60 protein-coding genes and 1 other RNA gene (2 of these 61 running past the window's edge) are annotated in these 55,758 nt (G+C 65.3%); 14 read left to right on the top strand and 47 right to left on the bottom strand.

Features of this window, described 5'->3' with window-relative positions:
- The 5 genes in view from QM618_RS02815 to QM618_RS02835 are tightly spaced (at most 32 nt apart) and all read right to left on the bottom strand, a layout consistent with a single transcriptional unit that may run on beyond the window.
- Positions 1-445, bottom strand: the 5' portion of a protein-coding gene (locus QM618_RS02815) for a DUF2017 family protein (RefSeq protein ID WP_428094697.1). 215 nt of this gene lie to the left of the window's left edge; the window shows 445 of its 660 coding nt (coding positions 1-445); its start codon is at positions 443-445; the stop codon falls past the left edge of the window.
- Positions 442-735, bottom strand: coding sequence for an ATP-dependent Clp protease adapter ClpS (gene clpS, locus QM618_RS02820; protein WP_428094699.1), 294 nt, complete (start codon positions 733-735; stop codon positions 442-444). The genes QM618_RS02815 and clpS overlap by 4 nt, the downstream gene beginning before the upstream one ends.
- Positions 736-767: 32 nt before the next feature.
- Positions 768-1,070, bottom strand: a complete 303-nt coding sequence (locus QM618_RS02825; RefSeq protein WP_428094701.1) for a DUF3039 domain-containing protein — start codon at positions 1,068-1,070, stop codon at positions 768-770.
- A 20-nt stretch (positions 1,071-1,090) separates the two neighbouring features.
- Complete coding sequence (locus tag QM618_RS02830) at positions 1,091-2,692, bottom strand: hypothetical protein (protein ID WP_428094703.1); 1,602 nt, start codon at positions 2,690-2,692, stop codon at positions 1,091-1,093.
- Complete coding sequence (locus tag QM618_RS02835) at positions 2,674-3,432, bottom strand: ABC transporter ATP-binding protein (RefSeq protein WP_428094705.1); 759 nt, start codon at positions 3,430-3,432, stop codon at positions 2,674-2,676. The genes QM618_RS02830 and QM618_RS02835 overlap by 19 nt, the downstream gene beginning before the upstream one ends.
- 72 nt (positions 3,433-3,504) lie before the next feature.
- Between QM618_RS02835 and QM618_RS02840 the strand changes: the two genes are divergently transcribed.
- A complete protein-coding gene (locus tag QM618_RS02840) occupies positions 3,505-4,386 on the top strand; it encodes a VOC family protein (RefSeq protein WP_428094707.1) in 882 nt (293 codons plus the stop codon).
- On the opposite strand, the gene QM618_RS02845 is transcribed toward QM618_RS02840, so the two are convergent.
- Complete coding sequence (locus tag QM618_RS02845) at positions 4,383-5,351, bottom strand: aldo/keto reductase (RefSeq protein ID WP_428094709.1); 969 nt, start codon at positions 5,349-5,351, stop codon at positions 4,383-4,385. The genes QM618_RS02840 and QM618_RS02845 overlap by 4 nt on opposite strands.
- Positions 5,352-5,423: 72 nt before the next feature.
- On the opposite strand from QM618_RS02845, the gene QM618_RS02850 reads away from it, so the two are divergent.
- From QM618_RS02850 to QM618_RS02870, 5 genes are all read left to right on the top strand, one after another.
- Positions 5,424-5,627, top strand: coding sequence for a hypothetical protein (locus QM618_RS02850; RefSeq protein WP_428094711.1), 204 nt, complete (start codon positions 5,424-5,426; stop codon positions 5,625-5,627).
- A gap of 348 nt (positions 5,628-5,975) precedes the next feature.
- Positions 5,976-6,311 carry a hypothetical protein gene (locus QM618_RS02855; RefSeq protein ID WP_428094713.1) on the top strand — a complete coding sequence of 112 codons (336 nt, stop codon included), beginning with the start codon at positions 5,976-5,978 and terminating at the stop codon, positions 6,309-6,311.
- Positions 6,308-6,865, top strand: a complete 558-nt coding sequence (locus QM618_RS02860) for a hypothetical protein (protein ID WP_428094715.1) — start codon at positions 6,308-6,310, stop codon at positions 6,863-6,865. The genes QM618_RS02855 and QM618_RS02860 overlap by 4 nt, the downstream gene beginning before the upstream one ends.
- Positions 6,858-7,256 carry a hypothetical protein gene (locus QM618_RS02865; RefSeq protein WP_428094717.1) on the top strand — a complete coding sequence of 133 codons (399 nt, stop codon included), beginning with the start codon at positions 6,858-6,860 and terminating at the stop codon, positions 7,254-7,256. Before QM618_RS02860 ends, QM618_RS02865 begins: the two co-directional genes overlap by 8 nt.
- Positions 7,253-7,603 (top strand): hypothetical protein, encoded by a 351-nt coding sequence (locus tag QM618_RS02870; protein WP_428094719.1) that lies wholly within the window; start codon positions 7,253-7,255, stop codon positions 7,601-7,603. Before QM618_RS02865 ends, QM618_RS02870 begins: the two co-directional genes overlap by 4 nt.
- Positions 7,604-7,787: 184 nt before the next feature.
- Here the strand turns inward: QM618_RS02870 and QM618_RS02875 are convergent, their stop codons facing one another.
- Positions 7,788-8,537 (bottom strand): DUF3800 domain-containing protein, encoded by a 750-nt coding sequence (locus tag QM618_RS02875; RefSeq protein ID WP_428094721.1) that lies wholly within the window; start codon positions 8,535-8,537, stop codon positions 7,788-7,790.
- 151 nt (positions 8,538-8,688) lie between these two features.
- On the opposite strand from QM618_RS02875, the gene QM618_RS02880 reads away from it, so the two are divergent.
- A complete protein-coding gene (locus QM618_RS02880) occupies positions 8,689-8,913 on the top strand; it encodes a hypothetical protein (RefSeq protein WP_428094723.1) in 225 nt (74 codons plus the stop codon).
- A 93-nt stretch (positions 8,914-9,006) separates the two neighbouring features.
- On the opposite strand, the gene QM618_RS02885 is transcribed toward QM618_RS02880, so the two are convergent.
- Together QM618_RS02885 and QM618_RS02890 are read right to left on the bottom strand one after the other, a co-directional pair.
- The gene (locus QM618_RS02885) at positions 9,007-9,153 is read right to left on the bottom strand and encodes a hypothetical protein (protein ID WP_428094725.1); all 147 of its coding nucleotides are present in this window, start codon (positions 9,151-9,153) and stop codon (positions 9,007-9,009) included.
- A 125-nt stretch (positions 9,154-9,278) separates the two neighbouring features.
- Positions 9,279-9,767 carry a hypothetical protein gene (locus tag QM618_RS02890; RefSeq protein ID WP_428094727.1) on the bottom strand — a complete coding sequence of 163 codons (489 nt, stop codon included), beginning with the start codon at positions 9,765-9,767 and terminating at the stop codon, positions 9,279-9,281.
- Positions 9,768-9,886: 119 nt separating this feature from the next.
- Between QM618_RS02890 and QM618_RS02895 the strand changes: the two genes are divergently transcribed.
- Positions 9,887-10,228 (top strand): hypothetical protein, encoded by a 342-nt coding sequence (locus QM618_RS02895; protein WP_428094729.1) that lies wholly within the window; start codon positions 9,887-9,889, stop codon positions 10,226-10,228.
- On the opposite strand, the gene QM618_RS02900 is transcribed toward QM618_RS02895, so the two are convergent.
- From QM618_RS02900 to prfB, 20 genes are all read right to left on the bottom strand, one after another.
- Positions 10,225-10,491: a hypothetical protein gene (locus QM618_RS02900; protein WP_428094732.1), complete on the bottom strand. Its 267-nt coding sequence runs from the start codon at positions 10,489-10,491 to the stop codon at positions 10,225-10,227. The genes QM618_RS02895 and QM618_RS02900 overlap by 4 nt on opposite strands.
- Positions 10,484-13,075, bottom strand: coding sequence for a tape measure protein (locus QM618_RS02905; RefSeq protein ID WP_428094734.1), 2,592 nt, complete (start codon positions 13,073-13,075; stop codon positions 10,484-10,486). The genes QM618_RS02900 and QM618_RS02905 overlap by 8 nt, the downstream gene beginning before the upstream one ends.
- Before the next feature lie 2 nt (positions 13,076-13,077).
- Positions 13,078-13,437: a hypothetical protein gene (locus QM618_RS02910; protein ID WP_428094736.1), complete on the bottom strand. Its 360-nt coding sequence runs from the start codon at positions 13,435-13,437 to the stop codon at positions 13,078-13,080.
- A 703-nt stretch (positions 13,438-14,140) separates the two neighbouring features.
- Positions 14,141-14,686 carry a hypothetical protein gene (locus QM618_RS02915; protein WP_428094738.1) on the bottom strand — a complete coding sequence of 182 codons (546 nt, stop codon included), beginning with the start codon at positions 14,684-14,686 and terminating at the stop codon, positions 14,141-14,143.
- A complete protein-coding gene (locus QM618_RS02920; RefSeq protein ID WP_428094740.1) occupies positions 14,683-15,054 on the bottom strand; it encodes a helix-turn-helix domain-containing protein in 372 nt (123 codons plus the stop codon). Before QM618_RS02920 ends, QM618_RS02915 begins: the two co-directional genes overlap by 4 nt.
- Positions 15,051-15,275 (bottom strand): hypothetical protein, encoded by a 225-nt coding sequence (locus tag QM618_RS02925; RefSeq protein ID WP_428094742.1) that lies wholly within the window; start codon positions 15,273-15,275, stop codon positions 15,051-15,053. The genes QM618_RS02920 and QM618_RS02925 overlap by 4 nt, the downstream gene beginning before the upstream one ends.
- 205 nt (positions 15,276-15,480) lie before the next feature.
- Positions 15,481-15,771: a hypothetical protein gene (locus QM618_RS02930; protein ID WP_428094744.1), complete on the bottom strand. Its 291-nt coding sequence runs from the start codon at positions 15,769-15,771 to the stop codon at positions 15,481-15,483.
- 145 nt (positions 15,772-15,916) lie between these two features.
- Entirely contained in the window at positions 15,917-16,198 is a 282-nt protein-coding gene (locus QM618_RS02935; protein ID WP_428094746.1) for a WhiB family transcriptional regulator, read from the bottom strand.
- Positions 16,195-16,407: a hypothetical protein gene (locus QM618_RS02940; RefSeq protein WP_428094748.1), complete on the bottom strand. Its 213-nt coding sequence runs from the start codon at positions 16,405-16,407 to the stop codon at positions 16,195-16,197. Before QM618_RS02940 ends, QM618_RS02935 begins: the two co-directional genes overlap by 4 nt.
- The gene (locus QM618_RS02945) at positions 16,404-17,732 is read right to left on the bottom strand and encodes an AAA family ATPase (RefSeq protein ID WP_428094750.1); all 1,329 of its coding nucleotides are present in this window, start codon (positions 17,730-17,732) and stop codon (positions 16,404-16,406) included. Before QM618_RS02945 ends, QM618_RS02940 begins: the two co-directional genes overlap by 4 nt.
- Positions 17,729-18,055: a hypothetical protein gene (locus QM618_RS02950; protein ID WP_428094752.1), complete on the bottom strand. Its 327-nt coding sequence runs from the start codon at positions 18,053-18,055 to the stop codon at positions 17,729-17,731. The genes QM618_RS02945 and QM618_RS02950 overlap by 4 nt, the downstream gene beginning before the upstream one ends.
- Positions 18,048-18,248 (bottom strand): helix-turn-helix domain-containing protein, encoded by a 201-nt coding sequence (locus QM618_RS02955; protein ID WP_428094836.1) that lies wholly within the window; start codon positions 18,246-18,248, stop codon positions 18,048-18,050. The genes QM618_RS02950 and QM618_RS02955 overlap by 8 nt, the downstream gene beginning before the upstream one ends.
- A 784-nt stretch (positions 18,249-19,032) precedes the next feature.
- Positions 19,033-20,040, bottom strand: coding sequence for a tyrosine-type recombinase/integrase (locus QM618_RS02960; RefSeq protein WP_428094838.1), 1,008 nt, complete (start codon positions 20,038-20,040; stop codon positions 19,033-19,035).
- A gap of 315 nt (positions 20,041-20,355) precedes the next feature.
- Positions 20,356-20,721, bottom strand: a transfer-messenger RNA (tmRNA) gene (gene ssrA / locus QM618_RS02965).
- A 177-nt stretch (positions 20,722-20,898) separates the two neighbouring features.
- Positions 20,899-22,782: a DUF2207 domain-containing protein gene (locus tag QM618_RS02970; protein ID WP_428094754.1), complete on the bottom strand. Its 1,884-nt coding sequence runs from the start codon at positions 22,780-22,782 to the stop codon at positions 20,899-20,901.
- A gap of 83 nt (positions 22,783-22,865) precedes the next feature.
- Positions 22,866-23,327, bottom strand: a complete 462-nt coding sequence (gene smpB / locus QM618_RS02975; protein ID WP_428094756.1) for an SsrA-binding protein SmpB — start codon at positions 23,325-23,327, stop codon at positions 22,866-22,868.
- 69 nt (positions 23,328-23,396) lie between these two features.
- On the bottom strand, positions 23,397-24,716 hold the full coding sequence (locus tag QM618_RS02980; protein WP_428094759.1) for a peptidoglycan DD-metalloendopeptidase family protein: 1,320 nt from the start codon (positions 24,714-24,716) through the stop codon (positions 23,397-23,399).
- Entirely contained in the window at positions 24,713-25,624 is a 912-nt protein-coding gene (gene ftsX, locus QM618_RS02985; RefSeq protein WP_428094762.1) for a permease-like cell division protein FtsX, read from the bottom strand. The genes QM618_RS02980 and ftsX overlap by 4 nt, the downstream gene beginning before the upstream one ends.
- Positions 25,621-26,313 (bottom strand): cell division ATP-binding protein FtsE, encoded by a 693-nt coding sequence (ftsE, locus tag QM618_RS02990; RefSeq protein ID WP_428094764.1) that lies wholly within the window; start codon positions 26,311-26,313, stop codon positions 25,621-25,623. The genes ftsX and ftsE overlap by 4 nt, the downstream gene beginning before the upstream one ends.
- A gap of 210 nt (positions 26,314-26,523) precedes the next feature.
- On the bottom strand, positions 26,524-27,627 hold the full coding sequence (gene prfB, locus QM618_RS02995) for a peptide chain release factor 2 (protein ID WP_428094766.1): 1,104 nt from the start codon (positions 27,625-27,627) through the stop codon (positions 26,524-26,526).
- 59 nt (positions 27,628-27,686) lie between these two features.
- Between prfB and QM618_RS03000 the strand changes: the two genes are divergently transcribed.
- The gene (locus QM618_RS03000) at positions 27,687-28,958 is read left to right on the top strand and encodes an ion channel protein (RefSeq protein WP_428094769.1); all 1,272 of its coding nucleotides are present in this window, start codon (positions 27,687-27,689) and stop codon (positions 28,956-28,958) included.
- The gene (locus QM618_RS03005; protein WP_428094771.1) at positions 28,955-29,614 is read left to right on the top strand and encodes a VOC family protein; all 660 of its coding nucleotides are present in this window, start codon (positions 28,955-28,957) and stop codon (positions 29,612-29,614) included. Before QM618_RS03000 ends, QM618_RS03005 begins: the two co-directional genes overlap by 4 nt.
- 167 nt (positions 29,615-29,781) lie before the next feature.
- Here the strand turns inward: QM618_RS03005 and adhE are convergent, their stop codons facing one another.
- From adhE to QM618_RS03030, 5 genes are all read right to left on the bottom strand, one after another.
- Positions 29,782-32,493 (bottom strand): bifunctional acetaldehyde-CoA/alcohol dehydrogenase, encoded by a 2,712-nt coding sequence (adhE, locus tag QM618_RS03010; protein WP_428094773.1) that lies wholly within the window; start codon positions 32,491-32,493, stop codon positions 29,782-29,784.
- A 283-nt stretch (positions 32,494-32,776) separates the two neighbouring features.
- A complete protein-coding gene (locus QM618_RS03015; RefSeq protein WP_428094775.1) occupies positions 32,777-34,255 on the bottom strand; it encodes an OFA family MFS transporter in 1,479 nt (492 codons plus the stop codon).
- On the bottom strand, positions 34,255-35,694 hold the full coding sequence (locus QM618_RS03020; RefSeq protein ID WP_428094777.1) for an NAD(P)(+) transhydrogenase (Re/Si-specific) subunit beta: 1,440 nt from the start codon (positions 35,692-35,694) through the stop codon (positions 34,255-34,257). Before QM618_RS03020 ends, QM618_RS03015 begins: the two co-directional genes overlap by 1 nt.
- Positions 35,694-36,005: an NAD(P) transhydrogenase subunit alpha gene (locus tag QM618_RS03025; RefSeq protein ID WP_428094779.1), complete on the bottom strand. Its 312-nt coding sequence runs from the start codon at positions 36,003-36,005 to the stop codon at positions 35,694-35,696. The genes QM618_RS03020 and QM618_RS03025 overlap by 1 nt, the downstream gene beginning before the upstream one ends.
- The gene (locus QM618_RS03030) at positions 36,002-37,090 is read right to left on the bottom strand and encodes an NAD(P) transhydrogenase subunit alpha (RefSeq protein WP_428094781.1); all 1,089 of its coding nucleotides are present in this window, start codon (positions 37,088-37,090) and stop codon (positions 36,002-36,004) included. The genes QM618_RS03025 and QM618_RS03030 overlap by 4 nt, the downstream gene beginning before the upstream one ends.
- Before the next feature lie 189 nt (positions 37,091-37,279).
- Between QM618_RS03030 and QM618_RS03035 the strand changes: the two genes are divergently transcribed.
- Complete coding sequence (locus tag QM618_RS03035; RefSeq protein WP_428094784.1) at positions 37,280-37,627, top strand: hypothetical protein; 348 nt, start codon at positions 37,280-37,282, stop codon at positions 37,625-37,627.
- On the top strand, positions 37,624-38,247 hold the full coding sequence (locus QM618_RS03040) for a hypothetical protein (protein WP_428094786.1): 624 nt from the start codon (positions 37,624-37,626) through the stop codon (positions 38,245-38,247). Before QM618_RS03035 ends, QM618_RS03040 begins: the two co-directional genes overlap by 4 nt.
- Before the next feature lie 12 nt (positions 38,248-38,259).
- Here QM618_RS03040 and QM618_RS03045 read toward each other — a convergent pair whose 3' ends face one another.
- From QM618_RS03045 to QM618_RS03090, 10 genes are all read right to left on the bottom strand, one after another.
- Positions 38,260-38,721, bottom strand: a complete 462-nt coding sequence (locus tag QM618_RS03045; protein WP_428094788.1) for a T6SS immunity protein Tdi1 domain-containing protein — start codon at positions 38,719-38,721, stop codon at positions 38,260-38,262.
- 9 nt (positions 38,722-38,730) lie between these two features.
- Positions 38,731-40,098 (bottom strand): NAD-dependent succinate-semialdehyde dehydrogenase, encoded by a 1,368-nt coding sequence (locus tag QM618_RS03050; protein ID WP_428094790.1) that lies wholly within the window; start codon positions 40,096-40,098, stop codon positions 38,731-38,733.
- Positions 40,099-40,123: 25 nt separating this feature from the next.
- Positions 40,124-41,584 carry an NAD-dependent succinate-semialdehyde dehydrogenase gene (locus QM618_RS03055; RefSeq protein ID WP_428094792.1) on the bottom strand — a complete coding sequence of 487 codons (1,461 nt, stop codon included), beginning with the start codon at positions 41,582-41,584 and terminating at the stop codon, positions 40,124-40,126.
- Positions 41,581-42,918 carry a 4-aminobutyrate--2-oxoglutarate transaminase gene (gabT, locus tag QM618_RS03060; protein WP_428094794.1) on the bottom strand — a complete coding sequence of 446 codons (1,338 nt, stop codon included), beginning with the start codon at positions 42,916-42,918 and terminating at the stop codon, positions 41,581-41,583. Before gabT ends, QM618_RS03055 begins: the two co-directional genes overlap by 4 nt.
- 14 nt (positions 42,919-42,932) lie before the next feature.
- Positions 42,933-44,258 (bottom strand): aspartate aminotransferase family protein, encoded by a 1,326-nt coding sequence (locus QM618_RS03065; RefSeq protein ID WP_428094796.1) that lies wholly within the window; start codon positions 44,256-44,258, stop codon positions 42,933-42,935.
- A gap of 9 nt (positions 44,259-44,267) precedes the next feature.
- A complete protein-coding gene (locus tag QM618_RS03070; RefSeq protein WP_428094798.1) occupies positions 44,268-45,749 on the bottom strand; it encodes a CoA-acylating methylmalonate-semialdehyde dehydrogenase in 1,482 nt (493 codons plus the stop codon).
- A gap of 23 nt (positions 45,750-45,772) precedes the next feature.
- Complete coding sequence (locus tag QM618_RS03075) at positions 45,773-46,048, bottom strand: cupin domain-containing protein (protein WP_428094800.1); 276 nt, start codon at positions 46,046-46,048, stop codon at positions 45,773-45,775.
- Positions 46,045-47,430, bottom strand: coding sequence for an NAD(P)/FAD-dependent oxidoreductase (locus tag QM618_RS03080; protein WP_428094802.1), 1,386 nt, complete (start codon positions 47,428-47,430; stop codon positions 46,045-46,047). Before QM618_RS03080 ends, QM618_RS03075 begins: the two co-directional genes overlap by 4 nt.
- A gap of 91 nt (positions 47,431-47,521) precedes the next feature.
- Positions 47,522-47,779 (bottom strand): hypothetical protein, encoded by a 258-nt coding sequence (locus QM618_RS03085; protein ID WP_428094804.1) that lies wholly within the window; start codon positions 47,777-47,779, stop codon positions 47,522-47,524.
- 50 nt (positions 47,780-47,829) lie between these two features.
- Positions 47,830-48,012, bottom strand: coding sequence for an addiction module protein (locus QM618_RS03090; RefSeq protein WP_428094807.1), 183 nt, complete (start codon positions 48,010-48,012; stop codon positions 47,830-47,832).
- A gap of 210 nt (positions 48,013-48,222) precedes the next feature.
- Here QM618_RS03090 and QM618_RS03095 point away from each other — a divergent pair, with 210 nt between their 5' ends.
- Positions 48,223-49,596: an aspartate aminotransferase family protein gene (locus tag QM618_RS03095; protein ID WP_428094809.1), complete on the top strand. Its 1,374-nt coding sequence runs from the start codon at positions 48,223-48,225 to the stop codon at positions 49,594-49,596.
- A gap of 204 nt (positions 49,597-49,800) precedes the next feature.
- Here QM618_RS03095 and QM618_RS03100 read toward each other — a convergent pair whose 3' ends face one another.
- The 3 genes from QM618_RS03100 to pflB form a co-directional block, all read right to left on the bottom strand.
- Positions 49,801-50,520, bottom strand: coding sequence for an ankyrin repeat domain-containing protein (locus QM618_RS03100; RefSeq protein ID WP_428094811.1), 720 nt, complete (start codon positions 50,518-50,520; stop codon positions 49,801-49,803).
- Between the two features lie 206 nt (positions 50,521-50,726).
- Positions 50,727-51,533 (bottom strand): pyruvate formate-lyase-activating protein, encoded by an 807-nt coding sequence (gene pflA / locus QM618_RS03105; protein ID WP_428094813.1) that lies wholly within the window; start codon positions 51,531-51,533, stop codon positions 50,727-50,729.
- Positions 51,534-51,563: 30 nt separating this feature from the next.
- Complete coding sequence (gene pflB / locus QM618_RS03110; RefSeq protein WP_428094815.1) at positions 51,564-53,843, bottom strand: formate C-acetyltransferase; 2,280 nt, start codon at positions 53,841-53,843, stop codon at positions 51,564-51,566.
- Positions 53,844-54,023: 180 nt separating this feature from the next.
- Here pflB and QM618_RS03115 point away from each other — a divergent pair, with 180 nt between their 5' ends.
- On the top strand, positions 54,024-55,758 hold the 5' portion of the coding sequence (locus QM618_RS03115) for a glycoside hydrolase family 2 protein (protein ID WP_428094817.1). 863 nt of this gene lie beyond the right edge of the window; only the first 1,735 of its 2,598 coding nucleotides appear in the window; it begins with the start codon at positions 54,024-54,026; its stop codon lies beyond the right edge, outside the window.

Here is a 55,758-nt window from a genome sequence, read left to right on the forward strand (position 1 = left end):
CGAGCCGTACGTCTGTGAGGGCCGCAGCGGTAGCGAACGCCTCGTCCTCGTTCACCACCCACTCCTCGTCGCTGGCACCATTCGAGCCGAAGCTCAGTTGCTCCCAGATGCGCCGGAGCCTGCGGATCTTGGTGGCGCGCAACTCTCCATCCGTGAGCCTGCGAAACTCGTCAGCGGCCTCGCGATCGGTAGGCGCGGCGTTGGGGAGCAACCGAAGAATTGCGGGGTCGCTCGGCTCCTTGATCGACTCCTCAAGGCCCCGCAAGTGCTCAAACGGATCATCGATGTCAATGTCTGCGGGAGAACTATCGCCGGGATGGTCCGAGCCAAAGGGTTCGGCGCCGAGCAGCAACGCCACGTCCGCGACGATCCGAGCGACGACGAGCCGCTCCTCGTCGTCGAGTTCCGCGATGGCGACCGCGCCGTCGGCCCTAAAACCCCTCACTCGCCGGACCTCTGCAGGGTGGCCCAAAGCCCGTACGAGTGCATGGCCTGCACGTCCACTTCCATCTTCTCTCGCGGTCCGGAACTGAGCACGGAGCGGCCGTTCTCGTGGACCTCGCGCATGCGCTTCTCCGCGTCCTCGAGGGTCAGGTTGAAGTACGTCTGGAACACATGTGTCACGTAGCTCATGAGGTTGACCGGATCGTTCCACACGATCGTGACCCACACATCGTCGAGGCGAGTGGCTATGGAGCCCTCGGTCTCGAACTCGCTGTTGGTGCTCACGGGCACCAGCCTACGAGCGACTCGCCCGAACGGACGCGCTACTCGCCGCCGTCTTCCGGACCAAAGCGGCCGTCAATGATCTCCTTGCACGCGGGGCACACGGGGAAGCGTTGCGGATCCCGACCGGGCACCCACACCTTGCCGCACAGCGCGATGACGGGCTCGCCCGTCATCGCGGACTCGAGGATCTTCTCTTTGCGCACGTAGTGCGAGAAGCGCTCGGCGTCTCCGGGCTCGCTCAGCTCGCGCGTCTCGACGCGCTCGATGGTGGCCGTGCCACCTCGTTGTTCAGAGTCACGCTGCGGTTGCGACTGGGGCTGGGGGTCAAGCGTCTCGCTCATCCGGCCATCGTAGCCCGCAATCAACTGATGGCCGCGAGCAGCTTTCCCGCCCTCGCGTCGTAGAGCCGCCCGGCAACGAGCAACCCGTAGACGTATGCGGCGGTGCCGATGCCCAAGCCGCCAAGGCCCGCAACAATCCCCCACCGCGCGTCCACCACGATTGCGAGCACGCACGGCACGATCACGAGCGGCAGCAGCACGAACGTTGCCGCCGAGGACGCGAGCTGACCAACGAGGCCCGCACCAACCGTGCCCACCTCGGCACCGAAAGGGTTCTCCCCTGGTGCGGGCACGCGGTAGGGCAACAGCACGGACGTGACCGCCGCCACCGCGAGCGACGTGCCGAGCGCGCCAACGGCGGCTCCCGTGACCGCCGGCGCAAGCTCCCAATGACCAGACCAGCCCGCGGTGACGAGCCCGGCGACAGCCACAAGCGGAAGCGACCACATCGCCACTGCCGCGAAGCGCCCGCGCATCACGGGACCACCCCGCCGGCCCGCCACGACGTCGAGCCACAATGCGGAGGAGTCGTAGGCGACGTCGTTGTGACGCCCCCACCCCACCGAGGTTGCCAACACAAACGGAGCCGCGAATGCCCAGCGTGGATCCAGGTCAAACGCCGGGATGATCACCGCAACAAAGACGGTGGGCATGAGCACCGCTGCGATGAGGCCCGTCACGTAACGGGGATCGGAGCGCCACGCCCTCGCCGTGCGCGCGTACACGGCGCCCGCCGGTCCCGCGCGGTCCGCGCGGCGCAAGAAGGGGACGTGACGGCCAGCGCCAACCACAGCGTCGGGCCTGGTACGGCCGCCACCGCTGCGATAGACGGGAGTGACGAGCGCGAAGGCCACGTTGGCGCGCCATGCGAGAAGCAAGACGAGTACCCATGCGGTCGCGGCCCCCATGAGCCACCACGCCGAGGTCCAGTCGCCGGCGGCTGCGCGCTCTGGCGCGGTGAGGGCGGAGACGAGGGGCGTGCGCGCGATGGCGTCGATGACAACGTCAAACTCGGTCTCGAAGAGGTACTCGAGGCCTCTGCTGAGGGCGCGCCACGTGAGGTAGCCCATGAAGAGAGTGACCAGCGCCGTCACGCCGAGCGCGACGGTGCGCGCGGCACGATTGGCGAACACGCGCGCGGCCCACGCGGCCACCACTTTCGCCACCGCGACAAGAGACACGGTCTGCACCACCGCGCCAAACAGCGCGAACGCGCCCACTCCGGCACCCTCAGAGAACCAACTGGACGCAAGCGAGAGCCACAGAAATGCGAAGAACGCCGCAGGCAAAGTGAGGAGGGACGCCACCAACAGGCCCGGCATGATGCGTGACGCCTTGACCCCAAGCGGGGCGAAGCGCCGCGGGTCAAGGGTGTCATCGCCACCCGCCACGAGGATCGGGACGAGCGCCCAGCCCAGCACAAAGACAATCCCAAGGCTCGCGAGCGCCACGGTGCGGGCGTCCGGATCGGTGACGCTGAGTTCGGCACGCGCCCACAACACCCCTGGCACCAAGGTGAGCATCCAGATGCCACCGGCGATGAGGATTAGCAACCGCCACCACTCACGCACCAGCAGGTGGCGCATCGAGGTGAGGCGGAGGCCTACGACGGTCGCAACCACGTGAGGTCTCTGTGATCGCGCTCGTCGCCAACGAGTTCCACGAAGCGCTCCTCAAGCTCTGCTCCGCCCCGCACCTCGTCGATGCCACCCGACGCGAGCACCCGGCCCGCACCGACCACGGCAACGTGCGTGCACAGGCGCTCGACGAGGGCCATCACATGGGAGGACATCACCACGGTGCCGCCGCCAGCGACAAAGTCGATGAGGATGCGGCGAATGCCCGTGGCGCTCACCGGGTCCACGGCCTCGAATGGCTCGTCGAGCACCAGCACGCGCGGCGCATGAATCAGCGCGCACGCGAGCGCGATCTTCTTCGCCATGCCCGCGCTGTAGTCCATGACAAGGGTGCGGGCAGCTCCGCCAAGGTCAAGGGTGGCGATGAGGTCGTCGCGGCGTGGCGCAATGACGTCGGGTGCCAGCCCCCGCAACCGCCCCGCGTACGAGATCAGCTCTGCCCCGGTAAGCCTGTCAAAGGTGCGCAGCCCATCAGGCAACACGCCAAGCAAAGGCTTGGCAGCGTCGGGCTGTCGCCAGAGGTCAATGCCAAGGATGTGGACCGTTCCCGCGTCAGGCGTAAGCAGCCCCGTCGCCATCGACAGCGTGGTGGTCTTGCCCGCGCCATTGGGCCCCACGACGCCGTAGAAGGAGCCCGCGGGGATGTCGAGGTCGATCGCGTCGGCCGCGCGCAGGGTGCCGTAGACCTTGGTGAGGCCGCGCAGAGACATCGCCGGTTGGGTCATTGCGCCAGCGTAATCGCCCCGCCAGCGGCCCCGAGCCAGGGAATAACGCATCTCACAGGGCGTTCAGTTGGCGTGCCAGAATCCATCGCCCCTGCGTCGTCCATAGATGCTGCGACCCGCATGGGTCCCGTGCGCCTCCTTGTTGAGGACCTCGACACCATGCTCACGTACTACCGTGACGTGCTTGCGCTGGAGCCCATCCGTGAGGACGGCGCCACCCACGTGCTTGGCCGCGGCGGCGTGGAGACGATGTCTCTCACCCCGTCAGCTGGGCTGCCTGCGTTCGACCGTCGCGGCGCCGGGCTGTTCCACACCGCCGTGCTCTTCGACTCCGAGCCCGGCCTCGCGGCCGCGGTGGCGCGCGTGGCGCAAGCGGCGCCTCGCTCGTACACGGGAAGCGCTGATCACTTGGTGAGCAAGGCGTTCTACTTCGATGACCCTGAAGGCAACGGCGTGGAGTTGTATTGGGATCGGGCGCGCACTGATTGGCAGCGCGACGCCGCCGGCCGTCCTCTCATGGGCACCGAGTACATCGACGCCAACGGCTACCTCGAGCAGCACCTCACCGAGGGCGAGTTCTCCTCGCCGGTTGCGCGCGCGTCAGTTGGTCACGTGCACCTTCAGGTGGGCGACATCCCCACCGCCAAGCGCTTCTACGTGGACGTGATGGGCTTCGACGAGATCTTCGACATGGGCACTGCCCTCTTCGTGTCCGCCGGCGGGTACCACCACCACGTGGGGCTCAACACGTGGAACTCGCGCGGTGCCGGCCCGCGCGCGGCATCGCTTGGCCTTGGCCGCATGGACTTGGTGCTGCCCACGCCCGACGCTGTGGCCGCCTTGCGCTCTCGCCTCGCCTTCGCTGGGGTGGCGATCGAGGACGACGGACGCGAGATCACCTTCTCAGATCCGTGGGGTACGCGGATTCGCGCTCGCGTCGAGGACGCTTCCTAGGCAGCTCGTGGCGCGGGGAACAGCGCGTCGATCTGCGCCACCTGTTCTGCGCTGAGACGCGTCTTGCCCGCGGCCGCGTTGGCGGCCACCTGCTCCGGACGCGTCGCCCCCGCGATGACCGACGCTATGGCCGGGTTCGCGAGGAACCAGCCAAAGGTCGCGTCCAGCATCGTGATGCCCCAGTCATCGCAAAGTGCCTGGTAGGCCTCCATGGCGTCCCAGTTGGCGTCATCCGCAATCTGCGGGCGAATGCGCGCGATGCGCGTGTCTCCTGGCCGCTCTGTGCGCGTGAACTTGCCCGTGAACAGGCCGTTGTGGAGAGGGAAGAACGGCAAGTACCCCTGCCCGCCTTCCACCGCGGCGTCGATGCGTCCGTCTACTTCGGCCTCCCTCGCGGCAAGGCTCAACTGGTCTTGGCTCGTGGCGAAGCGCGGGACGCCCAGCGCGTCCGCGGCGGCATTCGCCTCGCGGAGCTGAGCCGCGGTGAACTGCGACGCGCCGTACGCCCTGATGGCGCCCTCGCTCACGAGTTCGGCGAGCGCGGCGAGGGTCTCTTCGATCGGCGTGGCGGGATCAGGGGTGTGAATCTGGAACACGTCGATGACGTCGATGCCAAGGCGTTCGCGCGAGGCGTCCGCCGCCGCGCGCAGGTACGCGCGCGATCCCTTCGCTCCTAGCTCATCGAGCGGAGTGGCCACCTCGTTGTGGCCAAACTTGGTGGCGATGATCGCCTCGTCGCGGCGATCCGCGAGCGCCGTGCGCATGAGCGACTCGCTGAGCCCCCAGGTACCGCCGTAAATGTCCGCCGTGTCGAAGAAGGTCACTCCGGCGTCGAGTGCCGCGTTGATCACCGCGTCGGTCCCTTCTTGGGTCTCCGTAACCGTGCCCTCGCGGCCAAAGTTGTTGCAGCCAAGGCCTACTGCGGAGACGGCGAATGGGGCATGCGCGAGCGTGCGAAGTTCCATGCATCCACCCTACGTTTCGCTGGGAGGCGAACGGACACCTGCTGCCAGCTGCGTCAGCATATGCTGACGAGCATGAAGACCTCAGTTGGCGGCCAGTTTGACGACAGCATCATCGGTGAGCTGCGTGCCGTGGCGAGGGCCAAGCGAGAACTCGCTGGCCGCGAAGAACTCGCCGTGCGCCGCGCCCGGAACCAGGGACTCAGTTGGGCCGAGATCGGCACCTTCTTGGGCGTCACTCGCCAAACCGTGCACCGCAAGTACCGAACGTTCGGCTGACGAGGCCGCCCCGCGAGTTTCCCTGAGTGCGTGAGTGCTGGAAATCACGCGGAGACGACACCCAGGCATCAGGGAACGCGATCCCACGGCAATGCGCAGAAGACCAGGCCACAGCGTCGGGCAAGACAAAGCCCCCGGCTAGTCCAAACCGGGGGCTTTGTACAACAGGGATGGTGGAGATGGCGGGAATCTACCCCAAACCATTCTTTACCAGGCTATTTACGTCTTTGCTCTCGCGCCGTCCTACTTGGTGACTAATCGCTCCGCTGCGACCGTCACCGTGTCAGACCGCGGCGAGACCCTCACTGTACGCCGGGAAACGCCCGGCCTCAACACATGGAGGAAGACATGACCATCTCAGCAGACCTCATTAAGGACGCGCCCGCTTGGGCCGTCGACTACGAGCACTTCGACGGCGAGCCCGGTTGGTTCGTGCGCAACTTGGACCGACGCCCCATCAACGGGGTGTACCACGAGACCGATGACATGAGCGGCCCAACGAGGGTGGCTCTCGCGCCTCAGATCGTCCACGAGCCTCAGCAGGGCGACCAGGCGGCCGAGACCTTCATCCTCGTCAGTGAGTTCGGCGTCAAGTTCCGCGATGTCGCTGGGCTGCGAAGCCTCGCTTTCGCCCTCAACGCCGCAGCCGACGAGGCTGCAAAGATCCTGAGCGGTGCGAAGTGAGCGCCGAGGCCACAGTCGCAGCCCCCGAGAACCCGCCCCTGCCCGCATGGGCTCAGAGCTGGGACGAGCCGTGGGAACAGCACGAAGGACAGATCAGGCGCCACGCGTGGTACGACGCTGGCGACGTGACCGCGAGCCAGGACTTCGAGTGGCGAGACGGCCAGGTCGTGCCGAACGAAGCGATCGAGGTCCTGCTGTACGGATACGTCAACCACTTCGCCGATGACCAAGGCACGGCAATCGACTCGGCAATCCGCGATGTTGCGTCCACTCTTGCCGACCTGGTGCGGCTCAAGGCTCGCGTCGATGAAGTGCCCGACCGAGCCTGGGGTGATGCTGATGACGAGGGACTCTCGGTATGCGACCTGCGCCCGGACTCACCTTTCGGAGTGCTAATCGGTTCTCACGACCATGGGGCGACAGTGGGCGCACCCGTGATCGCTTGCGACCTCCCTGGCGACATCCAGACCGCGCAACAGGCTCGAGACCTGGCCCTAGATCTGTTCTTGGCCGCTGGTGTGCTCGACGCCCTGAATGGAGAGAGTGGTGGCTAGGCCCGCCAACACGATGGCCCTCAAGCCCTGTCAGTCTGATCGCGTCGCGACTCCAGCGGTGTCGGCGGTGGTGGAGGCGATCAACGACCTCGCCTCCGATGCTGGGCTCTCCACCGAGGACCTCGCAAAGCACTCAGGGCTCGGTCTCGGCGGATTCATCCGTCGCTCTGAGGACCGATTCCCGTACACGCTCGACGAGGTGGACCGGATCGCAACTGCGCTCGGCATGACCCTGTTCGAGCTCGTGGCGCGAGCCGTGGACTACAAAAAGGCGACCGTCATCACGGCCCCACCCGCTCGGATCGCCGATGACCGGGAATTCGAGGACGCGCTGCGCCAAGCCGAACGCCGCGGTTGGGCTATGGCTGGCGGTCAGGAGGCTGTGGCATGAGCACCATCGAGGACCACCGCCCTGCGTGGGTACGGCGCAAGGAGGACGAGGCCGCGGACCACTGGCCGGAGGCGACAAACATCCCCGCCTGGGCTACCGAGGTGTGCGTTTGCGGGCCCCATAACGACGTGAGCATGCGGCGCCGACTCGGTCAGGTCAACGAGATGTGTGGCCGTATCGAGCTCTTTGCGGAGTTCGAACCGGGCGAAGAGGTTGTGCAACTCGTGATCTGTGTAGATGGTGAACGCGCCCTCAGTTTCGACACCCGCTCGGAACTCGAAGGCATGCTCAAAGCGCTGACCTCGGTTGCGGACGAGTGGGAGAGCTTCGAAGCGCCCACGCTCTGACCCCACAAGCACCGCCCCTCAGGTTTCGGCCTGGGGGGCGGTTGTGGCACCCTCAGCGAAATCCCACGCAAGTTACGCCGAGGCACCGTGCTTCCGAACGAATGTCACCGCCGACTGTTACTCTTGAAGTACGCCGTGACTGCGTCGCTACCGCAGGTTCTTGGGGAAACCCGGACACGGCGTCTTACTTTTTTGGGATGTAGACCAGACCGTATCCGGCCACCTGACCGTTCGGCCCTCTGCGTACCGACGCTGCGATCTGGTCGTAGAAGCGCGAGTCGCCACGGAACTCGCTTCGGAAGATCGCTCCCGCTACGAGGTCGGCGAACTGCGTCCCGGGACTGTGATGTGAGGCCGCGATAAAAAGTCCCTCGACGAGGTTGGCGTAGCCGGAGGTGAAGGAGCCTCCAGCGAGCAGACTTTGATGGAACTCCTTGAGGCGACTGTCCTGATCGTTGTTTCGGTTGTCGCTCACAATTAAGCCTCTCGTGGACTGACCGGATATGCGTTCGAGATCTTGCAGAAAGTACTGGAAGCGCTCGCTTAGCTGCTTGAACGCGAGGTGATACAAGTCGTCGTCTGACTTGAGCGACGGCCAATGGCGGTAAGCCGCGGCTGTGTCGACCACCGCCGCAATCACACGCACAGATCGGTACTTCGCGACAGCCTCGAAGAGTTCCGTGCGCAGCAGGCCCTTCTCGTCGTCGGTTAAGTGGCTCAAGCTGTGCGGTTTGCCGCCGCGCGCCGGCGAGAAGTACCGCCACTTGATCTCCCCGACTACCCCGTGCCGCGCCTTTGCACGATTGAGGTCCGACGTGAGCTTGGGCCAAACCTCCTCGGGCACGATAATGCCGCCAAGGACGAAATGGGGTTGAGAGTCCGTCTTGTCAGGAGGCGGCGGAGTTCCGCTTTCATCTACGAAAAGCAGGTGCACACACCCATGGTACGAACTCGCGTTGCGAGCCGCTCGCGGAAGACACGGAACACCTCGAATGGGTTGAGAACCTGCTGCCCCGCGCACTTTGTCTGCGCAATGGCCGATAGTAAACCGCGTACTAGTTCACTCTCAACGAAAGGAACCCACGGTGGAGCTCATCGACGGCGGATACGACGCCGAGTTCTCAGGCGGGCAGTACACGATGCGCGGTCGTGACGGCATCACAATCGGCTGGATCACGCAGACGCCCTCCGGATGGTCGCCCAGTGGCATCACAGTGGACCTCGACGGCCGCCAACCGCCCGGCGCGCACGCGACCCCGGAACAAGCGTTCCACGCCTACCTGATCTGGGCTGGCTACATCACCGACTGAACAGCCTGGGCACACGTCATAACGGTTGGTTGCGGCAATCCGGGCGCGGTCACGTGCTCGCGAAAGCGCAATTCGATTTACGTGCGCGGCGTGCTACGCGTCGCCCTCGCTGGACCCGAACAAGACGGTCTGACCTGTGTCATCGAGACCTATCTCCGTACCGTCCTGTCCCGGCGAGAAGTACACGGTCTCGTTGTAGTCACCGTCCGCCGGAGGGACGTCATTTGACGTGTCAGTCATGAACGCCTGGCGTTTTGCTCGGAGTCGGGATAGGCGGCGGAGTATCGCCGCCCCGCTCCTGCTCCTCGTTGTAGTCACCGTCGCCCTGCGTGCGTGCAACCTGTGCCATGTCGGGTCTCAATCTCCTAGAGGCGGTCCTGGAATGTGATCGCGTAACCAGCAACGAGTACCGTCAGCGCCAGTATCTGCACCACGACCCCGATGCGTACGAGCGTACTCCGTGCGGCAGTGATCGACCGGACATCCTCAATCGCCTTTGCGAGACCGTTATTCATGCTTCGGATACCCAGTTCGCCCCCGTCCGCGCGAACTCCATTAAGCGTGCGCTGAGCACCACCGCCACTCGCGGGTCTGGGCCACTGCGCCGCGGCGCCAAGAGCTGCAGCTCCGACGAACAGGACCATGGCAATGGTCGTGTAGACCGTGACTTTGACAACTGCACTCAAGGCTGCCACGATCGCCGCGCTCGCCATCAGCTGGCTCGCGCGTGCCTCAACTGTCCGCAAGTAGTCGAGAGCGCTCTGCTCGATTCTTTGGAGCTCGGCATACAACAGCAACTCGGCCCGCGCGGCGGCCTTCCGGTTCTTGGCCGTCGACTTGCTAGAGGAACTCATACGCACCACTTTGGCATGAAGACACACTCAACGCCTTCCAGGCGTGTGCACAGGCGACCAATAGGGACAATTGAGAACGGCGCGGTGGTGTACGGCATTCACCGTTGGGACGGATCGCAGTGGCTGAGCACATGGCGCCTTTAAAGCGTGACATCAATAGTGGTGTCAGCGGCGCGTGCAATGATCACGTTGTGCGCATTTCAGACTGGATCAATATCGCATTCGATGTCTCACCAAGACGAGTCGTGCTCGCGTTCCTGCTCGTCGTCTTCGGATGGATGACACTCACCGGCAACTGGGCGCCGGTCGAGTGGTACGTCCGCGACCAAGCCGCCGGCTACACCGAGCAACTCCAGCGTGCGGTAGACGGTTTTTCCGCCGACCTCAGGCGACAAGCGCACATCCTTGAGGACCTCCACAAGCCATTTCCGGCGAACGCCCTGTCGCACAAAGCGATCTAGCGAACGTGGCGGGCCAAGCAGCTCCAAGCCAAGACCAGTTGCTCGGCTTCATGCTGTCGAGCGTTCAACGGTTCCGCGCCATGGACCAGGTCGATCTCCCGAAGGCGAACTTCAACGAGTTCGTTGCCCTGGTCGGACTCATCGCGCAGACCCACCGGTTCGTCGACGGCTTCTTCAAACTGCGCGCCAAAGGTCTCAGCCGTGAGGGGTCCGCCCTTATACGAGGCGCATTCGAGCACCGAAATGTCAATGAGGTCACCCACGGCGGCCTCCAAGGTTGTTGTTGCGGCGCCGCATCCGTGCCTGGCGTTCAAAGTCGGCGACGTCAGACGACACGAGGGTGCCGATGTTGATCGGCGCATTGTTGGTGTTCGTGGACGTGACGGGCACCTGGATGATCTGGGGTGCGGGTGCTGTCATCACTGGGCCACCGTTCGCGTAGCCACGAATCGCCGCAGCACGCATCATTTCCACGGCACCGTGACCACCAGCGGCAGCAACCTCGGCGGCTGTCCACACGTGCTCACCATTCGAGCCCCACATCAGCACCGAGTCCGACGTGCCCGTACCAGGACCAACAATCGCGCCACCGGTCGCATACGCGTGCGGCACAGGCCCACCGCCACCACCACCCTTACCGACCTTGCCGGACGGCAACACAACTTCGGGCTTGATGGGGATGTTCGACATTGACTTCACCCAGTTGCCGTACTCCGTGGACGCGCCAAGCATGTCCAGGGTCGGCTTCACTTCCGGGTTCAGCGCCGAGTCGAACCCCTCCGCGAACGCATCATTGGCGTCAGCGCCACCCTTGGCCCACAGGGCCACGATCTTGTTGAACTCCGCATCGGTGGCACCCGCGAGCATGTCAATCAGCGGGGCGCCCGAGGCACCCTGTTGCACGAGCTGGTCAAGCATTGCCCGCGCACTGTCCTTCAACTCGCCCGACGTGTCATCGTTCACGCGGGCAGTCAGGGTGTCGATGTTGTCGTGCCACTCCTGCTGGGCTTTCACCTGCTCCCGCATCTGCTTGATGTAGTCCTTGACCTTCACCGTGTGACCGTCGTAGTAGTCGGTGTAGGAGTCCTTCGCGGACTTCGTGGAATCCGCAATGGCCTGCGCCCACTCACGGTTCTTGTCAATCACCGCGTCATACGCGCCCTGCTGGTCAATGAACGACGCGTTCGCGTTCGCAAGGGCCTCGTGGTACTCCTCGAGCGCTTTCTGTGCGGCCTTCGCCGCCTCCGCCTCCGCTTCCAACTGCTCGGCAGTCTTCAGGCCGTTCTTCGTGAGAACGTCTTGCTCTACGGATGCGGCGGCAAGGGCATCGCGGTAGGCCGGAAGGAACTCGAGGACCTCGTCAGTGCTGGCTCCCATTTGGGAGGCAAGGATGTCGATGGCGCGTGACGCATCCGCAGCCTTTCCACCGGCAGCCATCGACGCGAGTCCAGCATCGACGCTGGCGAAGAACTTCTCTGCCTCTAGCCTGCTGGCAGATGTGGTCTGCCCAAGCGTGGCAACCGATGACAGCACGTTATCGAACTTGTTCCACGCGCTGGTGTTCGCCAGGGTGTCAAACATTTCTTTGGCTGAGCCGAGGTCGCCAAGCGTGAACTTCTTCCACGCGTTCTGCGCGGTGAACTTACCCAACGCAGTATCGGCAATGTCAGCACCGCTCGCGAGGTCCAGCAGGGCCTTCTCGGCTTCGTTCGCACCGGTCGCGGTCCCTGAGGCCCACTGTGGAACACCGGAAGCCGCAGCCATGACCGCGAGTGCCGCGGTCGCCTTGCCCGCAATGCCCGCAGTCTTGCCCATGGAGATGTTCAGTTGGTCCATGGCGGTCTTGGTCGCCACAATGCGGGGCGCGAGCAGCAGGAACCCGCCGCCAAGCAGCGACACTACGCCTGTGAGTCCCAACACGGCGGCCGTGGAGTTCTTCACCGAATCAGGCAGTTTCTGGAAGGCCCGCATCCCGTCCGCGAGGTCGTTTAGCCACCCAACAAGCGCACCACCACCATTGGGGTCCACAAGCGGTGTCGCAAGGTCAGCAGAGAAGTCACGCCATGCGGCCTTCACCCGGTCAAGAGAGCCCGCGAAGGTGTTCTTCACGTTGTCTGCGGCGCCCGCAAACCGGGTGTTCATCCCAGCCACAAGCGCATCAAGGGCATCATCCGCGTCGATCAGGCCCTCAGTGACCTCCATGCGGATAGCGGCACCGGTCTTGCCCATCTGCTCACCGATGATGCTTGCGGCATCAACACCACGGTTACCGAACTCGATGAAGTCCTGCGCCGTGAGCTTCCCCGCGGCATGGATCTTCGAAATGACCTGCGCCAACTCCGCAAGTTGCTGATTCCCACCACCAGCCGCGGCCACAGCGTTCTGGATGCCATCCAGGTATGTCAGCACCTTCTCGGTTTCGATACCGAACGCGAGCATCTGCTGCTGTGCAGTGAGGAACGTCTGCTTCGCAAACGGCGACTGGCGCGCGAAGTCATCCAGTTTCGCCATCTGAGCGTTGACGGCCTCTGTCGAGCCAAGGATGGTGAGCAGCGCTGCACGCGACGTCTGCTGCAACGTGTTGTACGCGATACCCGTCTTGAGGATCGCCGTAGCAACACCTGCAATGGCAACACCAACACCCACCAAGGCCGCACCCGAACGCTGCCACGCCTCTTGGTTAACCTGCGCCGAGCGTGCCATCCGCCCAGACGCGGACTCAATCTTCTTCCCGTCCTTGTCGAACTGGTTCGCCGTCTTCTCAGACTCCGTGCGCGCATCCTGCAACGCCCGCTTAAGCCCAGCCGCCTCACCCTTAAGAGTGACCTTCACCACACGTTCGGACATGATCAGCCCCTTTCATTCAAGAAGTAGTTGATGGCGCCCTCGGTATCCAGCCCGAGCGACTCCAAGATCGCGCCCCTATGTGCGGCGTTGTAGAACCGGTACAGATCGCTTTGCGTGAGCCACCGAAAGTCCATGTGCGCGGGCCATCGCGGGTCAGGGTGACACGTGCGCAACCAGCCCTCGATGGCACAAGCCCAGCGAGCCAGCGGACCGCCAGAGCGAGACTTGCTCGCCAGCACTTGCGCGTGTTCAGCCCACGCCGCTAGCGCCCGATCGGTCACCCAATGCGGGCTATAGCGGTCCTCAAGCTCGGCCGGCCACTCGTCGACAGAGACGGCCTTAGTGGTTCGGATTCGCGCCATCACGCACCCCCCGGCCCAGTACGCATGCCGCACCGGGGGCAGAAGTGTTTGCCATCGAAAGGCACGCCCGGCCGCGGGGAACCAGGAGCGCGTGGCCCCCTACACACAGGGCAAGGCAAATTCACTAAGAAGACGCGGTCACGCGAGCTCTTGACTTTCGGGAACGCGGGGCGGTCAGGCGGCGCCACGTTGCGAAGCCTCGCCATCACGCACCCCTAGCCTTAATCCTGGCTTCCGAAACATGGCCCTTCCAACGTGTTTTCGCGGCATTCGCAGCCCTCAAAGCGCCCGACGTCGGCACCGCCGCGCCCTCCTCATCAGGCAACGCCAGGGCAGCCAACAGGCGATGCAGCACCGCGCGTTGGCCCCGCGCCTCCGTCAAGGCAGGGTTCACCACCGGTTGTCCTTGCGACCCCACTGTCATGGCCCCCTTAGCCTGGATCGCTCCTGCTAACCGGTCGAGATCATCCATCGTGCGACACGCCTCAAGAAGGATCGACAACTCAGCCTCAGACAGTTCATACGCATCGAGAGTCGCCTTCCAAAAGGCGCGTCCACGCGACTCCAAGCCCTTCGGAGGCCTCGGTTTCGTGTCCGTCATGGTGGCTCCTAGCGGTCAAAATCCAACGTCAAGCATTGGCGCACGTTTCTTTGCCCCCACCGGCGGGTTTCCCTTGGGCGCGAGGGGTTGCCCCCTGGGGTGTCACGCCGTGACGTGCGCGAACGCCATGCCGATGAGCATTGCGTGTTTGACGTCGATGGCGCTGGTGTCGTGTGCTGCGTCCCAGATGATTTCGTAGTCGTCGGCGTAGATGGGTTCTGCTTTCTGGAATGCGTTGGCGAGCTCGGCCCAGCTGCGGTCGATGGCGACGGCTGCGAGTTCTCGCATGAGGCTCTTGTCGCCTTGTCGTTCCGCAGTGGTGAACATGCGTAGCGCTTCGTCTTCAGTGGCGGTCTCTTGGGCGCGCATAGCGGCATCGCGGAGTGTGACGGTGTCGATGCTGAAACTGGTGAATACGCGCCTCTTCGCTCGTTCCACTTCAACCGTCTTCGCTTCGTCGTACTTCACTTGCGCGTCGTCGATGGTGGCGTTGGCTTGCGTGATGATGTCGCGGACCTGAACGGTTCGACCTTCGACGCTGAGGTGCGTGTCGGCACGTACCGCGTCAATCGCGGCCCGAGCGTCTTGCCTAGCCTTAGCCGCGCGCTCCACTTGGGCGTCCCACTTGGTTGGTGCGGTGGTGGTCATGTGTGTCTCCTACCTAGTTGCCGTTCGATTGCGCGCCTGTTGACGCGCCACCTGCTGCCGTGTTTCTCGCCGTCTAGTTGGCCTGCGGCCAGACGTTTGGTGACTGCTCGAGTGGTGATTCCGAGAAGTGCTGCGGCTTGTTCTGTTGTGATCCACGTTGGCACTGATGAGACCGCGGGCGCTCGCAGGGTTCCGGTTCGCGGAACCGAGTTTTCGAGACCGAGTTTGTACAGCGCGACGAGCTGCTCGTACTCGGGTGTGCCGCGCGCCCCAATGCGAGTGGGCGTGAAGTCTGGGAGGGCGATGAGGAGTGCCGCGACGCGGCCTGACACGAGGACCACATCGCCGTGTGCGGTTGCCGTGGTCATGTCACCCCCGCGTCGGGTTCCTCACCCGTAACGGACTGCTCGAGGTGTTCCACGATGGCGCTCTTCACGTCCCCGTTGGGGGTGCCAGATCCGAGAACAGCGTCAATCTCGGTGCTCGCCTCGCGCAGAGGCGGCAGGGTGTGAGGCTGATCGCTGGGCGCGCTTGGGCGTGGGTAGTAGGCATCCATGACGCGACGGAACACGGCGAGAGGGTCGGTCATGCGCCCTCCCCGAGGTGGAACTCGTAGCCGCGGGCTCGGTCGCTTGGATTGAGTAGCAGCCCGCATTGGGGCGAGTACCAGAACCGCCCGGTCTTGCGCGTGTGGTCCTTCGGGTGCGTGTGGACGTCCCCGCAGTACGGGCAGATGATCGCGACAGCGGACGGTCGGATGCCCACGACCCGAGCGGCAAGAGGTGCCAGCACCCTCATGCGAGCACCCCCCTGGACTCCTGCACTTCGAGCCAGGCAGCGAGGGCGTCGATGTCGGTAAGCCACTTGCCGGCGCCGTCGTCGGCGAAGCCCGGGCGAACGTCTCGAGCGGTGTCCGCCAAGTGCACGAGCGCCCGAGCAGCGGCGATGTTGTTCTCGAGCGTTGGGACGCGTTCTGCGTGTGTAATGGCGCGCGATGCTGCCGACCATGCCGCGTCGATAGCTGGGGCGTCATCGAACAGTGACCGGGGTGGCAGGAACTGGCGAGCGAACGTGGCGGCAGTCATCGTTGCCTCTCTTCCATAAGCTTGGTGAGGTCCCGTGCGAGACGCACCTGGAACCGATACGAATCGACGAACGCGATCGGTCGGCCTCTGCGGCGGTATGCGTTGCGGCGCCTCGTGGGCCAGCTGGGAATGTCGTGTCGCTTGGTCATTTCCGGGAGTTCCTTTCTGAGGTGGTCAGTCCGCCGTAAACCCCGACTTCCTTTGGGTGAGTGAGCCCAAACTCACGACAGGCATCAAGCACGGGGCAGATCGCGCACGATCCAGCGGCCGCTCGCTGCTCCCGTTCGTCGTCAGAGGTGAACCACGCGCACGGTGCGTGGTGCCCGGTACGGCATGGGGTGTCGTCCCGGTAGCGGTCCACGAGCGCCACCAACTGCGGCCAGTCATGCGCGAGTGAGTTGGGCAAGGTCGGCATGCGGTTCGTCATCGCCCACCTCCATGCCGTGCCGCGACGATCGCCATGTAGGTGGGGCAGGTCGCGTCGTGGTGCACCTGTAGCGAGTAGATGCCGGGAGCGGTGACTTCCACGGTCTGGTACGCGTCGCAATCCTCACAGCCGCCAGGGATGCGTTGACCCATGAGAGCCTCGAATACGGCGGTCGCCGGGGCCGGTTGGTGGAAGCTTGATCCGTTCACCAGATGCCCCCTTGTTGACCGTGCCCCACCGTGCCCCCACCGTGCCCCGGGCCAGGGTCATTTGACCGTGCCCCGTGCCCCTCCCCTAAGGAGGGGGCACGGTCACGGTCATGATTGGCGGGGTCAAAAGGGACTGACCGTGCCCCGGCTGGATCGGTGCCGATAAAGGCGTCGCTGGCGGTGTCTGTGGCCTGCCTGTAGGGCGCGGCGAGGGCGTGGAGATACGCTCCTCGCTCACCCTGTTGGCGGGTGACGTAACCGTCCGCGATCAGTGCCTCGATGGCTTGGTCGGCGTAGTCCTTCTTGCCGCCCATCATGGCCCGCAGTCTCGTGAGTGAGAGTGGTTCGCCTGCCTCTTCGATGGCGCGACTGGCGCGCTCCATGAGTGCTGTCGGCCGGAACCCGCCACCCGCACCCCTAGCGCCTTGGCTCGGGGTCCGCAGCGTCACACCCGTGTGCCCGTCGCGCGGCTCGAGGTGCAGTTCGGCAACCACATCGCCGCGACCGTACGCGCCTTGACGGTCCTTGCCGCACACCACGTTGGCGTATCCCGGCACGCCCCGCGAAGGGGCCTTCACGATGCGCATAGCGTAGCTCGCACCGTTGATCGCGGCTTGCTTGCGTTGCGAGCCGATAGGTGTCAAGGCCAGTTCGTCAGACTTGGGCAGATGGTCAAGCAGGGCCACGGCTGCTCCTGCGTCCGCGATGGCCCTGGCGACCATGCGGGACCATACGGCGACCTCTTCGTCGGCGTTGGGGTTGATGCCGTCCATGGCGAGGGACTCGCCATAGGAGTCGATCACGCACAACGTGATGGCGTAGGTCGTGACGGTTGCGAGCAGTTCGTCGCGGCCATGCGTGGACGGCTCGCTAGGGCGCTTGTAGTGAAGCCCGGCGGCGATCACATCGCCCGGCACCTCAAGGTCGAGCATGAGGCGCTCCACAAGCGTCTGCGGACGGTCCTCGAGGTCCACGAACAGGACATGCTCGCCCGCCTTGAGCCGCTCGGCAATGAGGAACGCCGCCAACCACGTCTTGAGAGCCCCACCGATGCCGAAGATTAGGTGAACCATGCCGACGTACAGCAGGAACCCGGCGCCGTCGATACGGCCCAAGGTTGGCGAGGGCGTGGTCGTGGTCCCGGTCGTGATGCCGTGGATTACACCGGCGAGGTCAAGGTCGCGCCATGACTCACCGCGCACGTCGTCGCCGGGGGCCTGGACTGCACCGATAGCGTTACCGGCACTGGCCTGCCGTTCCTCAAGCGGCATCTCGTCATCTGGCGGCAGATTCTCGGTGATCTGGTCCCAACTGTCGAGGCTCACACCGTCACCTGCTTACGGGTCAAGCCGTAACGTCGGGCGAGATGCTCGGCGTCCCAACCTGCGGCGACCATCTGGTTCGCCCATGCCCGCTCCCAACGGTCAGACATGCGGTGCGGCGGTTCGTCATCGACGGGACCGAGCCGGTCGAGCAGTTGGTCGAGGGCGTGTGCGACCGCGTGCCGGTCAGCGGCCAGCCAACGGTCCTCGCGTTCTTCGCGTGGGTTGCCTAGACTTGGGGTATCAGCGTGCCCTTGCTGAACAATTGATCGCTCGCCGGGTTGCTCCTCCTGCAGCCCGGCGGCGGCGTCTCTAGGGTCAGTCATCGAGACCACCGCCAGCGGTGGCGAGGTCGAGCCGAGTGACCGGTCGCAGAGCGCGCTCAAGGTCAGAACGCTTGATTCGGATGGCTCGACCTACGCGATAGGCAGGGAGTTCACCTCTCGAGATGAGCCGACGCGTTGTGTCCGGATGGCAGTTGAGGAAGCTGGGGCCAGACGCTTCGGCGATGGACAACATCGCCAGCGGCAAAGTGGTTGATCGGGGAGACAAAGGAACCTCCAAGCAAGGCTGAATACAGCCTCTGCTGGGAGGTCATCTGCAAGTCTCTGGCGTAGAGCCGCGCCCTAGCCGCTAGCGAGATTGCTTGCTGAAGCACACTCTAGCAGTCAGGAGCGCTCTTCGCGAGAAGCACGCACCCGCGCGTACCGGTCTCGGAACACCGCAAGTGGTGTCTCTCGAAGCCCAAGACTCGCGAAGGTGCTCACCACGCTCTGGCATCGGTCGCTTCGGATCACTTGACGCAAGCTCGGACACATTGGGCAATTGAGGACGTATCGAGCTCGCATCTCGGCGTTCACGTGGTCCTCTCTCTCGAGAAGATCGCGCTGTTCGGGTGTCAGGAAGTGTCCTGTGGCCTCGTACCTTGCCTGCTCCGCTTGTGCCCATTTGTCCGGAGGTGTTGCCGTGAACCGCTGCACGTCGGCCAGTCGCTCGCGCCGCAATGCCTCCGGGTCGTGAGGGGCATCATCCACGATGGACTGTCGCCATGGCCCCTGCCGATCAGGCAACCGGAGAATGTCGCCGCGTCCTGTCAAGTAGATCCCATCCCAAGTCCAGTGGAGTTCGCCCTTCTGCTCCCAGACGGCCCCCGACAACTGAAAGGTCCCGACTAACCACGGCCCCGAATCGTGCGGGCAGAAGATTCCGAGATGTGGGAGCCGGAGGTCCGCCACAGTGTTTGTTTGCATCCCTGGAGGGACGTCCGCCAATGTCTTGATGAGGTAGTCCCACTCGCTCGTCATCACGCCTCCAGCCCGACGTCGAGCTTCTTGGCGAGCGCCCGGTCGCGCTCGAGCGTCGCGTGTTGGTACCTGAGTGCGACCGCCGCGTCCTTGTGCCCGCCGCGCTCCTGCAGTTCCTTGAGCGTCGCACCTGCCTGCGCGTACGCTGTGAGGCCGGTGTGGCGCAGCGAGTGGAACCGGAAGCCGGGCCTAACGGGCTCGCGCGCTTTTCGCCACGCGAGGTCGAACGCCGTCTGCGAAGCAGGCATGGTGGGGTTCTGCGAGCTCGGAATGAACGGCGCCGTTCGCTCGGGACGTGTGTGGGTGCCGAGGTGATCCACGATCTCGGGCACGAGCGCCGGCGGGATCGAGAGCGTGCGACGCGAATCAGCCTTGGGTTCGGTGTACGCGGGCGGGGAGGCTTTCGAGTTCCACTGGCGCCGCACGTGCACCACCGCCTTGTCGGGATCCTCGAGGTGGTCAAAGTCCCCGCGCTGTAGGCCCAACACCTCACCGAGTCGCAATGAGCACCAGGCGGCGAGCAGCACCCCAATGGCGAGCGCTGGCGGCATCCCTGCGGCCATGGCGCGCACTTCCGCGGGCGTGGCAAGGTCCGTGTCGCGAACGGTCGTCTCGCGGCTCTTCACGGGCTTGGGAATGGTGATGCTCACAGGTGACTCGGTAAGCCCTCCTGCGCGCGCTGACACGGCCGCGAGGAACAGAGAACGTGTGGTGCGGGCCGCGTTGGCCCACGCCCCAGGCTTGCCCTTGAGCTTCGCGAGCATCGCATCGACGTCGTCTTGGCTCACCTCAGCAAGACGCATTGCGCCGATCGCGGGTAGGACGTGGGCGTCGAGTGTGGAGCGGTAGGACCGCGTGGTCCCAGGTGACCGTCCTGCATCTGCGAGACGGGCCAACCAGTCATCGGCCCACTCCCGCACAGTCAGGGCGCCGCGGAGTTCCTCTACCTCGCGAGACCGCCTTGAGGCCCGCAGCTCACGAGGGGGTATGAAGATCCGGCGTGCCATCTCCGAGCGTGCGATGGCGAGTGCCGCCTCAGCGTCGCCCTTGGTGGCGAAACTCCCAATCGATACTTGCCGACCGTCGTAGGTGACGCGTGCACGGTAGTTGCCGGTGGGCAGGCGGTCGATACCTCGCGGCAATCCGCTACGGCTATTCTTCGGGGGAATCTCCACCACCTGGCCCTTGACTCGTGACTATCCATTGACTAATACTAAGCGTACTAGAGCGCACTCCTGCGTACTAGTGCATAGAGGGAACGAGCGGCAAATGTGCCAGATAGCAGGCAAAAGGCCTGGTATCAAGCGATACCAGGCCTTTGCAGGTGGAGATGGCGGGAATCGAACCCGCGTCCGCATGTTCCACGACAGGGCTTCTCCGGGCGCAGCCTGAAGAAGTTTTTCTCGGCCCCTCCCCGCTATCAGGCGAGTTGGAAGTAGGCCCAGTCACGGTGAAAAGTCCCGGCCGCCGCCGTGACGCCGGCGGCCAGCAAGTTCTCTAGATGACGCCAGGAACTAGGTCGAGAACGAACCTAGGCTGACGGACTTCAGGCTCGCTTAAGCAGCGAGGGCGAAGTCGGTGCGCTTGGAATCGGCACCTATAAGTTGCTGGGGGCGTTGACAAGATAACCCAGCCTCCTTGGCCCGCTTCCCCTGAGGTAACAACACACGTCGAAACCGATCATCCCCTATTGAGTTGTGCGTCCAGTCTACCTGGGCGTACTGAGGGTGTCACCCGCCTGGTACCACCGCAACACGCCTGACCACTTTCGGGGTCTTCGCACGGTCACAGACGGTCCGAAGGCCACGAAAGTGGTCAGGGGCGTTGCCGCACGCCGCGCGCCTCCTCGGATGTCGAGGACCCCCCTACCAGCCGCCGCCGCCGCCACCGCCGCCGCCACCACCGGAGAACCCGCCTCCCCCACCGAAGCCGCCGCCGCTGAAGCCGGAAGACCCAGACGACCCCGGCGTGGGCGCGGAGACCGCCGCGGACGTCAGCGACGAGAACTGCGAAATCGTGCCCGTGAAGCCGTTCGACAGCGCCCAGAACGAGCCGAGCGTGTAGCCCGTCATCCAATTGGGCTCTGCCACCGCGTAGCCGGCAGCGGCGAGGTCCTGGAACTTCTTTGTCCACTGATCGGTGATGCCAAAGGCGATCGCGTAGGGGAGGTACTTGGAGAAGATGTCCTGCCCCTCCTCGAACTTGAGTTGGTTGGCGTCTGCGGTGCGCAAGAAGAGCTCAAAGCCCTTGGACTCCGCGAGCACGCGCGAGCCCTCCGCCTTGCGCACCGGCGCGGCCTTCTGCGTGAAGATCAGCACTGCGCCGATGAGGATCAGCGGCACAGTAAGCCACACGGAACCGCCCATGCCGGCGATGAAGAACGAGCCAAAGAACCCCGCAACCACCAGCAGGATCCCCAGCCCTGCCCATCCAAGGCGAGTGGACGAGGGCGATCGCGAGTACCAGCCAAGCGACACCACGTCCGCATACATCTGCACCGAGACGCTCTGCAGCGTCGCCGCGAAGGTGGTCTTCAAGTCAGACAACAGCACCTGGTCGCGGCCGTCGAAGATCGCGTCAAAGAGCTCGCCCTCATACTTGAGCATGGTCGTGTCCGAGTTCTTGAGCTTGACCAACTGGTAGTCGTCCTCGGTGACGCGGTCGATGCGCATGTAGCCCCGCACGGCGAGGTCCACGATCGTGGCCGTGACGTCCTGCGTGTCCGCGGACTCGTCCCACAGCGTGCCAATGAGACCCGGCCGCACTCCAGCGGGCGGGTCAAACCGCACCGCCACCGGCGGCGCCTTACGCAGGGCGCGAGTAGTCCCTTCGTCCGCACCGGTGGGCGCCAGGCCTGGCGTGAGGCCAACGTAGTGCTCGTCGCGAGTCGCCTTGATGAGCGCCCTTGCGAGAAGCCCACCACCCACTAGCAGGATCAGCAGCCCGGGAATCGCCCACGGCAACGAGAACCTCCAGGCCCTCGCCGCGTCGTCGGCGATCTCCAGTTGCGGTTCGGTGTCGAAGCTCCCCGATGGGTACAGCACGTCAACGGTCATGGGCTGGCCCGGCGACAGGGCCCCGTGGGTGAACGTGGCACGAGCGCCGTCACTCGCGGCGGAATCGCACGCATCCGCCGCGCCTGACGCTCCAGCGAAGCACTGCACGGCGATCGCGTCCACGGGGCTCGTCACGGTGATAGTGGCGTTCGAGATGGGGATGTCCCACCCCTCGCCCACCGCGTTCCAGTAGAACTCGTCGGCGTTGATCGGCTCGGTCTCACCGGGCGGGATCGCGTCCGTCACCGCGTTCATCACGTGGTGGACGGTGTACGTGAGCACGTACGTCTGAGTTCCTGAGACGTTGCCGATGTTCTCGTCGCCCACCCTCACCACGAGCCAGTACTCGCCGTCCTCGAGGTACACCTTCGCGGGTGCTCCCGTGGTGCTTGACGCCTCCACGTCCGTAATCTCGTACACCCGGTTGTAGGTGTCGTCGTACCCCTGGCGCGTGGGGAACGTGAAGTACGGCCCGTGCCCAGGATCGTCGCCAAAGTCAAAGTCCAGCTCCACGCGCACCTTTGCCGAGCCGTCTGGCTGCAGATCGTAGGTCTCGTCCCAGCGCGTGATCTGGTTACCGGTGGTATCGGTGCTGGTTTGCAGGCCCGACGCTGTCGTTGAGTCCAGCGCAGTAGCTGGGGAAGGCGCGAGCGTCGCCATGGCGGCAATAAGGGCAGCGAGGAGCCATCTCATGCCCCCATCATGCCGGGATTGGTGCTCAAGGTGAGCCAGCGTCGGCCCTGTAACTGGACCCTTCTTGACGAAAAGGTGACGGTCTAGCGTCGGGCATTCATGGCGCGTTCCGCGTCACGAGCGTCTTGGCGTTCGCGCAGCGTCTGGCGCTTGTCGTACAACTTCTTGCCTCGAGCGAGGGCAATCTCGATCTTGGCGCGGCCGTCCACGAAGTACAGGCGCAAGGGCACGATCGTGTGCCCCTTCTCGCGAGTGCCGTGCAAGAGCTGCTCGATCTCGTGGTGGTGCAGCAGCAGCTTGCGCTTGCGGCGAGGCGAGTGGTTGGTCCACGTGCCCTGCGTGTATTCGGGGATGTAGATGTTGTCGAGCCAGGCCTCACCGTGCTCGATGTACACGTAGCCGTCGCCGATGGTGGCGCGGCCCATGCGCAGCGCCTTGACCTCCGTGCCCATGAGCACGAGGCCTGCCTCGAACGTGTCGTCGATGAAGTAGTCGTGGCGCGCAGAGCGGTTCGATGCCACGACCTTCAGAGACTCCTTGGCCATGACTCACCTCCTCTGTGTGCGTTCCTTGATGATGCAAGGCCGAGGAGACAGTGTACCCGGGTGCGGGATTTACGGAACGGGACCCAGGATCGAGATGGGATTCACCGTGTTGCCGTTGACGTACACCTCGAAGTGCAAGTGGCACGCGGTGGACGTTCCCGTGGAGCCCGAGTAGCCAACAATCTGGCCCCGCACCACGTATTGGCCCGTGTGCACCGAGAAGCGCGACAGGTGGTTGTAGCTCGTCATGACGGAGTTGCCCTTGACGAAGCCGTGGTCGATCATCACCTGGTTGCCGAAGCCGCCCACCTGAGTTGCCCACTCCACCTTGCCCTCTGCGGCGGCGTAGATCGCGGTGCCGCAGTACGCGCGGAAGTCCGTACCGGCGTGCAGGCGCCAGTAGTGGAGGATCGGGTGATAGCGCATGCCGTAGTTACTGGTGATGTACGGAACCTTCGTGGGGAAGCTGAGGTAACCCTTGCCAAGCGGCGTGGGGTTGCCGTGGTTCTGGGCGGCAAGCTTCTTCTTGACGAGCTCGCGGATCTTGTCGCGCACCTTGTCTTGCTGCGCCTCAAGCTGCTTCTGCTTGGCGATAGCGTCCTTGCGCTGCTCCGCGAGCGTGGCCTTGAGGTCTGAGAGGTCGTCGAGCGCCTTGTCGACGGCGGCCTTCTTCTCTTCGGCTACCGTCTTGGCTGCCGCCGCCTCCTCAACGAGGGCGTCGGCCTCCTCCTTGAGCTCCTCGATGTACTCGCGAACCGCGTCCTGGCGGGCGCCGCGGTTGCGATTGGTGGCCGCGATCTCCTCGATCTCGTCGAGAGCGTTGGTCTGCACGCGCGCCGCGGAGTGCTGCGCGGCAAAACGCTTAACGAAGTCGCTTGAGCTCTCTGAGCCGAACACGATCGCGAGCGAATCCGAGGTGCCCTCACCCATGTACTGCTCGCGGGCGAGCGCACCAAGGGTGATCTTGAGCTCCTCGATGCGCGCGTTGTCGTCCTCGATCTGCTTGGTGATGTCCTTGTCTTGCGCGATTGCGGCCTTGAGCTTGTCCGCCACGATTTTCTGCTGCACCACGGCCGCGTTGTAGGTCTCGCGGGCGTCGGCGAGCTCCTTACGCAGGCCGGGGAGCTTGTCCTCAAGCTCGGTGATCTTCTTGTTCGTCTTGACGATCGCCGCGTCGGTGTCCTCGAGTTCGCTCTCGAGGTCATCCAGCTTGTCCTTGATCTTCTGCGCGTCTTTGTTGGCGTCGGAAATCTGATCGTCGTAATCGTTGTCTTGGTGGATCCCCGCGGGGGTCTCCGTGGCCACCGCGGCCGCAAACGCCCAGCCGGAGCACGTGACCACTGCAATGAGCGCCGCGAGCCCCGCGTAGAAGCGGTTGCGAAGGATCATGCGCGCGTGTACTTCCCTAGCGTCACGAGCGAAGCCGCAGCCGCGAGCGCCACTGCGATGGCCACCAAGTACGGCGCCACGGCGAGGACATCGGCCTCGTTCACGTACGCAATCCACGTCACAGACGAGCGCAGCCAGTCGCCAACCACATAGCGGACGGACGCGTAGAGCGCGCCAACGGCGAGCACCGCGCCAAGGGTCGCGGCCACGGCGCCCTCAAGCATGAAGGGAGCCTGGATGAGCGTGCGGGACGAGCCGACCATGCGCATGATCGTGGTCTCGCGGCGGCGGCTCAGTGCGCTCAGGCGAATGGTGGTGGTGATGAGCAGGCCTGCGGCGAGCAGCATGATTCCCGCGAGCGCGGCGGCCACGAGGGTGGCGGCGTTGAGGAACGCAAAGAGTTGGGAGAACGTCTCCCGCTGGTCCTGCACGTAGTCCACGCCCGGCATTCCTGCCACAGCGTCGGACACCACCTGGAACTGCTCCGGGTCATTGAGCTTAACGCGGAAGCTCGCCTGCATCTGGTCCGCGGTGAGTAGGTCAGCGATGCCTTGGTTGTCGAGCTTCTTGTAGTTCTCGAAGGCCTCTTCCTTGGACTCGAAGTAGACCTTCTGCACCAGGTCGGAGACGGGGCCCTCTTCAAGGACCTTGCGGATCTGCTCTTGCTGGTCTGCGGTGACCTCGCCGGCCGCGCACTGCGTGGAGCGCGCGTTCTCGGGGCACAGGCCAATCGTGACCTCGACCTTGCCGTACCAGTCCGTCTTGAGGTCACCGATCTGCGCCTGGATGAGCGCGGCGGAGCCCACGAACGTGAGCGACACGAACGTCACCAGCACCACGGACAGCGCCATCGTGGAGTTGCGGCGCAGGCCGTTCATGACCTCCGAGAGGATGAAGCGCAATCTCATATGCGCTCCAAGCCGTACACACCGCTTGCCTGGTCGCGCACCAGTTCGCCGCCCTTGAGCTCGATGACGCGCTTGCGCATCTGGTCCACGATTTCGTCGTCATGCGTGGCCATGAGCACCGTGGTTCCGGTGCGGTTGATGCGGTCAAGCAGGCGCATGATGCCCACAGACGTTCCGGGGTCGAGGTTTCCGGTTGGCTCGTCGCACAACAGGATGGGCGGGTGGTTCACGAACGCGCGTGCGATCGCAACGCGCTGCTGTTCACCACCGGAAAGCTCGTGTGGAAGGCGCTTCTCCTTACCAGCGAGGCCAACGAGGTCAAGCATCTCCGGCACCGCGGAGTTGATGACATGGCGCTTTTTGCCAATCACCTGCAACGCGAACGCGACGTTCTGGTACACCGTCTTGTTCGGCAGCAAGCGGAAGTCCTGGAATACCGCGCCGATCTCCCTGCGCAGCTGCGGAACGCGCCAGCTGGAGAGGCGATTGAGGTGCCGTCCCGCCACGTAGATGTCGCCGTCCGTGGGGCGCTCTTCCCTCAGCACCAGCTTGAGGAAGGTGGACTTTCCCGAGCCAGACGAGCCAACAAGGAACACGAAGTCCCCGCGCTCAATCTCCACGGAGACGTTGTCGAGCGCAGGCTTGGCGCCGCGCGCATACACCTTGGAGACGTTGTCGAATCTGATCATGGCAGAGTCGACGCAGGGGGACGGACCTGCGCCTTCAACTAGACAAACACGGCCCGACGCTACGTCCAGTTAGGCGCGCCGCCTAGAGTCTGTGGCCCTCACCACACCCAAAGACAAACAAGGGTGCGTGGTGCAGGAGTGACGCAAGTGACACCGCGTGCCGCGTACGGCGTCACACGCGTCACATCTGTCACTGGGACCCTTGGAAGTCTAGTTAGCGGAGGCTCGGCGCCAGCGGATGCCCGCGTCGATGAAGCCGTCAAGATCGCCATCGAACACGAGCTGCGGATTGCCCACCTCGTAGCCGGTGCGCAGGTCTTTCACGAGCTGCTGGCCATACAAGAAGTACGAGCGCATCTGATCACCCCACGACGCCTTGATGTCGCCAGCGAGTTCCTTCTTCTGCGCGGCCTCCTCCTCTTTTTTGAGGAGCAGCAGGCGAGTCTGGAGCACGCGCATCGCGGCGGCGCGGTTCTGAATCTGGCTCTTCTCGTCTTGCATCGACACCACGAGCCCCGTGGGAAGGTGGGTGATGCGCACCGCGGAGTCGGTGGTGTTGACGGACTGCCCGCCTGGTCCAGAAGAGCGGAAGACGTCCACCCGTATGTCGGCCTCTGGCACCTCCACCTCCACGGCCTCCTCCATGACGGGGATGACCTCAACCGCCGCGAACGACGTCTGGCGCTTGTCAGCGGAGCCAAACGGGCTGATGCGCGCGAGGCGGTGCGTGCCGGCCTCAACGGACAGCGTGCCGTACGCATAGGGTGCATCAATCTGGAAGGTCGCGGACTTGATGCCGGCGCCCTCCGCGTAGGAGGTGTCCATGACCTTCGCGGGGTACTTGTGACGCTCCGCCCAGCGCAAGTACATGCGCAATAGCATTTCCGCGAAGTCGGTGGCGTCGTCTCCGCCCGCCCCAGAACGGATGGTGACAACCGCGCCGCGGTCGTCCCACTCCCCCGTCATGAGGGTGCGCACCTCCATCGCGGCGAGGTCGGCCTTGAGCTTGGTCAGCTCGGCATCTGCCTCCGCGAGCGTGTCCGCGTCATCGCCCTCGGTGCCCAGCTCCACGAGCACCTCGAGGTCATCGATGCGCCCCCGCATGACGGTGAGCCGTTCCAGCTCACCATTCGCCTGGCTGAGCTGGCTCGTGACGGCCTGCGCGTTCTCTTGGTTGTCCCACAGATCGGGCGCGGCGGCCTGCTCGGAAAGCTCGGCGATGCGCGCCTCAAGGGCCGACGGGTCGCTCACCGCTTCGATTTGGGCGAAGGTGCTCTTCAGTTCCGCGAGCTCTGCGGGAAAGTCGGTGGCCACGACGGACAAGTCTACCGGCGCGCCACGCTCCGAAGGCTTTCACCCCTAGGCTGACCCTCGTGACGGAAGACGTTCAACAGGGCCCTACGGTCCGCTCGCTGGTGTCCATGATTTGGCCAGCCGTGGTCATCGGCGTGCTCTCCGGCCTTCTGATGGCGGGGGTCAACTGGGTCGCGGGGCAGCTCGAGGACGGGTTGTGGGACTCGCTCCCTGATGCACTCGGCGTGGACGGCTCGGGAGCGCTGTGGATTGTCGCCGTGCTCACCGCCACCGGTATCGCTGTCGGCATCGTGGTGTGGCTCGCGCCTGGCCATGCGGGCGAGGACCCAGCAAAGACCGAGCTGGTGTCGAGCCCCTTGCGCTTGGCCGCGCTGCCCGGCGTCGCGATCGCCCTAATCTTGGGTCTCGCAGGCGGCGTAAGCCTTGGCCCGGAGAACCCGATCATCGCGGTCGCCGTCGGACTCTCCGTGTGGCTCGCAGCCCGCATCACGCCAAAGACTCCCGCGGGCACCATTGTGATCATCGCGACGGCTGGCATCCTCGGCGCCATGTTTGGATCACCCCTGGCCGCCGCACTGCTGTTGACCGAAATGATTGGCGAGATGAAGCAGGGCGGTCCCATGTGGGACAAGCTCTTCGCCCCGATCATCGCCGCGTCGGTTGGCTCCGTGGTGACGATTCTCATCGGCGAGAGCATGACACTCCCCAAGCTCCCCGCGTACACGCTCGACAACGCGATTGACCTCGTGTCCGCACTTGCGGTCGCCGCAGCCGCCGCAAGTCTCGGGGTGCTGACGGCCATCGCGCTCCCACCGATCCATCGCGCGCTCCACACGCTCAAACACCCCGTGCTGTACTTGGGCGTTGGCGGCCTGATCCTCGGTGTGCTGGGAGCGATCGGCGGACCGGTCACGCTTTTCAAGGGCGCCGACCAATCCGCAGAACTCGTCACTGAGGCGGCAACGATGAGCCCCGGACACCTCGCGCTCGTAACGTTCGTCAAGATCGCCGCGCTGCTCGTCGCCGCAGGGGCAAGCTTCCGTGGTGGCCGCATCTTCCCGTCGATGTTCATCGGGGTCGCCCTGGGCCTGTTCATCAATGGCCTCATCCCTGGCATCCCTGTGGCGATCGCGGTCTCATGCGCAACGCTCGGCTTCGTGCTCGCGATCAGCCGTAGCGGCTGGCTGGCGATCTTCATGGCAGCCGCGCTCGCTGGGTCGGTCTCTATCTTTGGCATCATCTGCCTCGCGATCCTGCCCGCATGGCTCGTTGTCACGCGCGCGCCCGCGATGATCGTGAAGGATCGAGCCCCGGAGGCCGCACCCGCGTGAGCGAGGACGGCTGGCGGGCGTTCCTCGAGGCGGCCAGCCTTGAGGACTGGGCCGTGCTCCACGGCGGGGCAGTGACGGTCTACGGTTGCGACTCCCTTGCGGACGCGCTTCGCCTGGCCGACGCTGTGGCACGGGTTCCCGGCTTCGCGCCGTCTGGGGCGGTGCTCACCCTTGGCAACGACCGCCTCAGCGTGCGGCTCACTCAGGACATGTGGGCGCTGACTCCTGAGCACGTTGAGTTGGCCCGCGCTGTGTCCGCCGCAGCACGCGCGGCGGGATTCGCTGCGGACCGGTCGCGCATCCAGGAGGTACAGATTGCTATCTCGGCACAGCCCGCCGAGATCAGCCTGCCGTTCTGGCGCGCGGTGCTCGGCTACCGGCCGGCGGACGAGGACAACGGCAACGATCCGCTCGCCCACTCGTCGGTGGCGTGGATGCAGCCCCTCCCTGAGGACAAGCCGCTGCGGCACGCGATGCACATCGACGTCTCGGTGCCCAAGGAGTTCGTCGAGGCACGAGTCGCCGCGGCGGTGGCCGCGGGCGGAACCATCGTCGCGGACGACGAGGCTCCCGAGTTCTGGATCCTCGCGGATGCCGCGGGCAACAAGGTGTGCGTGTGTGCCTGGCCGGACGGCGCGAGAGCCCAGGGCCCGTAACCAAGCCAGCCACGCCGTCGGGCCTGATTCTGCGACTTCGCGCAGGATGACCGACGTCGCGCAGGATGACGAAAGCCCCGCCGCCTTGTGGGCGTACGGGGCTTCCGCTGGAGGGCCTCACCGCGCTCGGATTGTGTCCCTAACCGGCGCGGGAGGCGAGGACTGCGTTAGGACCTGGCCTTGCGCGTCCGGGTCTTGGGGCTCGCCTCCTTGGTGACGCCGTCGCGGACCGCCTCGAAGCTGGTGCCGTAGTACGCGGCCTCCATCATGATCTTCATGTCGTCGAGCATGGGCAGACGCGGGTTCGCGGGTGCGCACTGGTCCTCGTAAGCGTTCATCGCCAGGGTGTCGAGACTTGCCATGAAGTCGGCCTCGTCGATGCCGATCTCCTGGAACGAACCCTCGATGCCAACCTTGGCGCGCAGCTCCTCGACGGCGCTCGCGTAGGCCTCGACGGCCTCCTCGGGCGTGGAGCACGGCAGGCCGAGCATCTTGGCGATCTCCTGGAAGCGCTCCGGGGCCACGTAGCTTTCCTGCTTGGGCCACGACGTGGGCTTGGTGGGAACCTTGCCGTTGTAGCGGATCACGTGCGGCAGGTAGATGGCGTTGGTGCGGCCGTGGGCAACGTGGAAGGTGGAACCCGTCACGTGGCTCATGGCGTGCACGAGGCCAAGGAACGCGTTTCCGAATGCCATACCCGCGATGGTCGCAGCGTTGTGCATCTTCTCGCGGGCCTTGACGGCCGTGGCACCCTCGTTCACCGACTCGGCGATGTTCTCGAATACCAGGCGAATCGCCTGCAGAGCCATGCCGTCCGTGAAGTCGTTGGCGTAGACGGAGACGTACGCCTCGGTGGCGTGCGTGAGCGCGTCCATGCCGGAGTCAGCGGCAACGCGGCCGGGCATCGAGGCCGTGAGAACGGGGTCAACGATGGCCACCGTTGGCGTCAGCGCGTAGTCCGCGAGCGGGTACTTGCGGCCGTTCTCCACGTCCGTGATGACGGCGAAGGGGGTGACCTCCGCGCCCGTTCCGGACGTGGTGGGGATGCACACGAGCTTCGCCAGGTCGCCCAGCTTGGGGAACTGGAAGGCGCGCTTGCGGACGTCGAAGAACTTCTCCTTGAGGTCCGCGAAGTTGACCTCCGGGTGCTCATACATGAGCCACATGACCTTCGCGGCGTCCATGGGCGAGCCACCGCCAACGGCGATCAGAGTGTCCGGCTTGAAGGCACGGAGCACCTCGGCACCCTTGGTGACGGTCTGGATGCTGGGCTCGGGCTCAACGTTGTCGATGATCTGCAGCGACACATTGTTGGAGCGGCGGCGCAGCACGTCGATGACCTTGTCCACGACGCCGATGCGGGTCATGGTGGCATCGGTGATGATCGTCACGCGCTCCACGTCTGGCATGTCGCGCAGGTACTGGATCGCGTTGGGCTCGAAGTACGTCTTCGAAGGAACCTTGAACCACTGCATGTTGTTGTTCCTCCGGCCAATGCGCTTGACGTTGATGAGGTTCACCGCGGTGACGTTGTTGCTCACCGAGTTGTGACCGTAAGAGCCGCAGCCGAGCGTCAGCGACGGCAGGAACGCGTTGTAGATATCGCCGATGCCGCCGTGGCTTGACGGCGAGTTGCAGATCACGCGGATCGCCTTGACGCGCTTGCCGAACTCGTGGATGAGCTCTTCGTCGGTGGCGTGGATGGCCGCCGAGTGGCCGAGGCCGTGGAACTCCACCATCTGCTCTGCGTAGGTGAGGCCCTCTTCGGTGGTGTTGGCCTTCAGCACTGCCAGAACCGGGCACAGCTTCTCGCGGGTCAGCGGCTCGCTTTCGCCAACCGTGGTGACCTCCGCAAGGATGATGCTCGTGTCGGCGGGAACCTCGAAGCCGGCCTGCTCAGCGATCCACTGCGGGGACTTGCCCACCACGTTGGGGTTGAGCTTGGCGCCCGCGCAGTTGCTGCCGGTGGAGGTGACGCCAAAGATGAACTCTTCGAGCAGCGCCTTCTCCGCGGTGGTTGCACGGTAAGCGTGCAGGCGGTCGAACTCGCTGAGCGCCTCATCGTAGATCTCGGCGTCGATGATGGCCGCCTGCTCGGAGGCGCACACCATGCCGTTGTCGAAGGCCTTGGACACGACGATGTCGTTCACGGCCCTCTTGAGCTTGGCGCTCTTGTGGATGTACGCGGGCACGTTGCCCGCGCCAACACCAAGGGCGGGCTTGCCGCACGAGTACGCGGCCTTCACCATGGCGTTTCCACCGGTGGCGAGGATCAGCGCGACGCCGTCGTGGTTCATGAGCTCGTTGGTGGCCTCGAGCGAGGGAACCTCAACCCACTGCACGCAGTCCGCGGGGGCGCCCGCCTCGACGGCGGCGTCACGAACGATGCGAGCCGCGGCAACCGAGGACTCCTGGGCGCTGGGGTGGAACGCGAAGATGATGGGGTTGCGGGTCTTGATCGCGATGAGCGACTTGAAGATCGCGGTAGAGGTGGGGTTGGTCACCGGGGTGATGCCGGCAACAACGCCAACGGGCTCCGCGATCTCGGTGATGCCGAGGATCGGGTCATCGTGAATGACGCCCACGGTCTTCATGGGGGCCATCGAGTGCGTCACGTGCTCGCACGCGAAGATGTTCTTCACGGCCTTGTCCTCGAACACGCCGCGGCCAGTCTCCTTGACGGCCAGCTGCGCGAGGGCGCCGTGCTGGTTGAGCGCAGCGACGGACGCCTTCTTCACCAGCAGGTTTACCTGGTCCTGCGTGAAGTGGGTGTATTCCTTGAGCGCAACCTGCGCCTTGGCCACGAGCGCGTCGATCGCATCGGCAACCGTGGGCTCAGTGGTGTTCTGCTCGGCTTTTTCCGGGCTGATGGTGGTCATGATTCTCTCTCCTCCGTCTGCGCCAGGTAGGGACTTCCTGGCCACACTTCGACCGTAGAACCCCACGAGGCGGTTTTCGCCGGTCGAACGTCCCGGGGACTTTTGGCCCACGGCCCGTGATGAGAATGTTCGTCAGGTACGGATTCGAGGCTCCCGAGTGTCCTGGATGTGCCTCAGGTACAACTCGGCACAATCGACCGTCCGCAGCCCAAGGAGTGGCGAGACGTACCTGAGGCACATCCAGAACACGCGAAGGGTCTAGATCCGTACCTCAGGAACACTCTCAGGAAAAGAGCTGCTCCGCCTTGATCACCGTCTCGACGATGCCGTAGGTCAGCGCAACACCAACCACTACCCACAGGCCGATCGGCACCAGCGCGCCCTTGCCAACACGGCCCGACGCTCCACTCGGCTGGGCGTCAACGGTCGCCGCGGCGTCGGAGGGCTTCCCCGCCGCGGCGCGCTGCGCGGCACGCAGACTGCGGCCCCACAAGGTGACGAGGACGTTGGCGATCACGGCGAGTAGCAACAGTCCAGCGATGATCCACTGCGCGGGGCGATACAGGTCCGAACCCTCAAACCCTGCCGCCTCTCGAGAGTCAACAATCCCGTTGACGATAAGCGGGCCAACCACTCCGGCCGCCGACCACGCGGTGAGGATGAGGCCAAGGATGACGGACAGGTGCCGCTGCCCAAAGAGGTCCTTGAGGTACGCGGGCATCGCGGAGAACCCGCCGCCGTAGAAGCTGATCTGCACAAACGCGAGCACCACGAATAGCGCGATCGCCGCGGAACCCACGGATGCCAGCAGCGCGTACACGGTGCACCCACCCACCACGAAGATGGTGAAGGTCGCGGGCCTGCCGATGGTGTCGGATAGCGCGGACCAGCCAAAGCGGCCGCCCATGTTCGCGAGCGACAACAGCCCAACGAAGCCGGCAGCCGCGGCCACGGTGGTCGCGGGGAAGAACGCCTGAATCATCGGCGAAGCGGTCTCGAGGATGCCAATACCTGCGGTGATGTTGACGAAGAAGACCAGCCACAACAACCAGAACACGGGCTTTCGCGCCGCCACACCCGCCGTGACGTCGGCGTCTGTGCCCGCGCCGATCGGGTCACCGTGCGCGTCAACGGCTGCGCCATCGGTGGCTGGCACGCGAATCACGGCCGCGGCCCACAGCATCAGCACAGCGTTCATGAGCCCAAGGACGATGAACGCAAAACCCAGCCCACCCGTCGGGCCGGTGAGCGCGCCCATGAGGGCCGTCGCAAGCGGCGACGCGAGCATGGCGCCACCGCCGAAGCCCATCACCGCCATTCCCGTGGCAAGGCCCGGACGGTCAGGGAACCACGCGACAAGAGTCGCGACAGGGGCCACGTACCCGATGCCAAGGCCGATCCCGCCGATGAGCCCATAACCCACATACACGAGCCACAACTGGTCGAGCGTGACGGCCAACCCCGTGATCAGGTAGCCGCTCACCCAGAAACCGGCCGCCAGCACCATCGCCTTGCGCGGACCCTGCTTGGCGATCCACGGACCGCCGAACGCAGCGGTGAGGCCAAGCACAGCAATAGCGAGCGAGAACACCCACCCGATCGCGGTGTGGGACACAGAAAAGTGCTCCTGAAGTGGGGCCTTGAACACGCTGAACGCGTAGACCTGGCCAATCGCGAGGTGAAGGGCCAGGGCGGCGGGGGGCACAAGCCAGCGGTTGTAGCCGGCGGGCGCGACGGCGCGAGCCGGGGCAAGCAGAGACATTAGGCCGCGTACTCCTTGAGGGCAGCGAGGATTTGGCCGAGTCCCTTCTTCGCGTCGGCGAAGAGCATCCCGGTCTTGGGGTCTGTGTAGAGCTCGTTGTCGAGGCCCGCGTAGCCGTGGCCCATCGAGCGCTTGATGACGACGATGCTGCGCGCCTTGTCCACGTCAAGAATGGGCATGCCGCTGATGGCGTTGCCTGCGCGGCGCGCGGCGGGGTTGGTGACGTCGTTCGCGCCCACCACGAGGGCCACGTCGCACGTGGAGAACTCGGGGTTGACGTCGTCCATCTCGAGCAGTTGCGGGTACGGCACATCCGCCTCCGCGAGCAGCACATTCATGTGGCCCGGCATGCGGCCCGCCACGGGGTGGATGGCGTAGAACACGGTGATGCCGCGCTCGGTGAGCGCCTTGCCGAGTTCGCCGGCCTCGCGCTGCGCCTGGGCAGCCGCGAGCCCGTAACCAGGGACGATGATGACCTTGGAGGCGTAGGCGAGGCGCAGGGCCACGTCGTCGGCGTCCGTACGGGTCACCTCACCGCCCGACGCTACGGCGGCTCCCGCCGGAGCGTCACCAGTGCCAAAGCCACCAACCATGATCGAGAGCACGGAACGGTTCATCGCGTCCGCCATGAGCTTGGTGAGAATGGTGCCGGAGGCGCCGACGAGTCCGCCCGCAACGATCAGGATGTCGCTGCCAACCACGAAGCCCGACATTGCTACCGCGAGGCCAGTGAAGGCATTGAGCAGGCTCACGACTACCGGCATGTCCGCGCCCCCAATCGGCAGCACCATGAAGATGCCGAACGCGAGTGCGGCGATGGTGAGGACAATGAGCGGCAGCATTCCCGGCGCGGCGATGAGCCAGATCACGGAACCCACACCGGTGGCCGCCGCCACGAGCGTCAGCACCCGTGACCCGAGGAACGTGATGGGCGCGCCGCTGATCCAGCCCTGCAGCTTTCCCGCCGCGATCAGCGAGCCGGAGAACGTGATGGAGCCGATCAGCAGATCGAGGCCCACGAAGATCAGCACCGAGGTGGCGATGTTGGTGTAAGCGCCGCCAAGCAGGTCCAGTTCCTCGAAGCGGTGCATGAGCTCGGGGAACGCGATGATTGCGGCCGCGCCACCGCCAACCGCGTTGAACAGGGACACGAGCTGGGGCATCGCGGTCATCTTGACGCGACGCGCACTCACCGCACCCGCGACGCCACCGAGCGCCGTGCCTCCAACGAGCGCCACCCAGCCCCACGCGGTGACGTGGAACGAGTCATCGAACGCAACGAGGGCCACCGTGGCGAGGATTGCCGTGGCCATACCGGAGGCGCTCAGCAGGTTGCCACGACGCGCGGTCGCGGGCGAACGCATGAGGTGCAGACCCAGCACAAAGGTGGTGGCCGCAACGAGGTAGATGATGCCGACGGTGGCCTCGAGCGCGGTCACTAGGCCGCCTCCTCGTCTACGGACTCGCGTGGCTTGGCCCTAAACATCCCCAGCATCCTGTCCGTCACCACGTAGCCCCCCACCACGTTCATCGCGGCGAACGCGGCGGCCACGAACGCGAGGATGTAGCCAACGGGCGTGTGCACAAGGCCGGCGATCAGAATTGCGCCCACGAGCACCACGCCGTGGATCGAGTTGGCCCCCGACATCATCGGCGTGTGCAGCGTGGCGGGAATCTTGGAGATCACCTCAAAGCCCACGAGCAGCGAGAGCACGAACAGCCCCAGGTCGCTGAGCAGTTCCGGGGTCATGCGGGCACCTCTTCCTTGGCGGCTGCGGGCGCCCCGAGCAGCGCTCCCACTACCTCGTCGGTTGGGTCAATGGCCAGTTCGCCCTCGCTCACGATCGCGGCGATCACCGCGGCGATATTGCGCGCGTACGCGTCCGACGCTGCTGGCGCCATCTGCTGCGGCAGGTCGCCGGCCGCGATGAGCATGACGCCGTTGGTTGTGAGGTCCCACGTGTCGATGCCAACTCCGGCGACGTTGCCCCCGAGCGGGCCCGCCGCGAGATCCACGATTACGGAACCCCTCCGCATCGCGGCCACGGTGTCGGAGTCCACGAGCTCCGGCGGCTTGCGCCCCGGAACCTTCGCGGTCGTGATGACAATGTCAAATCCCGCAATGGCCGCAGACAGCTCCGCACGTTGCTGTGCCGACTCCTCCTGGGTGAGCTCACGTGCGTAGCCGCCCTCACCCACCGCGCTCACGGTGGTGGCGAGGAACGAGGCGCCGAGGCTCGTCACCTCTTCTCGGGCGGCGGGCCGAACGTCGTACCCGCTCACTCTCGCCCCCAGCCGGCGCGCCGTGGCAATGGCCTGCAGACCCGCAACTCCAGCGCCAAGTACCAGCACCGATGCTGGCTTAGCGGTTCCGGCCGCGGTCACCATCATCGGGAAATACCGGCCGTAAGCAGTGGCCGCGACAATGGCCGCGCGGTATCCCGCGATCGACGCCTGTGAGCTCAACGCATCCATGGTCTGCGCGCGGCTGATCTGCCGCGGCAGCCGCTCGAGCGACAGCACGTGCACGCCGCTCACCTCGAGCCCCTCTACCAACCCAAGCAGCGCTTGACCCTCCTTGAGCGCTTTGGTGGCCGCAGCGTCGGGCCGCCCGACGGCCACCACCACCTGGGAGGTGAGTGTCGCCTTTCGCGTGGCGAGGGTGGCACCTGCGTCCTTGTATTCCGCGTCGGTGAAGCCGGCGCGCTCGCCAGCCCCCTTCTCGACAGTGACGGAGAGGCCGTCGCGCACGAGCGTGGCGACGACAGGGGGCGTCAGGGCGACGCGGGTCTCGCCCTCCGCGGACTCGCGGAGGACGCCGATCGACACAGGCATCCGGGGCTCCTTCGTGGCGTTCCAACTGAATCTATCGTTGCGGAGACTAGGACGCTGGGAGCGTGACCTATGGCCCGTATGCGTTCTCCACAGGTGCGGTTGCGGAGCCGCGGGGGGCGCGGTTACCGTGGCAAAGGCGTAGCTGCGCGGAGGGTCCGCGGCTGGGGGTTGCGCCAAGGGGGTGTGTCCATGAAGAAGTGGGCCTCTATTGCCGTTCTGTTCTTCATTGCGTTGGTGGGGATCGCGGCGCCCGCCGCCGCGTATAGCCAGCGCACCACGTATCCGGGTGCCTCGGCGGTCACGTTCAAGGACGGAAGTTGTCAAGGCTATGGCGCCTCAGAGACTGACTTTGTGCATACGGTGCAAATGAGTCCCTTGGCAAATACATGCGACTTCATCCGGGTTCGCGCGAACTACAAGAACGGCGCCTGGGTGGGGTACTCCAACTGGAAGTCGGGACTGAACTACCTGCAGTTTGTGCCGCCGAGTGGCAGCACCGTGAACTTTGGCCAACACGGAATCGACTCATACCGTTGATACGGGTTGTCGTTGGCTCGTGTGTGGCGATCGTCGCGCTCACAGCGTGTTCTAGTGCTGTTCCTGAACCCAGCGCCAGTCCAACTGGAAGCGAGTTTGCGCTGCTCGCAACGGACGCGCTGAACGACGCACGGGCCAACGGCGCCTCGGACGCTCAGTTGCACATCATCGAGGATGCGATCGCAACGGGTGGCATCTCGTTCGATGCAATCCAAGAGGCCGTGCACGCCACGTTCGCGTGCTTCGACTCAGCGGGCGTGAGATATGAGGAGTTCGCGCCAGCGGTCACAAATGGAACGCTCTTCCCCAGTTACAGCTTTGAGGGCGAGGAAAAGACTGCGGTCGCCGACGAGTGCATTCACACGAACTCGGACTACGTAGAGATGCTCTACATGAGGCAGCCATCCGCTATCGAGGCTGGGCTCGATGCATTTGAGGCTGGCATGCCGGTGCTCATCGCATGCCTTCGAAGACTCGGATATGAACTCGACGACGACGTAACCGCGGATGAACTCAAGGCACTGCTGGTCATGCGCGAAGAAGACGTAGGCACGCCCCGGGAACAAGAGGCACTGGACCGCTTTGCGTGCGTCCGCGAGGCGGGGATCGAGGGCTGGTGAGCGTCCGCCGGCTCAGCCCAAGTTGACTCCCGAGATCTGAGTTCCTGGCGGCAGGTCTTTCACCTGGCGGTGGATTTGGCCCAACAGGTCAAGGGTGACAACAAAGTCCGACGCCCCGAGGTTGGCCGGATCGAGTTGACCGCCAAGCACGGGCGGCACCACGAAGGACAGCACTTGATCCTGGTCCGGCTCGATGCCATTCGCGGATGCCGCCTCCGCGAGGGCCACCATGAGGAACTGGTCCTGACCGTCCCTGGTGTTCACGGCCGCCTGGAGTTCTGCGCCGCTGTCCCACTCACGGGTCAGTTGGCCCGCGACCGTGTCGAGGTACCAGTACGCGCCGTCGGCGTCGCTAAAGAAGACGTCACCGAAGGGAGACGTGAAAACGGGCGTGAGCGAAGAAATCCCCGCCCACTCCCACTGCTCGAGCGCGGCGACGTACTGTTCCGGCGCGAACCGCCTGATTAGCTCCACGCGGCCACACTACGGCCCTACGCGCACCAGCTTCTTGTTCACAAACTCGTCCGCGGCAAGGAGCCCCATCTCGCGGGAGGTGCCGGATCGCTTCACGCCGCCAAAGGGCAGCTCGGGGCTGTCTGCGAGCACGATGTTGACGTAGACCATGCCAGCGTCGATGCCATTGGCCACGCGATCCGCCTGCTCAGGGTCCGTTGTGTACACGTAGGAACCAAGCCCAAAGCCCGTGTCGTTCGCGAGCGCGACTGCCTCGTCCTCAGAAGAGACTCTGTAGATAGTCGACGCCGGCCCAAAGAGCTCTTCGCGGTAGATGTCGTTCTCTCGAGTCACCCCAGTCAAGACCGTGGGCTGGAAGAACGCGCCATCGCGCGTGCCGCCCGTCACGAGCGTGGCACCCTGCGCCACCGCGCGGTTGACCTGGTCCTCGAGCCGATCCGCCGCGGCCAGCGAGGACAGCGGCCCAACCGTCGTCTCCCCAGAGAAGCCATCGCCAACAACCTGGTCCTTCATGAGCGCGGTGAACTTCTCCACGAACTCGTCGTACAGCGAGTCGATGACGATGAAGCGCTTGGGTGCGTTGCAGGACTGCCCGGAGTTGTCCAGGCGCGCCTCGGCCGCGGCGCCCACCACGGCGTCGAGGTCATCCGTCGACAGCAGGATGAAGGGATCCGAGCCGCCCATCTCGAGCGCCACCTTCTTGAGGTTCGCGCCGGCGAGCGCCGCCACCGCGGCCCCCGCACGCTCGGAGCCTGTGACCGACACACCGGCCACGCGCGGGTCCGCGATGATTGCGGCGGCCTGCTCGTTGCTCGCGTATACGTTCACGTACGCGCCCTCAGGGAAGCCCGCGTCCTTGTACATTTGCTCGATCGCGGCCGCGGATTCCGGGCACTGCGGGGCGTGCTTGAGGATGATCGTGTTACCCACCACGAGGTTAGGTGCCGCGAAACGAGCTACCTGGTAATACGGGAAGTTCCACGGCATGATGCCAAGCAGCGGGCCAATGGGGCTACGCCGGATCACGGCCGTCCCCTCGCCCAGAATCTCGATGGGCTGGTCCTTGGTGATGACCTCCCAGTTGTCCGCGTAGTACTCAGTGATGTCCGCCGCGAAGTCCACCTCACCCTCCGCGTGGGACAGCGGCTTGCCCATCTCGCGCACGATGATCGCGGCCAGGGTGTCCCTGCGCTCACGGTGCAGTTCGGCAACCTTGCGCAGCAGTTCCGCCCGCTCACTGGCCGACGTTGTGCGCGCCCAGTCGCGATACGCGCCTTCGGCGGCGGTCACCGCTGCAGAGATTTCGGCGTCGGTGGCGCCCGGGTAGGTGGCGAGCGTTTCTCCCGTGGACGGGTTAACGACGGCGTAGTCGGTCATGGCTGGCTCCCTCGGTGGTTTCGGCTCAGGTAGTGGGGATGAGCGTGTACTTCGTGGACAGGTATTCGTGGATGCCTTCAAGACCGCCTTCGCGGCCGAGGCCGGAGAGCTTGACGCCTCCAAAGGGTGCTGCCGCATTCGAGACAACGCCGACGTTCAGGCCCATCATTCCGGTCTCGAGGCGGTCGATCATGCGGTGGCCGCGAGCAAGATCCCTGGTATAGACGTAAGAGACGAGGCCGTAATCCGTGTCGTTGGCGAGCGCCACACCTTCGTCCTCGGTGTCGAACGTCGCGATCGCGAGCACCGGGCCAAAGATCTCGGTGGTGAGGATCTGGCTGCCTGGTTGCACGTCGGCCACCACCGTGGGCTCGAAGAACGAGCCCTCGCCGTCCACCGCCGAGCCGCCCGTGAGGACACGCGCGCCCTTAGCCACAGCGTCGGCCACAAGGTCGCGGCTGGTCTCCACGGCGCGGTCGTCGATGAGCGGGCCAATGTTCACGCCCTCGTCGGTGCCGCGCCCCACCTTCATCGCGGAGACGCGCTCGGTGACCTTGCGTGCGAACTCGTCGGCGACCGAGGAGTGCACGATGAAGCGGTTGGCTGCCGTGCACGCCTGGCCGATGTTCCGGAACTTGGCGGCCATCGCGCCCTCGACGGCGGCGTCGAGGTCCGCGTCCTCGAAGACGACGAACGGGGCGTTGCCGCCGAGTTCCATCGAGACGCGCAGCACGCGCTCCGACGCCTGCGCGATGAGCTTCTGGCCCACCTCGGTGGAGCCCGTGAAGCTGAGCTTGCGCAGGCGTGGGTCGGAGATGATCGGCGCGGACGTCTCGCGAGAGAAGTGCGTGGTGAAGACGTTGATCACGCCCGCCGGGAGGCCCACGTCCTGGAACGTCTTGGCCAGGTACAGCGTGGTGAGCGGCGTGAGCTCTGCTGGCTTGACCACCACGGTGCAGCCGGCCGCGAGCGCGGGCGCGATCTTGCGCGTCGCCATGGCGAGCGGGAAGTTCCAGGGGGTAATGAAGAAGCATGGGCCGACGGGTCGCTGGGCTACCACCATGCGTCCCGTTCCCTCGGGGTTGAGTCCGTAACGGCCCGTGATGCGCACGGCCTCCTCGGAGAACCAGCGCAGGAACTCGTTGCCGTACGCGACCTCGCCGCGTGCCTCCGCGAGCGGCTTGCCCATCTCGAGCGTCATGAGGAGAGCGAACTCGTCGGTGCGCTCCTTGACCAGCTCAAACGCGCTCCGCAGCAGTTCAGCGCGCACGCGTGGAGCCGTCGCCGCCCACTCGTCCTTGGCAGCAACGGCCGCGTCGAGAGCGCGCACGGCATCGTCGGCACGGGCCGAGGCGATGGTCGCCAGCACCTTGTTGGTCGCGGGGTCGTGAACGTCCAGGGTCTCCTCGGCTGCGGCGTCCACCCACTCGCCGCCGATGAACAGCTGTGTGGGGACCTGCGCCAGGAGGTCACTCTCGGAGATCACTTCAACCCCTCCAGCACGGATGCGACCACGTCCAGCCCCTCATCTAGCAGGTCAGACGGGATCGTCAACGGTGGCAGGAACCGGATGATGTTGCCGTACGTGCCACACGTGAGCACCACCACGCCTTGCGCAATGCAGCCCTTGGCGACGGCCGACGCGAGGGCGGGGTCTGCCTCATGGGTGCCGGGCTTCACGAACTCCACGGCAATCATCGCCCCGCGTCCGCGCACCTCGCCGATGCGAGCGTCAGCCTCTTGCATGGCGCCCAGACGCGTGAAGAGCGCCTCGCCGATGGTCTTGGCGTTCTCGATGAAGCCCTCGGTCTCGAAGGCCTCGATGGCTGCAAGCGCGGCGGCGCACGCGATGGGGTTGCCGCCGTACGTGCCGCCCAGGCCACCCGCGTGGGTCGCGTCCATGATCTCGGCGCGGCCGGTTACGGCCGCGAGGGGCAAGCCGCCGGCGATGCCCTTTGCCGTGGTGATGAGGTCGGGGACGATGCCGAACAACTCGGAGGCGAACATCGCGCCGGTGCGCGTGAAGCCGGTCTGCACCTCGTCGGCGATGAAGACCACGCCGTTCGCCGTGCACCATTCCGAGATGGCATTGAGGAAGCCGTCCGCGGGGACGATGAAGCCGCCCTCGCCCTGGATGGGCTCGATGATCACGGCCGCGAGGTTGGCGGCGCCCACCTGCTTGTCGATGACGGAAATAGCCCGCTTGGCCGCGTCCTCACCGGAGAGCCCGTCGTGGAACGGGTAACTCATGGGTGCCCGGTAGACCTCGGACGCGAAGGGTCCAAAGCCGCTCTTGTAGGGCATGGACTTTGCGGTGAGCGCCATCGTCAGGTTGGTGCGGCCGTGGTAGGCGTGGTCGAACGCGACCACGGCCTGGCGGCCCGTGAACTTACGCGCGATCTTGACGGCATTCTCCACGGCCTCTGCGCCGGAGTTGAACAGGGCAGACTTCTTGGCGTGGTCACCCGGCGTGAGCCGGTTGAGCGCCTCGGCCACGGCCACGTAGCCCTCGTACGGCGAGATCATGAAGCACGTGTGCGTGAAGGCCGCGGCCTGGCGCTGCACGGCCTCGACCACCTTGGGGTGCGAGTTGCCCACGGAGGTCACCGCGATTCCCGCGCCGAGGTCGATGAGCGAATTGCCGTCCGCGTCCACAATAACGCCGCCGCCGGCCGCAACCGCCGCGATCGGCACCGTGTGCGCAACCCCGGCCGCGACTGCGGCCGCCTTGCGCTCAAGCAGCTCCTTGGAAACCGGGCCAGGGATCTCGGTGACGATTTTGCGTTCCTGGGCCAGCGTCGGGCCGCCAATGGGTGTCATACCAGCGAGCGTAGTCACGAAGCCACCTCCGCGTCGGCTACGTTCAGCGCCTCGCCAAGCACGCCGAGGCCGCGAACCAGCTCGTCCTCGGTGATGACGAGCGGCGGGGCCACGTGCAAGCGGTTGAAGTGCGTGAACGGCCACACGCCGCCTGCCTTGGCCGCGGCCGCGAAGGCCACCATGGGCGCGTTTGCCGGGCCGGCCGCATTGAAGGGCACGAGCGGCTCGCGGGTCTCGCGGTCGCGCACGAGCTCCACGGCCCAGAACAGTCCGGTGCCGCGCACCTCGCCAACGCTGGGATGGGTCTCGAGCCAGCCCTCAAGTGTGGGACGGACGATGCGCTCACCAAGGTCCTTGACCCGCGCGAGGATGCCGTCTCGCTCGAATGCGTCGAACGTAGCGACGCCCGCCGCGCACGCGAGCGGGTGACCCGAATACGTCAGCCCACCAGGGAAGACGGTGTTGTCGAAGTGCTGCGAGATGCGCTCGCTGATCACCACGCCGCCAAGCGGCACGTACCCGCTGTTGATGCCCTTAGCGAAGGTGATGAGGTCTGGCTGCGCACCGCCGTCGGCCTGCCACGCGAACCATTCGCCAACGCGGCCAAAGCCCACCATCACCTCGTCGGCGATCCACACGATGCCGTACTTGTCGCACAGTTCGCGCACTCCCGCGAGGTAGCCGGGTGGTGGGATGAGCACGCCGTTGGTGCCCACGATCGTCTCGATGAGGATGGCGCCAATGGTCGAGGCGCCCTCGAGGATGATCGTCTGCTCCAGGTGCTCGAGCGCGCGCTGGCTCTCCTCCTCCGGAGTGCTCGCGTAGAACGCGGAGCGGTACAAGTACGGCCCAAAGAAGTGGACTACCGAGGGATCGGCGGGCTCGTTGGCCCACCTGCGCGGGTCGCCGGTTGCCGTGATGGCGGTGGTGGTGTTGCCGTGGTAGCTGCGGTACATCGTCAGCACCTTGCGCTTGCCCGTCACCAGGCGCGCCATGCGGATGGCGTTCTCGTTCGCGTCGGCGCCGCCGTTCGTGAAGAACACCTTGGCGAAGTGGCCGCCTGTCACCTCCACCACGCGGCGCGCCAATTCCCCGCGCACGTCCGACGCCATGGCTGGCTGGATCGTTGCCAGGGCTCCCGCTTGGGTCTGGATTGCTTGCACGAGGTCTGGGTGCTGGTGGCCGAGATTGAGGTTCACCAGCTGGCTCGAGAAGTCCAGATAGCTCTTGCCTGCCTCATCCCAGAAGGTGCTGCCCTCCCCGCGGACCACGTTCACGGGGTTGAGGGTGGCTTGCGCGCTCCACGAGTGGAAGACGTACTTGGGGTCGTTGTCGGTCATGGTGTTCTCTCAGTGGTTGCTCGGGAAGCCGAGCTCGATCTGCGACTCGCTCGCGTCGGGCCAGCGGGTGGTGATGACCTTGGAGCGCGTGTAGAAGTGGATGGACTCCGGGCCGTAGATGTGGCTGTCGCCGAACAGCGAGTTCTTCCACCCGCCGAACGAGTAGGCGCCGATAGGCACGGGGATGGGCACGTTGATGCCCACCATGCCCACCTCGATGTCCTGCTGGAACGCGCGAGCCGTGGCGCCGTCGCGCGTGAAGATCGCGGTGCCGTTGGCGAAGGCGTTGCCGTTGATGATGGCCACGGCCTCGTCGTAGCTCTGTGCGCGGACCACGGACAGCACAGGGCCAAAGATCTCGTCGTCGTAGACCTTCATGCCGGGCTTGACGTTGTCCACGAGGCTCGCGCCAAGGAAGTAGCCGTCGCCCTCGAACGCCCGAGTGGTGCCGTCGAGGACCACCGACGCGCCTTCGTCTGCGGCTCCCGTGACGTAGCCGGCCACGCGGTCGCGGTGCTCGCGCGTGATGAGCGGGCCCATGTCCGTTGCGGGGTCCGTGCCGTCGCCGATGCGCAGCGCGGTGGCGCGCTCGCCGATCTTCGCGATGATCGCGTCGGCCGTCGCCTCGCCAACGGCGACGAGCACCGAAATGGCCATACAGCGCTCCCCCGCCGCCCCGTACGCCGCGCCAACTGCAGCGTCGGCTGCGGCGTCGAGGTCAGCGTCGGGCATGACGATCATGTGGTTCTTGGCGCCGCCGAGCGCCTGAACGCGCTTGCCGTTCTTGGCCGAGGTCTCATAGATGTAGCGCGCGATAGGGGTGGAGCCCACGAACGAAACCGCGCCAATACCAGGGGCGTTGAGCAGCGAGTCCACCGCCACCTTGTCGCCGTGCATCACGTTGAAGACGCCGGCGGGCAAGCCCGCCTCCTCCCACAGCGCGGCGATGAAGTTGGCCGCGCTCGGGTCCTTCTCCGATGGCTTGAGGATCACCGCGTTCCCGCACGCGATTGCGGACGCGGACATCCACAGCGGCACCATCACGGGGAAGTTGAACGGCGTGATGCACGCAACCACGCCAACCGGCGCCTTGATCGTGTGCACGTCGACGCCGCCCGCGACTCCGGTGGAGTGCTCGCCCTTGAGCAGGTGGACGAGGCCCGCAGCGAACTCGACGTTCTCGATGCCGCGGCTGATCTCACCCTTCGCGTCACTGAGCACCTTGCCGTGCTCGCGCGTGACGATCGCCGCGAGGTCGTCCTGGCGCTCAACAAGAAGCTGACGCATGCGGAAGAAGACGTCCGCGCGCTTCACCAGTCCCGTGGCCGCCCACTTCTTCTGTGCCTCCTGGGCGAGCGCGATCGCCTGGCCCACCTCGACGGCCGTTGCGAACGCGACGCGGCCCGTCTCCTCGCCCGTGGCGGGGTTGAAAATCGCCCCGGTAGCAGCGCCTTCGCCAAACTCGGCTCCGGCAACGTGATGCTTCAACATGCTGTATCTGTTTCCTTGGTTCTCTAGCTGAGGTAAACCTTGCGGAGGGCCTCGCGGACGGTCCACACCGTCTGCATTCCCTCCTCGAGCCGGACCACGCTGCCCGGCCCAATCTCGATCGCCGGCAGCGCCGGGTCAACAAACTCAACGGTCGCGGCACCCTCGAGCACCACAAAGACCTCGTCGGCCTCCGTGTCCGGGTAGACCCCAGGCTCGCAGGTCCAGATGCCGACCTCGGCCCCGCGCCACTGGCCGAGCGCACCCTCTTCGGCGCTCGAGTAGTTCGCTCCAGCTATCACGAGTCAAATCCCATGCCCACGGCGTCGAGCGTCTTGAGCAGCAGGTTGCGCTTGCCCTTGTTGTGGTCCGCACGGTCAAGCGACCAGCGCGTGGCATTGATGCCGACGCTCGCGAAGGGCTCTGGCGGGAACGGCAAGGGACGCTCGCGCACCATCTGCAGTTGAGTGCGTTCCGTCTCCTCGCCCGCGAGCAAATCCAGCATCACGTTGGCGCCAAATCGCGTGGCGCCAACGCCCTCGCCGGTGAAGCCAAGCGCGTATGCCACGTTGCCGCCGCGAGCGGTGCCGTAGAACGCGCAGAAGCGCGTGCACGTGTCGATCGCACCAGCCCAACGGTGAGTGAACGTCACACCCTCTAGCTGGGGGAACGTCGTGAAGAAGTGGCTCGCCAACTTCTCATAGGACTCGGGCCGGTCTTCATATGCGCGGCGCACCTTGCGGCCCGAGTGATAGATCGCGTCATAGCCGCCAAAGAGGATGCGGTTGTCCGCGGTGAGCCGGTAGTAGTGGAACTGGTTTGAGCTGTCGGCAATACCGTGACGCCCCTCCCAGCCGATGCTTGCCATCTGCGCACTGCTCAGCGGCTCTGACATCAGCACGTAGTCATAGACCGGCACCGTCATGAGGCGATTGCGCTTGAGCAACGCAGGGAAGGCGTTAGTACCCAAGGCAACCTGCCGGGCGGTGACGCGACCGCGGTCTGTCACCAGCGTCGGGCCGTCTTCTAGCGAGCGCACGGGCGTGAACTCGTGAATCTGCACGCCAAGGTCGGTGGCAACGCGCGCCAGCTCCATCGCGAGCTTGCCTGGGTGCACAAGCGCTGTGCCGCGCTCGTCAATCGAACCCGCAAGGTACGTGGGCGAATTGACCAGTGCGCGCGTGGCCTCTCCGGAGAGCGCGTCGGGGCCTAACCACTCGATCTGGTGAGGCTCGGTGGCAACAGTGAGCGAGCCCGGGCGCTCAAAGTCGGCGGCGATGCGGTAGCGGGCAACGGTCGCCTCGAACTCGTCGAGGTTCTGCAGGCCCTGTCGGTAGAGCTCATCCGCCTCCTCGGGCCAGCGGTTCTCGCCGTTCTCCTCGCCGTGCGTGATGGTGGCCTCGCAGAAGCCGCCGTTGCGGCCCGAGGCCGCCCAGCCAACGCGCCGAGCCTCGAGCAGGATCACCGAGCGCTCGGGGTTGCGCTCTTTCGCGAGAACGGCCGTCCACAACCCGCTGTAGCCGCCGCCAACGATGACTAGGTCCGCGGACGCGTCGGTGTCGAGGCGCGGGTACGAGGGACGAGCGACGTCGTCGAGCCAGAACGGGGTCAGGCGGGAGTCCGCGAGCGCGGCGCGCACAACATCGTCGTTCGGTGCATGGCGTTCGAATACCGTGGCACCCACGGGTTATCACTCCCTGTCGGGACGCCGCTCAAGGGCGGCATCAAGAGAATGAAACCCGACGCTGGGGCGAGTTGGCAAGTGGGGGGTCGCTTCAGGCGTCCAGCCGTTGCGTCCAGTAGCCAGGCTCGCGGCGGTCGTGAGCGTATGCGATCACGAACACTGCGCCATCGACGACCAGGTAGATCACGCCGTAGGGGAATCCGGCGACTCCTTTGCGCCGTATGACCCGGGCGCCGGACCGCGTGAGCAAGACCGGCCATGCGCCGGGATCTTCCGCTATCGCACGTCGAGCAGAGCGAGTGGCATCGAGGAAGCGTTGAGCGACCTCCGGGTCCTCGAACCACGCCATGGCCGCGCGCAACTCTCGGCTCGCATCTGGATGCTCCCGCTGCGGGCCACTCACTGGGCGCTGGTGCGGAGTTCTGCAGACAGTTCGCGATAGGTCTGCTCAGCATCGGCGAGTTCCACACGCCCCTGGACTACGTCCTCAACACGCCGCTCGATCTCGGCGAGCCAAGCATCGCTGATCTCCGCGTCAGGCGCGGGAGCGTGCAGTTCTGCGTCCTCGGACTCGTGAGTCATGTCTTCGAGTGTATGGCGGGGCCACGACACGGGCCAGGACCCGGCCCGCGCCTGTGGAAAACCGCCGAGCGGGTGCCGACCTAGCGTCGGGCCGAATGGCCAGGTACCCTGGCTACGGCATTTGTGCTTTGCCCCACCAGCGCCAGGCCGGCGGCGGGGCCCAATCACAGCACTGAAGCCCACTGCCAGGCCGGGTGGGCGGAGAACACCATGGCCATCACCATTGACCGCGATCGCATCAACCAACTGATCGCGGAACAAACGGAACTGCTCAACAACAACACGCAGAAATCGCGCGAGATGTATGAGCACGCGTCGCAGCACCTCAGCGGCGGCGTTGCCTCCTCGTACCAGGGGCGCGACCCCTGGCCCATCTACATCTCGTCTGGCGCGGGCGACCGCATCACGGACGTGGACGGCAACGAGTACTACGACTTCCACAACGGCTTTGGCTCGATGGTGCAAGGGCACGCGCACCCCGCGATCGGCGAGGCCGTGGCCAAGCGCTTCCCGCTCGGCACGCACTTTGGCGTCGCCACAGAGGATTCGGTGCTGGTCGCCGACGAACTTGCCCGACGCTGGGGCCTGCCCAAGTGGCGCTTCACCAACTCGGGTAGCGAGTCCACGATGGACGCGATCCGCATCGCCCGCGCGTACACGGGCCGCGACACCGTGATGAAGATCTTCGGCTCGTACCACGGGCACCACGACACCGTGATGGTGTCGATCGGTGTGGAGTACGACAAAATCGGCGACCGCGAAAACTACGCCTCGCTCCCCTACGGGGCCGGCATTCCCCAGGCCACCGTGGACATGACGGTCGCCGTGCCGTTCAACGACGCGGGTGCGATGGAGCGCCGCATCGAGCGGCTCGCCGCCGAGGGCCGCCTTCCCGCGTGCGTGATCATGGAGGCCGCCATGATGAACCTCGGCGTCGTCCTCCCGGAGCCCGGCTATCTCGAGGCCGTGCGCGAGATCACCGCGCGCCATGGGATTGTGCTGATCTTCGACGAGGTCAAGACCGGCCTCGCGATTGCGGCCGGCGGTGCCACCGAAAAGTTCGGCGTGAAGCCGGACATGGTGACGCTCGCCAAGGTGCTCGGCGGCGGTCTGCCCTCGGGAGCCATCGGCGGCACGGAAGAAGTGATGGCGGTGGTCGAGGACGGCACGGTCTACCAGGTGGGCACCTACAACGGGAACCCGCTGTCGATGGTCGCCGCGCGCGCGTCGCTCGAGGAGGTGCTGACGCCCGAGGCGTACGCGCACCTCGCCGCGCTTAACGACCGCATCGTCGCCGGGTGCCAGGCTGTCATCGAGAAGTACGACCTCCCCGGCTACGCCATCGGCATCGGCTCCAAGGGCTGCGTGACGTTCTCCACGGCCAAGATCACGGACTACGAGACGTTCAAGGAGAACCAGGACGTCCCGCTGTGCGACCTCGCGTGGCTGTGGAACATGAACCACGGCATCTTCATGACCCCCGGCCGCGAAGAGGAGTGGACGCTCTCTGTGGTCCACACCTTCGAGGCCGTGGACGAGTACGTGCGCGTGTTTGACGAGCTGGCGGCCGCTCTCACCGCGTAAACACGTGGGCGCCGGGCCGTGTACTGAGGTGCGGCCCGGCGTTCACCCCCATGCTCGCTCGGTCTGCGACGGACCAGTCCCGGGTTGATCCGTCATCTTCCGCGAAAACGCGGAACGCAACGGGCCACATCGCGCCACGTCCGTCAGGTTCCGCGCGCTGTCTCCCTGCCCGACGCTGTGGTCACCACTACGCTGTGGTCACCATTACGCGGCGGGCACCACGGTGCCGAGGTAGTCGGCGATCTGCTCTCGCCCGGGCGCCTTGGCAGCATCGATAGCGGTCTTGCCGTCGCTGCCCTGCAAGTACGGATCGGCGCCCGCCTCCACGAGGGCCTGCACCACCTCGGGCGACCCGCCGTTCACTCCATAGACGAGGATCGGAAAGTCCCCGTGTTCGTCGGTCACGATCACGTTAGGGTCCGCACTCAGCGACAACAACACCTTCACGGTGTCGAGGTTCCCCGCGTAGGCGGCCGTCGCAAGCGGCCAACCGCGATAGTTCACCGATCCCGTCGTGGTCCCACCGTGGTCAAGGATGAAACGCATCATCTCGGCATCGCCGTACTGCGCGGCGACGGTGGTGTGCGACCACTCATCGGTCTCCACGAGCGCTCCCGCATCGAGCAGGAGTTGGGCCATTTCAATGTTGTTGGCGACGATCGCGCGGCTGAGCGGCGTGGCGTCGTCGAGCCAGTAGTTAGGGTCCTGGCCAGCGTTCAGGATCGCCGTCACGGCACCCATGTCGCCCGCCCGCACCGCCTCCATGAGTTCGTCTTCGAGGTCGCTCGCGGTCACAGTCACCTGGGGTGTGTGGGAGACGGACGGTTGCGGCGTGCCCTGTAGCTCGTCGGCGTCAGTGCACCCGGCAAGCGTCACGGCCGCGGCGATCAGCGCGGCGAACGCCGCGGGCAGTCCTCGCCTCACGCCCACCTCCCTTTGCGAAACAACCTAGTTGACGCGTGGGTCATGGCATCGTGCGACGGGCCAGCCGCAGGTTGATCCGTCATCTTCCGCGAAAGCGCGGAATGCAACGGACCAGATCCCGCTCAACCCGTCAGTCTCCGCGGAGCCCCACCCTGCCCGACGCTGCGGATAGTTTCGTACGAAAGCCCACCACCCCGTCGGGCTGGCTACATCGCGTTGATGCCGTGCGCCTTGAACTGTTCGCGCACTCGGTCCACGAGCTCCGGCTCTGGCGAGCGGGTGTTCTCGAGCAGGTACGGCTCGCCCGTGGCGGCCCACTTTTCGCGGCCAAGTTGGTGGAAGGGCAGCACCTCGAGGCGCTCCACGCAGTCCAGGGTCTCGACGAAGGAGGCAATCGCCTCCACGTTCTCCTCGGCATCCGTCAGCCCTGGCACCAGCACAAACCGGATCCACATGGTCTTGCCAAGGCGCGACAGCCGCGAGGCAAAATCCAGCGTGGGCTGCATGGGCCGGCCCGTCACTCGCTGATAGGTCTCGGCGAGGCCAGACTTGATGTCCAGCAGCGTGAGGTCCACATAGTTGAGGTCGTCATCGGAGAGCCGCGACCCCAGCAGCCCAGCGGTATCCAACGCCGTGTGAATGCCCAGATCGTTGCAGCGGCGGAACACGTTCATCACGAACTTCGCCTGCAGCAGCGGCTCTCCGCCTGAGATGGTGAGCCCGCCGCCCGTGACCTTCATGATGGTCGCGTACCTGGTAACTCGCTCCATCACCTCATCGACGGTGTGCCGCACGCCGTCACGCATGCGCCACGTGTCCGGGTTCTGGCAGAACTGGCAGCGCATGCCGCAGCCCGCCATGAACAGGGTCATGCGGGTGCCGGGCCCGTCCACGCCAGTGGACAGATCCCACGAGTGCACCGATCCCGTCAGGTGGTCGCGGATGGCCTCGCTGTGAACGAGCTCCTCGTCCGCGACCACCATGTACGGGGTCGGCAGATCAACGCTTGACATCACATTCCTCCGGGGAAAGGAACGGGTGGGCTAAAGGCCCGCGTGGAACGTGCGGCTCAGCACGTCGAGCTGCTGCTCGCGCGTGAGGCGAACAAAGTTCACGGCGTATCCGGAGACACGGATCGTGAGCTGCGGGTAGTTCTCGGGGTGCTCCATGGCGTCCTCGAGGACCTCGCGGTTGAGCACGTTCACGTTGACGTGGAACCCGTGGCTGACGTTGTACGCGTCCAAGATGCCCACCAGGTTCTTGACCTGCTCGTCCTTGTTGCGCCCAAGGCCGCTCGGAACAACCGTGGTGGTCAGCGAGATGCCGTCCTGGGCCTGGTCGTAGGGCAGCTTGGCCACGGAAAGGGCCGACGCTAGAACGCCGTGGTTGTCACGTCCATTCATGGGGTTGGCACCTGGGGCAAACGGCTCGCCTGCGCGGCGTCCGTCTGGCGTGTTTCCGGTTGCCTTGCCGTAAACCACGTTCGACGTAATGGTGAGCACGGACTGCGTGTGGGTGGCGTTGCGGTAGGTGGGCTGCTTGCGGATCTTGTCCATGAAGCGGCCAACCAGGTCCACCGCGATCTCGTCGGCACGGTCGTCGTCATTGCCGTAGGTGGGGAACTCGCCCTCCACGGTGTAGTCGATGACAAGGCCGGACTCGTCGCGAACGGGCGTCACCTTGGCGTACTTGATGGCAGACAGGGAGTCCGTTGCCACCGACAGGCCGGCGATGCCGCAGGCCATGGTGCGCAGGATGTTCTTGTCGTGCAGCGCCATCTCGATGCGCTCATACGCGTACTTGTCGTGCATGTAGTGGATGCAGTTGAGGGCGTCCACGTACGTCTCGGCGAGCCAGTCCATGAGCTTGTCGAACGCGGCGTAGACCTCGTCGTAGTCCAGCACGGCGCCGCCAACGGGGGCGGAGACGGGAGCAACCTGCTTGCCAGAGATCTCGTCGCGTCCACCGTTGATCGCGTAGAGCATCGCCTTGGCGAGGTTCACGCGAGCACCGAAGAACTGCATCTGCTTGCCCACGCACATCGCGGAGACGCAGCACGCGATGGCGCTGTCGTCGCCCCAGGCGGGACGGATCAGTTCGTCGGACTCGTACTGGATCGCGGACGTGTCGATCGACACCTGTGCGCAGTACTCCTTGAAGCCCTGCGGAAGGCGGTCGGACCAGAACACCGTGAGGTTCGGCTCCGGGGCCGGACCCAAGTTGTACAGGGTCTGCAGGTAGCGGAACGAGGTGCGCGTGACCAAAGGCCGCCCGTCCTCGCCCATGCCGCCGATGGTCTCGGTGACCCACGTGGGGTCGCCGGAGAACAGCGCGTCGTACTCAGGGGTGCGCAGGAAGCGGACGATGCGCAGCTTGATCACGAAGTCGTCGATGATCTCTTGCGCCTCGGACTCTGTGAGCAACCCGGCCGCGATGTCGCGCTCGATGAACACGTCGATGAACGTGGAGGTGCGGCCGAGGGACATCGCCGCGCCGTTCTGCTCCTTCACCGCTGCGAGGTACGCGAAGTACAGCCACTGCACGGCCTCCTTGGCCGTTGCCGCGGGCTTGGAGATGTCGAAGCCGTACGAGGCCGCCATCTGCTTGAGTTCCTTGAGCGCCTTGATCTGCTCGGAGTTCTCTTCGCGGTCGCGAATGACGTCCTCGGTGGAGCGCTCCATGTCGAGCTCCATCCGGTCAACCTTCTTCGCCTCGATCAGCGCGTCGATGCCGTACAGCGCAACGCGGCGGTAGTCGCCGATGATGCGGCCACGGCCGTATGCGTCGGGCAGGCCAGTGACGATGTGCGAGGAACGCGCCGCGCGCACGTTGGGCGGGTAGACGTCGAACACGCCGTCGTTGTGCGTCTTGCGGTATTGGCTGAAGATCGTCTCGAGCTGCGGGTCAACCGGGTAGCCATAGGTCTCGAGCTCTTTGACCACCATGCGCCAGCCGCCGAATGGCATGATCGCGCGCTTCAGAGGGGCGTCGGTCTGGAGGCCAACGATGACCTCGTTGTCCTTGTCGATGTACCCGGGAGCGTGGGACGTGATCGAGGCAGGCGTCTGCCAGTCGATGTCGTACACGCCCTTCTCGCGCTCTTCAGGGAACATCGCGCTGAGCTTGTCCCACACCGCGGTGGTGCGCTCGGTAGCGCCCGCGAGGAACGAGCCGTCGCCCTCATACGGCGTGTAGTTCGCTTGGATAAAGCCCCGCACGTCGATGCTGTCGCACCACTCACCTGCCGTGAAGCCCCTCCACGCGTGTGCGCGGGGGTCGTCCGAGTCGTTGATAGCGCCCGTGTTGACGGCTTCCGTTGTCATTTCTGCCTCCCTGTCCTTGGCCCTTGTGAGGCACTCCGGTTCGCGATTCTGTATGTCTGCGTTGACCGATACCTACAACCTAGGCCGCAATACTCCGCCTCGCATGGGACCTAAGTACCCAGGCTTGAAAGGGCCGACGCCGTGGCAGACTTTGCATATCCACCCACCTTGGAAGGGCTCATGACTGCCGTAACGCTCCTGGCCAACCCGCTTCGCGAGGGCTGGACCCTCTCTCACACCGCGGGCGACGCCCCCTCCGCCATCGCTGGCGCCACCATCGACGCCGAGGTTCCCGGCACCACGCACACGGACCTGTTGCGCGCGGGGCTCATCCCGGACCCGTACTACGGCACCAATGAGAAGGACCTCCAATGGATGTGGCGGTGCGACTGGCGCTACTCCACCGAGTTCGCGGCGACGGAGCCCACCGCGGGTGAGCGCGTTGACTTGGTCTTCGATGGTCTCGACACCGTGGCAACCATCAGCCTCAACGGCCACCAGGTGGGCCGCACGGCCAACATGCACCGCTCCTACCGCTTTGACGTGCGCGAGGCACTCGAGGCCGGGGCCAACCGCCTCGACGTGGACTTTTCCTCCGCCCTTGAGTACGCGCTCGCGCGCGAGGAGCAGCTAGGCGACCGTCCTCGCCCGCAGCCCAACCTCGAGCTCATCGCCGAGGCCGCGCGTCAGGGCGTCATCGATGGCGACCCAGACGAGATCCTCAAGGGCACGCGCAACTACCCGCACCCCTTCAACACCATTCGCAAGATGGCGTGCTCGTTTGGATGGGACTGGGGGCCAGACCTGCAGACGGCTGGCATCTGGAAGGGCGTGCGTATCGAGCGCTGGCGCGTTGCTCGCTTCGCCGCGGTGCGCCCGCTTGTGACCGTTGAGGGCACCACCGGTGTGGTCACCGTGCACGTTGACGTAGAGCGAGCGTCCGACGCTCCGCTCACCGTGGTCGCAAAGGTGGGCACTGCCGAGGCGAGTGTTGAGATCGACGGAACCGCAGCGTCGGGCAGTGTGCGTGTAGAGGTACCCAACGCGGACCTATGGTGGCCCATTGGCTATGGCGACGCGGTCTTGCACACGCTCACGGTGGAACTGCACAGCGCGGACGAGCACCTGGATAGCTTTGAGCGCCGGATTGGCTTCCGCACCATTGAGATTGATCAGAAGGGCGGCGCGTTCACGTTCGTGGTGAACGGCAAGAAGGTGTTCGTCAAGGGCGCCAACTGGATTCCGGACGACCACCTGATGACGCGCATCATGCGCGAGCGCCTGGTGCGCCGCGTGGAGCAGGCCACCGCCGCCAACATGAACCTGCTGCGCATCTGGGGCGGCGGGATCTACGAGACGGACGACTTCTACGACGTGTGCGACGAGCGCGGTGTGATGGTGTGGCAGGACTTCCTGTTCGCGTGCGCGGCCTACGCCGAGGACGCGGAGACGGTCGCCGAGGTTGAGGCAGAGGTGCGCGAGAACGTCACGCGCCTTGCTCCTCACGCGAGCCTCGTGATCTACAACGGCTCCAACGAGAACGTGTGGGGCTGGTGGGACTGGGGCTGGCAGCAGGCGATGGCCGCGACTGGGCTCGAGGGCTGGGGGCAGAAGTACTACGAGGAGGTGCTGCCCACGATCCTCGCGGAGCTGGACCCCACGCGCCCCTACACGCCCTCGTCGCCGTTCTCCACGCACCCCTATAAGGATGACGTGCACCCCAACGACCCCACGGTGGGCACGGTGCACGAGTGGAAGGTCTGGAACCAGATCGACTACACCCACTACGCGGACTACGCGCCGCGGTTCTGCTCGGAGTTTGGTTTCCAAGGGCCGGCAACGTGGGCCACGATGCTCGCCAACCTGCCCTCGGAGGGCTTCGACAAGACCTCCGAGGTGTGGCTCGCCCACCAGA

The sequence above is a fragment of the Demequina sp. genome (genome assembly GCF_049841215.1).
Taxonomy (GTDB): Bacteria; Actinomycetota; Actinomycetes; order Actinomycetales; family Demequinaceae; genus Demequina.

Bases quoted from the DNA above. Each gene is read 5' to 3' on its own strand.
- QM618_RS02915 (WP_428094738.1), bottom strand. From the start codon at position 14,686: ATGACCACCACCGCACCAACCAAGTGGGACGCCCAAGTGGAGCGCGCG.
- QM618_RS03025 (WP_428094779.1), bottom strand. From the start codon at position 36,005: ATGACCCCGGAACTGCTCAGCGACCTGGGGCTGTTCGTGCTCTCGCTG.
- QM618_RS02955 (WP_428094836.1), bottom strand. From the start codon at position 18,248: ATGTTGTCCATCGCCGAAGCGTCTGGCCCCAGCTTCCTCAACTGCCAT.
- QM618_RS02950 (WP_428094752.1), bottom strand. From the start codon at position 18,055: ATGACTGACCCTAGAGACGCCGCCGCCGGGCTGCAGGAGGAGCAACCC.
- QM618_RS02905 (WP_428094734.1), bottom strand. From the start codon at position 13,075: ATGTCCGAACGTGTGGTGAAGGTCACTCTTAAGGGTGAGGCGGCTGGG.
- ftsX (WP_428094762.1), bottom strand. From the start codon at position 25,624: ATGAGATTGCGCTTCATCCTCTCGGAGGTCATGAACGGCCTGCGCCGC.
- QM618_RS03070 (WP_428094798.1), bottom strand. From the start codon at position 45,749: ATGTTGAAGCATCACGTTGCCGGAGCCGAGTTTGGCGAAGGCGCTGCT.
- QM618_RS02925 (WP_428094742.1), bottom strand. From the start codon at position 15,275: ATGACCGACCCTCTCGCCGTGTTCCGTCGCGTCATGGATGCCTACTAC.
- adhE (WP_428094773.1), bottom strand. From the start codon at position 32,493: ATGACCACCATCAGCCCGGAAAAAGCCGAGCAGAACACCACTGAGCCC.
- QM618_RS03015 (WP_428094775.1), bottom strand. From the start codon at position 34,255: ATGTCTCTGCTTGCCCCGGCTCGCGCCGTCGCGCCCGCCGGCTACAAC.
- QM618_RS02960 (WP_428094838.1), bottom strand. From the start codon at position 20,040: ATGGCACGCCGGATCTTCATACCCCCTCGTGAGCTGCGGGCCTCAAGG.
- QM618_RS02930 (WP_428094744.1), bottom strand. From the start codon at position 15,771: ATGACTGCCGCCACGTTCGCTCGCCAGTTCCTGCCACCCCGGTCACTG.
- QM618_RS02935 (WP_428094746.1), bottom strand. From the start codon at position 16,198: ATGACGAACCGCATGCCGACCTTGCCCAACTCACTCGCGCATGACTGG.
- QM618_RS02850 (WP_428094711.1), top strand. From the start codon at position 5,424: ATGAAGACCTCAGTTGGCGGCCAGTTTGACGACAGCATCATCGGTGAG.
- ftsE (WP_428094764.1), bottom strand. From the start codon at position 26,313: ATGATCAGATTCGACAACGTCTCCAAGGTGTATGCGCGCGGCGCCAAG.
- QM618_RS03035 (WP_428094784.1), top strand. From the start codon at position 37,280: ATGAAGAAGTGGGCCTCTATTGCCGTTCTGTTCTTCATTGCGTTGGTG.
- QM618_RS02910 (WP_428094736.1), bottom strand. From the start codon at position 13,437: ATGGCGCGAATCCGAACCACTAAGGCCGTCTCTGTCGACGAGTGGCCG.
- QM618_RS02920 (WP_428094740.1), bottom strand. From the start codon at position 15,054: ATGACCACGGCAACCGCACACGGCGATGTGGTCCTCGTGTCAGGCCGC.
- pflA (WP_428094813.1), bottom strand. From the start codon at position 51,533: ATGTCAAGCGTTGATCTGCCGACCCCGTACATGGTGGTCGCGGACGAG.
- QM618_RS03065 (WP_428094796.1), bottom strand. From the start codon at position 44,258: ATGACCGACAACGACCCCAAGTACGTCTTCCACTCGTGGAGCGCGCAA.
- QM618_RS03050 (WP_428094790.1), bottom strand. From the start codon at position 40,098: ATGACCGACTACGCCGTCGTTAACCCGTCCACGGGAGAAACGCTCGCC.
- QM618_RS02890 (WP_428094727.1), bottom strand. From the start codon at position 9,767: ATGAGTTCCTCTAGCAAGTCGACGGCCAAGAACCGGAAGGCCGCCGCG.
- QM618_RS02835 (WP_428094705.1), bottom strand. From the start codon at position 3,432: ATGACCCAACCGGCGATGTCTCTGCGCGGCCTCACCAAGGTCTACGGC.
- QM618_RS02980 (WP_428094759.1), bottom strand. From the start codon at position 24,716: ATGATCCTTCGCAACCGCTTCTACGCGGGGCTCGCGGCGCTCATTGCA.
- gabT (WP_428094794.1), bottom strand. From the start codon at position 42,918: ATGACACCCATTGGCGGCCCGACGCTGGCCCAGGAACGCAAAATCGTC.
- QM618_RS02885 (WP_428094725.1), bottom strand. From the start codon at position 9,153: ATGACTGACACGTCAAATGACGTCCCTCCGGCGGACGGTGACTACAAC.
- pflB (WP_428094815.1), bottom strand. From the start codon at position 53,843: ATGACAACGGAAGCCGTCAACACGGGCGCTATCAACGACTCGGACGAC.
- QM618_RS03030 (WP_428094781.1), bottom strand. From the start codon at position 37,090: ATGCCTGTGTCGATCGGCGTCCTCCGCGAGTCCGCGGAGGGCGAGACC.
- QM618_RS03095 (WP_428094809.1), top strand. From the start codon at position 48,223: ATGGCCATCACCATTGACCGCGATCGCATCAACCAACTGATCGCGGAA.
- QM618_RS03085 (WP_428094804.1), bottom strand. From the start codon at position 47,779: ATGGCGTGGTTCGAGGACCCGGAGGTCGCTCAACGCTTCCTCGATGCC.
- QM618_RS02825 (WP_428094701.1), bottom strand. From the start codon at position 1,070: ATGAGCGAGACGCTTGACCCCCAGCCCCAGTCGCAACCGCAGCGTGAC.
- QM618_RS02970 (WP_428094754.1), bottom strand. From the start codon at position 22,782: ATGAGATGGCTCCTCGCTGCCCTTATTGCCGCCATGGCGACGCTCGCG.
- QM618_RS02855 (WP_428094713.1), top strand. From the start codon at position 5,976: ATGACCATCTCAGCAGACCTCATTAAGGACGCGCCCGCTTGGGCCGTC.
- smpB (WP_428094756.1), bottom strand. From the start codon at position 23,327: ATGGCCAAGGAGTCTCTGAAGGTCGTGGCATCGAACCGCTCTGCGCGC.
- QM618_RS02845 (WP_428094709.1), bottom strand. From the start codon at position 5,351: ATGGAACTTCGCACGCTCGCGCATGCCCCATTCGCCGTCTCCGCAGTA.
- QM618_RS03090 (WP_428094807.1), bottom strand. From the start codon at position 48,012: ATGACTCACGAGTCCGAGGACGCAGAACTGCACGCTCCCGCGCCTGAC.
- QM618_RS02870 (WP_428094719.1), top strand. From the start codon at position 7,253: ATGAGCACCATCGAGGACCACCGCCCTGCGTGGGTACGGCGCAAGGAG.